Consider the following 57,671-nt stretch of genomic DNA (forward strand, 5'->3'; position numbering starts at 1 on the left):
GAAGGATTGGGTATGTCGCCAAAACGGATTACACTTTCCACTTCTGGTGTTCCTAAAATGATCAAAAAGCTGGCAGATGATGAAGTTAAATTTAAACTAGCAGTATCATTACATTCCGCAATTGATGATATTCGGTCTCGAATTATGCCTTTTTCAAAAAATTTCCCTTTGGCAGATTTACGAGAAAGTTTAGAATATTGGTATGCAAAAACAAAAAGTAAAATTACTTACGAATATGTTGTTTGGAAAGATATTAATGATAATAAAGTTTCTATTGATGCCTTGGTCAAATTCTGCAAATATGTGCCTTGCAAAGTCAATTTAATTGAATACAATCCTATTGATGACGGCGAGTTTCAGCAAGCTTCAGACGAATCTATAAATGCTTACATTAAAGCTTTGGAATCCAACGGAATTGTTGCCAAAGTTCGCAGAAGCAGAGGAAAAGATATTGATGCCGCCTGTGGTCAATTGGCAAATAAAGAGGTTTAAATTTATTGATTTTCTGCTAAATACTTCAAAACTTTATTTCGTTTTAAAATAAAATTTGTTAGATGTTTTTTTAGAAAATATTCATCAAATATTTTTCCAAATATCCCAAAAGGTGTTTCATAATTCAAGTTGTCGATCATGACCGTTTTACCTTCTTTTTCAACAAAAGTATGTTCATGTTTGAACGATTTGAATTTTCCTTCTTCCATTTCATCAACAAAATAATCGTAGAAATCCATGGCGGTTATTCTGCTTTTGTGGGTTAAGTAAAACCCGAAATGTTTGCCACGCCATGTGACTGTTTCATTCAGGTTTATGAGTCCAGATTTTATTCCAGCAATTGCTTTTTCATTGGTGTTACTTGCAGAATTCTGATGGACATCAATATTTCTCGATAAGTCGAAAACTATTCTTTTTGGTGCGTTTATTTTTGTGAAAAGGTTTATGGTTGTCATTTTAAAATTTATAGTGTCCAACTAAATTATGAATAAAAAGCATTGTATTTACCACTGCAAAAATCACAAAAAGTGTGTTCATAAAATAACCTCCAACTTTAAATAATTTTTTTTTTGGAATGTCATACATTGGATAATAAGCAATTTGTGTTGCCACTTTTCCAACCCAATAAGCCGCAATTAACCCTGTTAAAGCTACTGCAAGTGCTGATTGTTCTTTCAATTCGGTTGTAAATAAAATCGCAATTAATCCAAAAGAAAAATTTAATCCTTGAATATATCTTCCATAGGTTTTTGCAATCTCTTGATTTAGAGGTTTTAGTTTTTTAACATCATTATACCAATCAAAGACTTGATGGCGAATGTATGGATAAATTAAAGCGGTGAAAATTTGACCAATTCCACTTATGATAATTAGCCAGTTTGGGATTGTTAGGTTCATTTTACATTGAATTTTATGATTTGAATTCGTCTGAAAACATCAATTATTACTATGAAAATAATGGTGTAAAAATATGTTTTCAAACTAATTTCTGGAAGATTTGTTATTGAATTTAAAAATAATAGTGGAAGTAAAAGAAAGGTGCCAAATAAAATACTTGTTGAAAAATTTCCAAAATAATTTAGTATAATTTCTTTAGAATGGTTTAAAACTAAAGTGCATTGAACAAGTAATAAAACAGCAAAAAACGAAATTATTTTAAGAATAGAGAATGAAATTAAATACTGATTTATAATTAAACTTGAAATAAAAACTGCAAATAAAATATACAAAATTCTATATTTATAACTAAAATCTGGAATACATTGCAACTTAATTTCCTTTTTAATTTTACTCGGAATAATTACTTTTCGATTATAAGAAATAAATGAATATAATTTTTTTAGAAAGTATTTAATAGGTTTTATATTTCCAACTTTTTCTATCCATGGAAATGAAAATCCGATAACTTTTAATAAGCTTTCAATGCCATAAATCACGGTTTTGTTTTCATTATCGACCAATGCAATTTCGTTTGAAGCGCGTTCTACATCGATAAAATTTTGTTCCTCATCAGATAATTGACAATATGGTTTCTTGCCATTTTCGTCAAGCATTCCAGCTTTTATAAATCCAGAAGTGTAAATTCGACAAAGTGGACAATCTTCGTCGAATAATAAGGTTTGGTTAGTTAGCGTTTTCATTATGAGCTTTTTTATATATTATTACAGATAGGTAAATTGCTAATATTGGTGGGAAAGCAAATAAAAGATATTTTATAATTTCATTAATTTGCATACTGAAGGTTACAAATAATGTTAAGAAAAATACAATGACAAGTATAATATAAGTTTTAAGGTTTTTATTTTTAGGTTCATCAATTAGCATCTTTATTCCTAATATAAATTGAATAAGACCAGTAAGTATAGTTGACAAGAGCGCAAAAATTAATGCGCCTTCTTTGAATAATGGATAAGTAATCAGTATTAATAACGGTAATCCGACTGCAAAGTAATTTAGATAGTTTATGTTTTTCATGATTTTTGTTTTAAACTTTCAGAAAAAAATGAAAGTTATTCTTAATTTTTTTTACTTCATTATTTTTAAAACCAATTTCCCCAACCAATTGTCTTTAAATTCAGTTGCTTTTTCCAACATATTATCGGCTTTTAAAACAAAATCATATAATTTTGTGGTTTGATCAATAAAATGATTGGCTTCATCAGAATTATTTGTTTCAATAGATGAAACTTCTTTCAATACTTTCAATGCTGGTCTAATTTCTCTTTTGCTTCGTTCTCTAGCAATTTTTACGGCCAATTCGTCTAAATTTTTTTCGGCTGTAAAAAATTCTCTTCGTTCACCAGCTTTGTATTCCTTGTAAACAATCCCCCAATCCATCAAAGCACGCAAATTCATAGATGCATTTCCACGAGAAATTTGTAGTTCTTCCATAATATCTTCCATGGAAATGGCATCGTTGGAAACCATCAGTAAAGCATGAATTTGCGCCATAGTTTTGTTAATTCCCCATTGACTTCCCAATGCGCCCCAAGTTTGAACGAATTTATTTTTTGCTTCTCTGAACTCCATTTTTTGGATTTATTTATTTGACATTACAAAGATATGTAAATGTTTTTGAACTTTCAATAATAAATGAAAGTTTATTTTATATTCTATTTTTTGAAATTAAAAATAGTAATATTGGTGAACGTAATCACCAAATTAAATATAATATTGGTGAATACAATCACTAAATAATATATTATATTGGTGAATACAATCACCAAAAAGTGTATAATATTGGTGAATAGAAAATAAATTTATATATTTGTAAAAAATTATAACGATGATAATTAGAGATTTAACATCAAATTTAAAAGCAAAACTGCATAAAGGCAAAGTCATTGTGCTTATTGGTCCAAGGCAAGTTGGAAAAACTACTTTGATAAATGCTATTTTAAACAAAAATGACTACTTGTTTTTAGATGGTGATGACAATACTGTAGCAGAAACTTTATCGAATGCCAATACTGAAAACTTAAAAAACATTATTGGTGACTATAAATATGTTTTTATAGATGAAGTGCAGCGCATTCCAAATATTGGTTTGAAGTTGAAGATTATGGTGGATCAAATTAAAGATGTTCAAGTAATAGTTTCTGGTTCATCGGCTTTTGATATTAACAATGAAACTCAAGAACCATTGACAGGTCGAAAATTTCAATTTCAAATGTATCCAGTTTCCTGGAACGAATTTGAGAAAAATGTTGGTTTTATGAAAGCCCAACAGCAACTCGAATTGCGATTGCTTTATGGAATGTATCCTGATGTGATTAATAATTTTGGCAACGAATATGAAATTCTTAAAAATTTGGTTTCAAGTTATTTATATAAAGATATTTTAGCTTTGGCAGGAATTCGAAAATCAAATGTTTTAGAAAAAATACTACAAGCATTGGCATTGCAAGTTGGGAGTGAAGTGAGTTATAACGAAATTGCACAACTAGTTGGTGTAGATAAGAATACGGTTAATAATTACATTGATTTGTTAGAAAAAAGTTTTGTAGTTTTTCGTTTGAATAGTTTTTCGAAAAACATTCGCAATGAGATTAAAGCCAATAAAAAGATTTACTTTTATGACAATGGCGTTCGGAATATGGTTATCGGAAATTTCAATAATTTGGATTTGCGACAAGACAAAGGTGCCTTATGGGAAAATTTTTTAGTTTCTGAAAGAATGAAAGTATTATCGTATTCTCAAAGTTTGGCAAAACCCTATTTTTGGCGCACTACAACGCAACAAGAAATAGATTATATTGAAACCAATGCCGATAATGTAAGTGCGTTTGAATTTAAATGGGCAAATTCTAAAAAAGTAAAATTACCAAAATCTTTTCAGGATGCTTACAATCCAACTTTTTTAGTTTTGGATAAGAATAATTTCAGGGATTTTTTAAAGCTTAATTATTTAATAAATCTTTAGTAGGTTAAGTTTTAAGCTAAATTATTATCCATAATAGAAATTAATCACAAAAACTCTCAAATTTTGAGATGAGAATTATGTCATAGATTAAGATATTATTGATATTTTGTAAAATTATTATATTAATAAACAAAATAAGTTTTAGATAAATAATTTGTATATGTAATATTTTACAGATTAAAAATTCGATAATAATTCTCAACAAAGTTTGTGATATTTATAAAAAGGCAATCTAAACTAATTATGCTATTTTTTGATAAATAGTTGTTATATACAGCAGAAATATCAAATTTTCCTAAAAATTTGTTTCAGTCTAGGATTTACTAAAGGTTGTTTTAAATTTGCACTCATAATTTTATAAACAATTTTAAAAAAACAAAATGAAAAAACTATTAATTTTATCAATCGCGTCAATTTTTTTATCTAACTGCACTACAGACGAAATAATGAGCAATCCAGCAGTAAAATCTGAATCACCGATTGTTGTTGTTGAAAATAATTCGGCTGAATTAAATAATAACATAGCTGCGAAAACAATAAATGCTTCAACAGTTGTAACCATAAGTACGATTACAAGAGGTTTTTCTTCATCAATATCAATCAACAACGGATATATGACAAGAAATAGTAGTGGAGTTGTACAGCCTACGACTGTAAAAATGAATACTGCAAAATGGATAACATTCAAACAAAAGTTTTCAGCTCTAAATTTAGTAAAAGTGTCAAGTTATGAACCATCAACCTGTTTAAGATGTTCTGGTGCAGATTTAGCTCAAACTTTGGAAATTAGCTACAATGGAGTTATTTATACTTCTCAAGAATTTGACAAAACTAATCCACCAACGGCATTGAAAAATTTTGTGAGTTACATGAATTCATTAAATTAATAACATAACTTTTACTTTTAAAAAAGTAAGTTATATCAAAAAGAGCCATTAAGTAAAGTAACTTAATGGCTTTTTTGATTATAAGAAATTAAACCAACCCAGCTCTCTTCAATAAAGCATCCGCCTTTGGTTCTTGTCCGCGAAAGCGTTTGTACAATTCCATTGGCAATTCGGTTCCGCCTTTTGAAAGTACATTGTCCTTGAATTTTGTTGCTGTTTCCTTATCGAAAATTCCTTTTTCCTGAAAGAATGCAAATGCATCTGCATCAAGTACTTCTGCCCATTTGTAGCTGTAATATCCAGAAGAATAGCCGCCAGCAAAAATATGTGAAAAGGAAACCGACATACAATTTTCGGCAACATCTGGATATAAAGTTGTGCCTTCAAATGCTGTTTTTTCAAATGCTTTTACATTGGTAATTTCAGATGGATTGTTGCTATGAAAAGCCATATCCAATAACCCGAAACTCAATTGTCGCAAAGTTGCAATTCCTTCTTGAAAACTAGCACTTTCCTTGATTTTTTCGACGTATTCTTGCGGAATTATTTCGCCAGTTTCATAATGTTTGGCGAATAATGCCAAAGCTTCCGGCTCGTAACACCAGTTTTCCATAATTTGAGAAGGCAATTCTACAAAATCCCAATAGACTGATGTTCCAGACAAACTTGGGTACACTGTATTTGCCAACATTCCGTGTAAACCATGACCAAATTCGTGGAATAAAGTGGTTACTTCATTGAAAGTTAAAAGTGAAGGTTTGGTTTCGGTTGGTTTTGTAAAATTGCAAACGTTGGAAATATGTGGACGTTCATTTTTTCCTTCCTTTATATATTGCGATTTGTAACTCGTCATCCAGGCACCGTTTCGTTTTCCTTTTCTTGGAAAAAAATCAGCATAGAAAATAGCGACCAATTCATCGAATTCATCTTTTACTTCGTAAGTGGTAACTTCTTCGTGGTATTTGTCGATATCAAAAATTTCGGTAAACGTTAATCCAAATAATTTATTGGCAATTGTAAATGCGCCATTCAAAACATTTTCCAACTGAAAATAAGGTTTTAGTTTTTCGTCATCGAGATTGAATAATTTTTGTTTCAATTTTTCAGAATAATACGGTCCATCCCATTTTTCAAGATGATCAATTCCGTCCAAATCTTTTGCGAAAGTTGATAGTTGAGCAAATTCACGTTCAGCTGCAGGTTTTGCTTTGATTAATAAATCATTCAAAAATGATTTTACTTTTTCTGGATTTTGCGCCATTCGTTCTTCCAAAACAAAGTGCGAATGGGTTTTGTATCCTAACAAGTTCGCTCTTTCAAAACGTAATTTTGCAATTTTCAAAGTGATTTCTTGATTATCGAATTCGTTATTTTGAAATGCTTTTTTTCCAGCTGCGATTGAAATTTCTTTTCGAAGTTCACGATTTTCGGCATAAGTTACAAATGGTAAATAACTTGGCATATCGAGTGTAAAAATCCAACCTTCTAAATTTTTGCTTTTCGCTAATGCTTTTGCCGCTTCGATTGTTCCTTCAGGCAAACCTTTTAAATCATTTTCATTTGTGATATGCAATTGATAATTGTTGGTTTCTGCTAAAACATTTTCGCTATATATCAGTTTTAGTTTTGCCAATTCGGTATCAATTTCACGAAGCTTTGATTTTTTTTCATCGGATAATAAAGCTCCGTTTCTAGAAAAACTTTTGAATTTTTTGTCTAATAATGTCGCTTGTTCTGTTGTAAGATTTAAAGTATCTTTTTGTTCGTAAACCGATTTTATTCTTTTAAATAAGTCTTCGTTTAAGGTGATGTCGTTGCTGAATTCGGTTAGTAATGGCGTAACTTCTTGTGCGATTTTTTGCATTTCTTCGCTGGTTTCTGCCGAATTCAAGTTAAAGAAAATAGACGATAACCTATCTAATGCATTTCCTGAAAAATCCAAGGCTTCGATTGTGTTTTGGAAAGTTGGCATTTCTGGATTGTTGATTATGACATCAATTTCTGCTTTTGCAGATTTTATATTTTCGATAAAAGCTGGTTTGTAATCTTCCATTTTAATTTGTAAAAATGGTGCTGTATCGTATTTTGTGTTAAACGTTGAGGTTAGTATTTTCATTGCTAGCAAAGGCGCAAATGCGCAAAGTTTAAAGATTAGAAATTATTTTAAAGTTTATGACTGAACTTAACTGATGGCTTTAGCCCTGATGGAAGTGGAAATTTTGAAGGAAGAAATAATATTATTTTCTTGGCTAAAAGAGCGACCAATCCCGATAGCTATCGGGACCTTTTGGACATTGAAAATAAATTATTTTGACAAAAAATTGAAACGAACAGCAGGATTGGCTTCAAAAAAAATTAATACTGATTGGTCGCCAACAACACCAAAGTACAAGCAATTTCCACTTTAATTTTATTCAATTCAAGCAATTGATAAAACTCTGGATTTTCGGTTCCTGGATTAAAAACTACACGTTTTGGTTTGGCTTCCACAACATAATTGTAATAATCACGCTGACGCGCAGGATTTAGATATAAAGTAACAGTGTCAATATTTGCTAGAGGAATATTTTTGGTTCTAATGTTTATTCCAGCAACTTCGCCAGCATTTTGACCTATTGCAATAACAGAATGTCCTTTTTCGACCAACATCGTAATAGCTTTAAAAGCGTAACGATCAGGTTTTGAAGACGCGCCTAAAACCAATGTTTTTTTATTTTTCATGGCGCAAATTTACAAAAAAAAGGTTGTTTTAATTGCTATTTTTAACGTTACGTTGTTTTTAAGTTTAAATTTGCTAAACAAAGTTGACCTAATTTCGCAAAAAAACTATGGAGATTTTTATTTATCTTTTCTTCGCTCTGTTTTCAGTCTTAAATCCAATAGGAACCGTGCCTATATTTGTGGGCTTAACCCAGCACGATAGTAAATCCGAGCGTTCTAGAATTTCTTTTTGGACCGCCATTGATGTATTTATAATTCTTATTATTTCGTTTTTTGTGGGTCAATATGTACTTTCATTTTTCGGAATTACGATCAATGCACTTCGAATAACCGGCGGAATTATCATTGCAAGTTCAGGTTTTTCGCTTTTAAATGGAAAATTCAATAAGAACAAAGGAATTAATAAAAAGGTAGAACAAGAAATTCAAATTCGCAACGATATTGCGCTCACACCGCTGGCCATGCCAATGTTGGCGGGACCAGGATCCATATCGCTACTCATTGCATATTATCAAGAACACCACACAACGCCCGAAATGCTATCGTCAAGTTTTGCCATTCTTGCAGTATCAGTAGTCATTTATTTAATACTCAGAAGTGCACATTACCTATCTAAAATTTTGGGAACATCAGGCATTGTAGCCATTTCAAGAATAGTTGGTTTTTTAACCATAGCTATTGGCGTTCAATACATTATAAGTTCCGTATTAAGTATCGTTCGAGGAATTTAATTTTTTTGAAGCTATTTGCTTCGCCAGTTCACTGAAGCTAGTGTCCAGCACTACACTTCAATCTTTTGTTCAAAAAACTTTTTTTGCACCATTTTGAATTGGCTTCCTTTGGTCGCCATTCAAAATAGGCAAAAAATAGCTTTTTTCTCAAAAGGATTTCCGTTTCGATCTGGGCTAAAACTAGCATTTCGTTCTAAATTTCAATAATTTTTGTAACTTTATAGAAATTATCTACGTATGAAAATTTTGTTAACAGGTGCAAACGGTTATGTTGGCAGAAGATTGCTTCCTGAACTGCTCGAACAAGGTCACGAAGTAGTTTGTTGCGTTCGCGACCAGTTAAGGTTGGGTTTGGACAAGCAAACATTGTCCAGAGTCACCATTTGGGAAGTCGATTTTCTAGAAAATCCAAATCTTGCAAATATTCCTCAAAATATAGATGTTGCTTATTTCTTGATTCATTCCATGGCATCGTCAACAAGCAGTTTCGATATTATGGAAGCCACAGCTGCCAAAAATTTCAATATTTATATGGAAGCCATTCAAACCAAACAAGTCATCTACTTGAGCGGCATTGTCAATGATCCAAATTTGTCCAAACACATGCAATCCAGAAGCAATGTGGAGAAAATATTATCACAAAGCAAACACAAATTAACAGTTTTAAAAGCTGGAATTATAGTAGGTTCTGGAAGTTCCTCATTCGAAATTATTCGAGATCTTTGCGAGAAGTTGCCTATTATGATTACACCAAAATGGGTTTTAACAAAATCGCAACCCATTGCCATTCGAGATGTTATTAAATATTTAACTGGTGTTATTAATAGAGAAGATTGCTTTAATCAATCGTTTGATATTGGTGGGCCAAATGTGATAACCTACAAACAAATGATGCAATTGTATGCTAAAACTCGAGGTATTAGATTGCTTATTATAACCATTCCAATCATGACACCCAAATTATCTTCCTATTGGTTGTATTTTGTGACATCAACTTCTTATAAATTGGCAATGAATTTGGTAGATAGTATGAAAATGGAAGTAATTTGCAAAGACAATCGTTTGCAAAAAATACTGGGAATCAAACCTATTTCCTATGTTGATGCCATAAAACTGGCTTTTTTAAAAATTGAACAAAATTTGGTCATTTCCAGTTGGAAAGACAGTCTGTCAAGTAGCAGATTTAAACAAAATTTATCAGCCTATATTCAAGTGCCTACTTTTGGATGCTTAAAAGACAGTAAATCTCTAAAATTAGAGAATCCAGAACAAGCTTTAGAAAATATTTGGTCTATTGGAGGCGCAAGAGGATGGTATTATGGGAATTGGATGTGGAAAACCCGCGGTATGATTGATAAATTATTTGGTGGCGTGGGCATGCGCAGAGGAAGAACCAGTCCGACATTAATTGACAGTGGAGATGCGCTTGATTTTTGGCGTGTATTGCTTGCTAACAAAGAAGAAAAACGATTATTACTCTTTGCCGAAATGCGTGTTCCAGGTGAAGCATGGCTTGAATTTCGGATAGATGAAAACGATATTTTACACCAAATTGCAACCTTTAGACCTATCGGAATTTTCGGAAGATTGTACTGGTATGCTATGATTCCATTTCATTTTTTTATATTTGACGGAATGTTACGAAATATTGCCAATTCAAAAAACTAAAACCCATGAAGAAAATTATAATTTTTTTACTAATTACCAATACAATTATTAGTTGTAAAACCGATAGTACATCATCGTCTATTTCAATTCCTAGCAAAAAAACTGCACCAGTTGCAAAACAAAAACCTATTGCTAACGATCCCAAATTTTTAAACGATTTTTTTGCTAATATGCAAGGTAGTTACTCATCCAAAGCGCAATCGAAAACAGACAAGACTTATTACTACATAACACTACGAATGACTCCGATTTGGAAAAACAAAGGGAATTATATGTATGTGGAACAATCATTGTTTACCAAACAAAATAAGCCCTACAGAATTAAAATTTATAAGTATATTCAAAAAAATAATAATGAAATTATAAATGAAATTTATGGTATTAAAAATGAGCAAAAATGGATAGGGAAATATAAAAATCCTAAGCTATTTGATGCGCTTTCAGAAAAAGATTTGGAATTAAAACAAGGTTGCGAAGTGATATTTAAGCGTGAGAAGGACAGTAGTTTTACTGGGAAAAGCGGTAGAAAAACTTGTCCTAGCGAATTGAGAGGTGCTGAATATGCTACTTCAAAAATAACACTCACCAAAGGCAAAATGATAGCTTGGGATCAAGGCTTCGACAAAAGAAACAAGCAAGTTTGGGGCGCAACGAAAGGTGGTTATATTCTTGAAAAAATAATTGAAGTGTCAAAACCAAAAATTAAACCTAAAACAGAAGTTAAACCAAAAACAAAAACAGAATCAAAAATAGCTGTTACAAAACCAGTTGTAAAATCAAGTACCAAAACCACATCAAAAGTTGTGGTAAAAACTCCAGCAAAAACAATAGCCAAATAGTTTTTTTGATAGATATGCAATTAAAAAAAATCATTTTTTTAATTGCATATCCTGATTTATATTGAGATTATTCCTGAGGTAAGAAAATTTCTGCCATCATACAACGGGCACTTCCGCCGCCACAAGCTTCGATAGTATCCAAACTTGAACTTAAAATAGTAATGTGCTCTTCTAGTTGTGCAATTTGTTTTTTAGTCAAACTTTTATGTGCAGAAGCACTCATGATAAGATACCTGCGATCGTCTGCTCCTTGTAATTCTAGCATATTTCCTGCAAAATTATTCATTTGATCTTCGGTAATCAAAATAATTTCTTTGCCATCGCCTTTCAAGCTATCTAGAACTAACTTTCTTTCTTTTTTATCGTCGATACAATCAGCACAAATAACGGCAAAAGTATCACCAATACACATCATCACATTGGTATGATAAATTAATTTTCTTTCACCATTTACTTTTTGAAAAGCTTCGAAAATAACTGGTGTATATTCAAAATCTTCACAAAATTCAATAAATAATTCTTCGTCAGCTCTTGGTGATAATGCACAATAAGCTTTATCATTTTCTCTATCTAAAACAATACTTCCAGTTCCTTCTAGAAAAAAGCCATCTTCTTCAGCAGAAGAATAATCCATAATATCATTCACTACAAAACCTTTATCTTCTAGAATGTCTAAAATTTCTTCTCTACGTTCTAGTCTTCTGTTTTCTGCAAACATCGGGTACAAAGCCACATCGCCATTGTCATGAAATGAAATCCAATTGTTTGGGAATATAGAATCTGGAGTGTCGGGATCTAGGGTGTCGTCAACTACTGTAACATCGATACCTACCATTCGCAATTTGTTTACAAAAGTGTCAAATTCTTCTTGTGCTTTTGCATTAACCGTCTCAGCAGAAAGTCCGTCGAGTACTTTTTGGTAATAATTATTTACGGCTGTTTGTTCGTTCATTCGGAATGCTACCGGACGAATCATGAGTATGGAATTGGTTGTTTGTTTCATTTATATTGTTGTGGGTTATGAGTTGTGGGTTATAACCACTTCATTTCATCGCAATGATTATTAATTATATGTGTTATCAAGTAATCTTCGTTAGATTTTTCAAAGAAGATGTACCAAACTGTTCTAGATTTAGTTTTATAAAAATATAATTCGTTCCTAAATTTTGGAGCTCGGAAGGAGTTTTTTTGTTTGGAAAATCTTTTATATTATCTTTTATAAAATAATAAATATCAGAAACATATATTTCGGCACTTTCAACAAATCCAAAATATTCTTTTCTGTAAAGGATTTGAATTAAATCGTCTAAATAACTAGACGCTTCATCTGTGAAAACTATGTTTATTTCTTCCAATAACTTCTGATTTTTTTTATAGAACGTTGTCTAGCGTCTTCCAATGAAATTCCTTTTTTAAATTCTTCTTCAAAATTAAAAGTGGCATTTCGTTTAATCTTTGCAATTTCCGTCAAAAGTTTTTCATCATCTAGCGAGGAAATCCAATCGATAATATCTTTTTTAGCAGTTGTAGTTTCCATATTTATTGCTTTTTGCATTCAAATATAACAAAAATTTGCCAACTTAATCTCTAATTAGTGGCAAAGTCGAACATCGCAGTAATCCTTCTTGTTTGGCAATTTCGGCATACGGAATTTCTTCTACAATAAATCCGTTTTCACGAAGCCACGTATTTAATCTTACAAAGTTTTTTTCAGAAACTACCACATTCGGCGCAATTGAAAAAACATTCGAATTCATATCATACATTTCATCGCGCGTGATATGAAATAAATTTTCTTTGCCAAACAACTTGACTAAAAACATGTAATCTGCTTCTTCACGGAAGCCACTTTTGTAAATAATTCCTTTTCCATTTCCAATAGGTTGAAAACAACAATCTAAATGTAGGGCATTGTCTCTTGCTTCAATTTTTGATTTTACCAAATCAAACTCTTTAACTATTTTATTTGGAAATAAATTTTTTATATAGGCAACACCTTGCATATTTGTTCTGGCTGTAATATAATCTTTATAATCTGAACCTTTGTAAGTTCCAATAAAAATATAATCATCATGCAAAATTACATCGCCACCTTCGATATGCACTTCTTCTGGCGGACGAACTACTTTTGCTGGATTTATTTGGTCAATAACAAATTGAATTGCATCTAACTCACGTTCTCTATCTGGAAGAATGTTGGCTTTAATAAAAGTATCATCTATAACAAAACCTATATCGCGAGTGAAAATTTGATTGTAGTTTTCTATCATTTTAGGACGATACACTTTGACATCATACTTCTGGAAAACTTTATTAAAAGCTTCCATTTCTTTGACCATATTTTCTTCCACAGGATACGTTCCTGCCAAAATATGTTCCAATGATTTTGGATCGTAAGCCTCATCAATACTGGGTGTGGGTCCGTTATTGAGTGCGTATCCCAACACAACTGCTCTCAATCTCGAGGATTCGTTTTTAACATTTAATTCTAACATAAAATAGCTTTTGGCTTCGAGCAAATATAGAAAAAGCTTCCCGATAAAGAGAAGCTTTTTGTTTAAATTATTAAGAAATTATCTTTTATCCACGCTTTTAAATTCACGCAACGGATGCCCAGTATATATTTGTCTTGGACGACCAATAGGTTCTTTATTTTCACGCATTTCTTTCCATTGTGCAATCCAACCAGGAAGACGACCAATTGCAAAAAGAACTGTAAACATATCCGTTGGAATTCCTAATGCTCGATAAATTATTCCTGAATAAAAATCGACATTTGGATATAATTTTCTTGATACAAAATACTCATCTACCAAGGCAGATTCTTCCAATTTTTTGGCAATTTGAAGAATAGGATCATCAACACCTAATGTTCTTAAAACTTCGTCGGCTGCTTTTTTAATAATTTTGGCTCTTGGATCAAAATTTTTATATACTCTGTGACCGAATCCCATCAAACGGAATTCATCATTTTTATCTTTTGCTTTGGCCAAATATTTATCGGCATCGCCACCATCTTTTTGAATATCTTCCAACATTTCTAGTACTGCTTGGTTTGCGCCACCGTGAAGTGGTCCCCAAAGTGCAGAAACTCCTGCGGAAATAGAAGCGAACAATCCAGCATGAGAAGAACCCACCATTCTGACAGTAGATGTAGAACAGTTTTGCTCGTGATCTGCATGCAAAATGAACAATTTATCTAATGCTGCAACAACCACTGGATTTGAAGCGTAAGGTCCAGTTGGTAGTTTAAACATTAATTGCATAAAGTTTTCTACATAGCCAATTGTATTGTCATAATAATTTAATGGGAAACCCATACTTTTTCTGTAAGTCCAAGTAGCAAGCACCAAAAATTTGCCCATTGTTTTACAAATGGCTTCATACATTTCTTTGTCATTTTCTACATTAACCATTTTAGGATTAAAAGCGGTCAAAGCACTTGTCAAAGCAGATAAAACACCCATTGGATGAGCAGTTTTTGGAAAACCATCAATAATGTTTTTCATTTCCTCGTTAACCAATGTGTATTTTCGAATATTTCTTTCGAAATTTTCTAGCTCTTGCTTAGTTGGCAATTCGCCAAAAATCACTAAATATGATACTTCAAGAAAATCTGCTTTATCGGCCAAATCTTCGATAGAATATCCTCTGTAACGTAATATTCCTTCTTCTCCATCGAGGAAAGTAATATCACTTTTACAAACACCTGAATTTTTGTAGCCAGGATCGTAAGTGATTGCTCCTGATAAATCTCTTAATTTACTAATATCGATGGCTGTTTCGTTTTCGCTTCCAACCAAAACTGGAAGTTCATACTTATTTCCATCAAGTTCTAATATTGCTGTTTTTGACATAATATAATATGGGAATTAATCTGAAATATATAATTTAACAAATTTATGGAAATACTTATTAAATAAAAAAATTTTAAGGTAACGATTTCGTTAAATATTATATAAAAATTGTTTTTTATGGAATTTATTTACTTAAGATCGTTGAAATCTTTTAATAAACCCATTTTTTCATAATTTTCAAATATTAAATTTTGGCAACTGTTTATTTTTAGCCCAGATAGAAGTGAAAACCCTTTTGAAAAAAAACAATTATTTTTCTAATAAAAAAAGAGCAACCAACGGAAGCTCCTTTTTTTGTTTAGAAAAATTTTGTTTTTTGAAAAAGGTTGAAACGAATAGCTGGAGTGGCTCCTATTTAAAAATTACAAATTATTTTACAGCTGGCTTATAATTCTGTTTATCAATTATCATTTTTGATAATATTTCTCTTAAAATTTCTGAAGTTCCTCCACCTATTGGTCCCAAACGACTGTCTCTTAATAAACGAGCTAAAGGATATTCTTCCATATAACCGTAACCACCAAGCATTTGAAGGCAACTATAGATGGTTTCGTCCGCTACTTTTGTAGATTTCAATTTGGCCATTGTAGCTTCTTTTACTACATATTCGCCTTTGTTTAGTCTTGCTACTGCTGCATAATTGAATATTTTGCAATGCTCAACTTCGGTAGCATGGTCGACCATAGTGTGTCGCAATGCTTGAAATTTATCGATTGTTTTGCCGAATGCTTCGCGTTGCGACATATAATTGATAGTATAATCGATAGCATATTCGGCTCTTGCGTGTGCATTGATGGCCATTATAAGTCGCTCTAATGCAAAATGTTGCATAATATAAGGAAAACCTTTTCCTTCTTCGCCCATTAAATTTTCTAGGGGAATTTCTACATTATCGAATGCAATTTCGGCAGTATCTGAAGCTCTCCAACCTAGCTTATCTAGCTTGGTTGCAGCTATTCCTTTTAGATTTGTATCGACCAAAAACATACTAATTGCTTTGTTTCCTGATGCAATATTTGTTTTTGCAGCTACTACATAATAATCCGCGTAAACACCATTTGTGATGAATGTTTTTGAGCCATTTAAAATATATTTATCGCCTTGTTTTGTGGCTGTGGTTCGCATACCTGCTACATCGCTACCTCCAAAAGGTTCGGTAAGACACAACGCACCTATTTTATCGCCTGCAATACTTGGAGCCAAATAATCTTGCTTGATTCGCTCATCGCCTTCAGCATTTAGATGTGTCATGGCTAAATAAGCATGAGCCCAAATTGCTGCTGCAAAACCTGATGATTTTATTTTTTGAAGTTCTTCTAATAGCACAACTGTATAGAATAAATCGAGATTCATTCCACCATAGGCTTCAGGATATGCTATTCCGAAAAAACCCATTTCTCCAAATTTTTTCCAAATGAAGCGTTCTATTGTGCCTGTTTTTTCCCATTTTTCTATGTGAGGCACCACTTCTTTTTGCAAAAAATCTTGCAAACTTTTTCTAAACAATTCGTGTTCTTCGGTAAAGTAAATTGAATTCATGTAACTAAGGCTTTTTATCTGTTTTTTTTAGAATTCCAAATATAAGGCTATTATTTTTATTTTATCAACAGGAAAACCTTTAATTTTTGTTAAATCATCAATGTTTTTAATTCCTGAATTCATACTTCTGTAAGTCACTATTTCCTTAGCCAGAGCGTATTTAAAATAAGGAAACTTGGTTAATTCTTTGATTGGCAAATTATTAATGTCAATTTTTTTAACTACTGTTGAACCTGAAATTTTGAAATGAGAATTTAATTCCGCTATTACTTCCGGCGATAATCCCCAAATATCCTGCATTTGATCCATATTTACATAAGCACCCAATTTTTCTTTTTCTTTCAGAATTCTATCTGAAATAGCATCGCCAATTCCATATATTTTTACAAAATCTTCTTTAGTAGCCTGATTAATGTCTAGAAGAATAATTCTTTCTTTTTTTGAAAAATCTTTGAAATTTGAGTTATCATATTTTGGGTATTGCTTTTTATTGCTTACCCAATCTGGAAATTTAAAATAGGGTGACATTGTAGCCAACAAAGAGTCTGAAATTTTAGTTACCTCTTGAAATTCTTTAGCAGAATTGACATATTTATTTGTTTTTCTAAAAGCAAGTAGTCTATCTATTTCGGCAATTTTCATTCCGAGTTTGTAGCCTTTAAAATCTGTAATAAAGTTGGGATTGTAGGGATAAATTTTATAACTATCTTCATTTGCAATACCTTTCATAGAATCAATTTCCGTTTGCATTGACAACCACTGTTCATCTTCTTTAGAAACTACTTTATTTGTTGAAAAATCTACAAAAAAATACAGAAGCTGAAAAATTACAATCAAACCGACTAAAACTGCCAAACCTGCTCTTTGCTCTTTATTAAAAATAAAATACTGTTTGAAATTCATATTACAGATCGAAAACTGAAGTTCTTTTGGCGCGAATTAAATCTTTCAATCGCAACCAAAAAGCCAGTGTTAAATATACTCCAAACCACAATCCAGCTGTTACAAATGATATATAAATAAAAAACAAACGCACGCTATTGGCTCGCATTCCAAGCCTATCTGCCAAACGAGAGGAAACATGAAATCCTTGTTTTTCGAAAAAATATTTTAATTTTAAAACGAATCTCATTGCGTTTGTTTGAAAATTTGGTTATTTGGTTATTCGTTTTGTAAAACTACAAAAAACTAGTTACTTAACAATCGTAAAATATGCAAATCTAATTCCTTAATAATTCTAAACCAATTGCACATTGCAAACAGGCACTTTTGTTGCAATATTCATTTTTGAGTTGCAACAATGATTGTGTTTCAAAAGCATTTTTTGAAACTATTCCTATTGATTTGAACTTATCAATTATGGCATTTTTTTCGGGTGCAATTTGTTCCAAAAAATAAATATTTTCTTCTGATGTTTCTTTGCCTTGGCTTTTCTCGTAAGCAAAACGAAACGGAATTATGGTATTAATGATAAGCAAATCGATAAATCCTTTGGATAATGATTTTGATTTTTTGGGGCTTATTTTATCAAAATTATAATGTGTTTGCCAATATTCACTCACTGAAACATTAAATATTTGATATATTTCTTGAATAGTTTTAGCAGCAATTACTTTTGAAAATAAATTTTGATGTGTTTGATATAAATTCGCCAATTGCGACAATCGTATCGTTGGGAAATTATCTGGTCTGTGTTTGAAAAATTGAATTGGTTCTAAAATCACGTTTTCCAACATGTATTTGTTTTGAAGATATTCCCAGCGAGATTTTAAATTCTTAAAATAAGCGTCTTCTTTTTCGTTTTCTAATAATGATGCTTGACCAAAAAACATTGCTTCCAGATTTTCAACATCAAAAGTTTCTTTTCTTAGAATCGAAAATGGAATTGATTTGGCAATTTTAAAAAAAATTTCACCATTGGTATTCAAACCAAAATTTTTAGCCAAAAAACAAAATAGTGTTGCTTCCCAATCGTTTTGATTCCCGAATAATAAATTTTGAATTGGGTTTGATTTTCTTTCCAATCGTTCAAAAAATAATCGTTCTTGCCAATTTTTAATTACAAATTGAGGAATCGTTTTTATTTCGTTTTCACAATAAATCCAAGATTTTTTAGACTTCAATCTTTGATATTGATGAATTAAATCCTTAGAGACATAATTTTTGATTTCTAAAACTGGAATTTCTGAATTGTCTTTTCTAAAAATGGTCGCATCGTGTTCCCAAACTACATGCAAAATTACTGAATCATAATTGTCGTCTCGTTCGTGATTGTGTACGTACCAATCTGATGATTTAATATGAATTTCGATATTTCCAGCCCATTTTTGATTGTCAATTTCTATTTGTGCATTGAAAAAATCTGGACCAGCTAATTGTGTATAATCGCCAACTTTAATAATAGTTATATTTTCTCCTGAAGTAGTTTTTAAATGGGTAAAATCAAATTTTTTGAATTGCCAAATGTAGTGGAGAAAATCTTCTTTCATAAGTTAGAATATTCGATTTTTAGATTTTTTGATTAGTCGATTGTTCGATTGTTCGAAATACGATTGTTATTTAATGTAAATATAATCTGTTGAATGTAATCAATAACTCAAAATTTATTATTTCTAATTAATATGCAATCATTTAAACTAAAATGTCAGTCTGAGCTTGTCGAAGACCAATCATGAGGCACTTCGACAAGCTCAGTGTGACATAAAAGTAAATAATTAACCATAAAAAACTACATCCAATGCATTTAATGTAAAAAATAAACAATTACTTTAACAAATACAATTTTGCACAAGCTCGCGCATCTGATAAAGCTTCGTGGTGTACTAATTCAATATTATTTAAATCACTGCAATGTTTCAAGTTGGCTGGCTTATAACCTTTTTTTCGATAAATCTTACAGGTGCATTCCCACATGTCGGCGATTTCTAGTTCGTCATAATACAAACCGTAAGCCTTCATAGTTTTGGTAAGTACTCGCCTGTCGAAAGCTTCGTTGTGTGCTACGATTTTGCGACCAAACAGCCGTTTTTGAATTTCAGGAAATAATTGGTCGAATGTTTTCCCATTGATGGTTTCTATAGGTTTTATTCCATGAACCATAATATTTCTGTACCAATATTCATTGTTTGGTGGTTGGATTAAGGTGTAAAATTCTTCCGTTATTATCCCGTGATTGACAGTAACTATTCCAACAGCACAAGCACTTTCTGGGTGCCCTGTTGCAGTTTCAAAATCGATGGCGGTGAAAGTCATATAATGTAAGATTTCTGAATTTAGATATTAGAATTTATAGAAGTAATGATTGAGGCAACATTTGCAGAAAAGGTAGCGCTTTGGTGTAATTGAGTAATTCATATTCAAGACCTAAAACTCTCAAATTTTTATAATACAATTGGTGGTTTTGATAATAGTTTTTTTCTGATTGAACAAACCAAGCTTTCTCTCCTAATTTTTCTGAAAGAAACCATTTTTCTATCAATCTGGCTGAACGCCCATTTCCATCATTCCAGGGATGAATTTTTACAAAAACTAAATGAATTATACTTGCGTAATAAAATATCTCTTTGAAATTTAATTCCTTAAATAGCAATTCATCCAAATCATTATAAAAATTTTTCATTTCTGAATCTAATTGATAAGGAGAAATAGCCACATACTCTATTTTTCCATCATCTGATGCAACATACATATTATGAATTCTATTTTTACCTTGCTGATGTTGCGCAACAATATTTTTAGCTAAAATTTCATGAACTTTTGGTATTGAATGTCTATTCAAAGAATTTGTTTTTGCAAAAATATAGGCTGAGTATAGATCATCAATTTTTTTGGTATAATCAGGCAAAAATTCGATGCCAAATTTTTTATGTTTGATGTAAGAATCCAATTCAATTTCTTCACCTTCAATTTTACTGGAAAATACTGATGCCACAGAAGTATAAAAACTAAAACTATCATTTGAAATTTCTGCATCGTGAAGCGCATTAAATTTTTCCTCTAAACCTGATGGGAAATTTTCAATGTATTCTTGCAGTAAAATGTCTGAAATGAGTATCATTTAAATTTTGATTACTAACAAATATAAAATTAAAAGTATTGAAAACAAAAAATCCTGCAAAGTTATAAACGTTACAGGATTTAAATATTGATAAATTTATTTTATAGAACCTATTATATCATATTTCGTAATAATATGGTGTTTCCCATTTTCAAGTTCCACTAAAACAGCTTGGTTTTCTTTGGTAAAAAGTTTGGAAACTTCTTCGATTGATGTTCCTGCTTTGACAATTGGATAAGGTTTCCCCATTAATTCACGAATAGGTTTGTCGGCCACATTTTTATCGGATACATAACTTTGAAACAAATCGGATTCGTCCACAGAACCTACAAATCCTGTAATATCAATGACTGGAATTTGAGATATTTTATATTTTCGCATACGATCAATGGCGTGCGAAACCAATTCTTCAGTACGAACAATAATTAATGGTTTGTCTAAATGATCTTTAATTACATCTTCTGCTTTTGTAATTTCTTCGTCAAGAAAACCACGTTCGCGCATCCAATCGTCGTTAAACATTTTGCCTACATATCTGCTTCCTGAATCATGAAACAAAACAACAACAACATCGTCTTTTGTAAAATGTTCCTTAAGTTGCAAAACTCCTTTTATGGCAGAACCTGCAGAATTTCCAACAAAAATACCTTCTTCTAAAGCTATTCTTCTGGTGTAAACCGCAGCGTCTTTGTCAGTTACTTTTGTAAAACCATCAATTAAAGAGAAATCGACATTTTTTGGCAAAATATCTTCGCCAATTCCTTCGGTGATGTAAGAATAAATTTCATTTTCATCAAAAATTCCTGTTTCGTGGTATTTTTTAAATACAGAACCGTAAGTGTCGACACCCCAGATTTTGATATTTGGATTTTTTTCTTTTAAATATTTTCCAACACCAGAAATTGTTCCGCCAGTTCCTACTCCAACCACAAAATGAGTAATTTTCCCATCGGTTTGTTCCCAAATTTCTGGTCCAGTTTGTTCGTAGTGTGCTATAGAATTGCTCGGATTGTCATATTGATTGACATACCAAGAATTGGGTGTTTCTTCTCCCAATCTTTTGGAAACAGAATAGTACGAACGTGGATCTGTGGGTTCTACATCGGTTGGGCAAACGATGACCTTGGCACCTACGGCTCTTAAAATATCCGACTTTTCTTTGGATTGTTTATCGGAAATTACGCAAATTAGTTTGTATCCTTTTACAATAGCAGCCAGCGCCAATCCCATTCCGGTATTTCCAGATGTTCCTTCTACGATTGTCCCTCCTGGCTTTAATCTTCCATCAGCTTCTGCATCTTCAATCATTTTAACAGCCATTCTGTCTTTTACAGAATTGCCTGGATTAAAAGTTTCGACTTTTGCTAGAACTAATGCTTCTATTTCAGTAGTTAATTTATTGATTTTTACTAATGGAGTATTGCCAATGGTTTCGAGGATATTTTTTGCGTATTTCATTTTGGATATTAGATTTCAGACTTTATATATTAGATTTGGGAATGCATCTCTAAACAATAAGCGCACAAAGATAGTAATTAGAATTTTAATTGTGAAATGGAATGTTGATTTGCGTGAGAGATTAAGGCGGTATCCTTTTTTGAGGCACGAAAAAAAGATAAAGCCGAAAGCTCGACCGAGTCTAGCAATTTCGTGAGAAACGAACTAATTGCGACGAGGGCACGACCATATTTCCACTGCGCTCAATATGACATTTTCGACTGCGCTCAATATGACATTTTCAACTGCCTGAATATGACATTTCCGACCGCAGTCAATAGGACAATTGAATTTGCTAAATCTAAATTACTGAAAAAAGTTCCAAACGAGACCAAATCGAATTATGAAATCTCTGTAAGGTTGATTTGGCGATGCGAAATAATTCCGCCCAGTTAACCTTGAATTGAAATGTTCTGCTTTGAGGTAAATTCTGGTTCGCTGAATTCGGGCATTTATGAAAAAGTCAACTAAAGGGAAATTGCCAATTTTGATTTTATCTTGTATATAAAATTCGCCGATTAATGGATTGTATTCGTTGGCATAATATTTTGTGAAAGCCTGAAATGTGAATCCGGTTTGTAGATATAATGCTTTTTTAAATAAATAATCGGTGTAATACAAAGTGTTTCTGGTGACTAATTTTGGAACGTTCAATATATTATCGCTTTGAGTTACTTGCTGAAATAAAACAGTATTGTCGATCGCAAATTTTCCAAATTTTAATTCTTTAATGGCTTTTAGAGATAGATAATTGATGGTTTTTTGGTATTGGTTTGCAGTTGATATTACGATTGTATCGGACAAATCGACATCTTTAAAATATAAATAATCGTTCAATAATGTGACTTGTGCTTCAGCTGAAAGCCATTGCGTGTTGGCTTTTAGTTTAATTGTATTAATCTTTTCGTTTTTAAAATCATTTTTCCAGTTGTAATTTACAAAACTACTTTGATACAAAGTATAATTCAAATCTGGAATTTTGCTTTGATTGAGATATTGAAATGAAAAATCATTTTTTTTGTTAATCTCGTATTTTGCTGATAAATCCAGCGTTGAAAAAGCTTGGTTTGAAATGGATGTAGAAAATAAAGCTTCCCCTTTGATTTTATTTTTATTGTAAAAATATTTTCCGCCCACTGCATTCAATTTGTTATTGTTTGTGTTGGGAACAATTATTTGATTGTTTGAAATTATAATCCGATTGTACAAATAATTGTATTGGTAATTTTCTACAAAGAAATTTAAATCTCCCAGCAATTTGCTTGTAAAAGATGCTCCCAATTTATTGTATAAAAAATTGCTTTTTGTACCATCGCTATAATCTGAAGATTTGTATGAAGATCCAAATCTATCAGTGAAAGTTGCTTTTTTAAATTCGAAAAACTTGTCTTCGTAGATGATTTGGTGGTTTATGGTCAGGTTGTTGGAGCCATCATTGGTATTAATTCTGAAAGAATGGTCTAAAAAATATCTTGTACCATCTAGAAATGAACTGGCATCTTCTAGATAAACTTCCAATCTGGCTCTTTCTGTGAATTGAGCAGTATTGGATTCGAAATTATTTAAATTGGATACGCCTCCGTTTTCATTATTTAAAACATCTTGAGATACAAAATGAAAATTGGCTTGGTATCTTTTATTTTTGGTGAAATAACTGGTTGTAAATCTGAAATTTCCAGCGCTTGAAAGTGAATTTCTATATTTTCCAAGTGATCGAAGTCCTTTGTAAGCAAGCGAAAAATTTAATTGCTCTGATGTATTTAAGGTAATAAAAGCGTCTATAGATTGTCCTTGTTCTGAAACTGTTTTAAAATACAGCTCTGTAAAAGGTGTAGCCACAGAATAATAATTAATATCTGAAGCCTTACTGTAATTGAAATGCTTCGCTTTAAATCCAAATTCTGGGTATACATTATTTTGTTTTAATCCAAAATCTAAAGTATTATAAGTTTGCCCATCGTTCGGAAAAGGAAGTAGTCCGAAATTATCTTTTCTCAGGTGATTAAACTGGTAATCTTTTTTGATTGACAACGAAGTATCTATGTAAGTGGTGTCTCTTTCAAGAGTTAGAATCCTATATTTATCTATTGAAGCTTTTGGTGCTTCTTTTGGGGCTTCGCGGAGAGATTTTCTTACTGTATCTTTTTTTGAAACTGCATCATCTCGCTCTTCTTGAGCCAAAAGTTGCAATGATATTAAAGAAAAGAAAAAGAATAGTAAATATTTCATATTATGATAGTCAATCGCAAAAATACACAATTGATTTGTTATAATAAATATTTGGAAAAAAATTATGGAATGGTATACCATTGAATATTGAAATTTATTAAAAAAACTTTGGTAATATTGCACTCATTGTATTATTTGTAATTTATGTCTTTTGTTTTAGTTCCTATTTGAATTAACGAATTTTAATTATTAATTAAAACATCTACAAGAAGATAGGCTTATTTTTATATTTTTATCAAAACTACTTTAATGCTTAAACACCATTTTTTAAGAAAATATTTAGAAGCAGGCACTGACGAGGCTGGAAGAGGCTGTCTAGCTGGACCCGTAACTGCTGCTGCCATAATTTTGCCTGAAAATTTAGAAATTGAAAAGCTTAACGATTCAAAACTCCTTTATGAAAAAACCAGAGAAAAGTTAAGACCTACTATTCAAGAAAATTCAATTTCTTATAGCGTAACACACATTGAGCCAAAAATCATTGATGAAATAAACATTTTGAATGCCTCATTAAAAGCTATGCAAGAATGCATTTTAAAACTAAATCCGCAACCTATACATATAATAGTAGATGGAAATAGACCATTAATTTCTAAAAATAGTTTTAAAAATACTGTTGGAAAAATATTTTCTGATGCTGAAATTGAAATCCTTAATTCAATTCCTAGCACAAGTATTATTAAAGGTGATAGTAAATATAGGAGCATTGCAGCGGCATCTGTTTTGGCAAAAACCTACAGAGATGATTATATGAACCTAATTCACGAAGAATTTCCAATGTACAATTGGAAACAAAATAAAGGCTACCCAACAAAAGAACATCGAGAAGCTATTCGGAAATATGGGGTGACAAAATACCATCGAATGAGTTTTAAATTGCTGGATGAATAATCGATGGTTCGATTATTCGATTATTGGATTTTTGGATTTTTAGATGATTCGATTATTAGATTTTTCGATAAATCAAATCATCGAACTATCGAATAATCGAAACAGAACTATCAAATAATTGATTAAAATGCTTTACAATTTTGCTTTTCAGTTCTTCTTCGTCAACTTTTTCAACTCCTAGTTCCACATTTAATGAAGTAACTGCTTTGCCTTTGATTCCACATGGAATTATATTGTCAAAATAGCCCAAATCGACATTCACATTTAAAGCAAATCCATGCATGGTGACCCAACGAGATGCGCGAACGCCCATAGCACAAATTTTTCTAGCAAATGGTGTTCCAACTCCGAGCCAAACTCCCGTTTCGCCTTCGCTTCTTGCTCCTATTATATTATATTCTGCTAGCGTTAGAATTATAGCTTCTTCAAGAAATCTTAAATATTTGTGGATGTCGGTGAAAAAATTTTCTAAATCTAAAATTGGGTAACCTACAATTTGTCCTGGTCCGTGGTAAGTAATATCGCCACCTCGGTTTATTTTATAAAATGTTGCCCCTTTTTCTTCAAGTTGTTTTTCTGATAAAAGTAAGTTAGATAAATCGCCACTTTTTCCTAAGGTGTAAACATGTGGATGCTCGACAAACAAAAAGTAGTTTGGGGTTTCAAGATTGGTTTCTTCCCGCCTGTTTTTTATTTTGAGATCGATGATTTTTTTGAAAATTTCTTCCTGATAATCCCAGATTTCTTTAAAATCTTTGGTTCCTAAATCTTGTAAGTTTACTTTTTTATTCATTGTTTTAATACATAGTTGCAAAGTTACAAAGTTTTAAGGTTGGAAAGTTGCAAAGTTGCAAAGTTTCGAAGATTGAAAGATTGATTTGGAACCTACTGCCGTAGCCCAGATTGCAACGAAAATCCTTTTGTTTCAAAAAAAAGGTTTTTTAACAAAAGATTGTAGTGAAAAGCTGGAAATAGCTCCAAAAAAAATTTGTATTTTTACTCACAATTACAAAGCAGACACTATGGAAGCGCAATTTGAGAGTAACCCACTGATTGACAGATTACCCAGACACTTAAAGCAGTTTATAAAACCTCAGGATTATAACGATTATTCGCCTATTAATCAGGCGGTTTGGCGGTATGTGATGCGTAAAAATGTGGATTATTTGTCGAAAGTAGCGCACGAATCTTATCTTGATGGTTTGAAAAAAACAGGCCTAAAAGTAGATTCTATTCCAGATATGTATGGCATGAACCGAATTCTGAAAGACATTGGTTGGGCGGCTGTGGCTGTCGATGGTTTTATTCCGCCAAATGCTTTTATGGAATTTCAAGCTTATAATGTGTTGGTTATTGCTTCTGATATTCGCCAGCTGGAACACATAGAATACACGCCTGCCCCAGACATTATTCACGAAGGTGCTGGCCACGCTCCTATTATTGCCAATCCTGAATATGCTGAATATTTGCGCCGTTTTGGCGAAATTGGTTGTAAAGCCATTTCTTCGGGGCGCGATTATGAGTTGTATGAAGCCGTTCGTTTATTATCGATAGTCAAGGAAGCGGAAGGCACGCCAAAGGAAGAAATTGAGGCCGCCGAAAAGCAAGTCGATTTTTTGCAGAAAAATATGGGTGTACCTTCTGAAATGGCACAAATCCGCAACTTGCACTGGTGGACTGTGGAATATGGTTTGATTGGTGAGGTAGAAAATCCAAAAATATATGGCGCTGGATTGCTTTCGTCTATTGGGGAAAGTGCTTGGTGTATGACAGATCATGTAAAAAAAATACCGTATTCTATTGATGCTGTAAATCAGAGTTTTGACATCACCAAACCGCAACCGCAACTGTATGTAACACCCGATTTTGCCTATTTGAATCAGGTTTTGGAAGAATTTGCCAACACCATGGCTTTGCGAACGGGTGGTTTGTCAAGTTTGAAAAAATTGATACAATCGAAAGCTATTGGTACCATTGAACTGAGTACTGGATTGCAAATTTCTGGTTTGTTTACCAATGTTATTGAGGAAGAAGGTAAACCTATTTATATTCAAACGACAGGAAAGACGGCTTTGTCTTACAGAGAAAAAGAGTTGGTAGGTCACGGAACAAATACACACGCCGACGGGTTTGGATCGCCAATTGGGAAACTAAAAGGCATCAATTTGGCTATTGAAGATATGAGTCCGCGCGATTTGCGTGCTTACAATATTTATGAAACTGAAGCCGTAACCCTTGAATTTGAAGGCAACATAACCGTTTCTGGCGAAATAATTACGGGTTCTAGAAACTTGCAAGGTGAAATTATCTTGATTAGTTTCAAAAATTGCACCGTAACTCACAATGATACCGTTTTGTTTCAACCAGAATGGGGAATTTATGACATGGCGGTTGGCAAAAAAGTAATTTCGGCTTTTTCTGGTCCAGCCGATGTGCATAGTTTCAATATGATTTCTCATGTTCCATCCAGTCATACTATAAAAGCCACCAAATCTGAAGAACGATTTGAATTGGAAAATTTATACCAACAAGTGCGCCATATTCGTGAAGGAAACGATGGAAATTTGTCTCTGAAAAATGCTTTTCACGATTTAAAAACAAACCATCCTAAAGATTGGTTGCTTTCGGTTGAAATTGTTGAAATTTTGGTTTCTAAAAATGACCCAGAATTTATAGAAGAAGTGCTGATTCATTTGGAAAAACTAAAAGCCAATCGTCCTGAAATTGCGCATTTAATTTCTGGTGGATTGGAAGTTATTTTTGAGAAGGAAGAAGTTTAATTTTTTAGACTAAAATCGCTTTCTTTATCGATGACATTCCCTTGGTATTGCAATTTCCAACCCATAGAATTGGTAAGAATGAGCATTTTCGATAATTCGGAAATCAACCTGTTTTTCGCATTCGATTTTAAGGTAGATTTTTCTATTTTCTTCGCCAATGAAGCTTTTACCGATTTGTTTATTTTGTTATAATCATCGCCTGTAAATGGATTGAGTTTGCTTTGATTGACATCATAAAACTGAATATCCGGCGATATCTTTATTTCTGCTGTCGGGATGTTTAGAATGGTGATGATTTTGTTTTTCTCATTTATATCATATTTCATTTGATGCATATCGTAAGCCACCGTGACATCGGCATTTACAACAATCAAAGCTTTTTTGTCGAAAGCAATCATCCCTCCAAAATAGGTGTCTTGGTCTTTGTAGGTCAAAACCTCAGCGAAATGTCCTTCGGTAACAACCAGTTTTCCAACATTTACAATTTGTTGTTGAATCAGGTTGGTGTTATTTTCCAACGATGATGAATCGCTTTTTTTGAATTCACAAAATTTGAATAGCAATACCAAAATTGCAACCAAACCTATTCCAACTAATATTCTATTTCTCATTATTCAAATTTCATGAATGGATATTCCACTACAAGTTTAGCAATTTTATCTCGAAGTTTGGATAAAAAATGCTGGTGTTTTTCAGAGTTTGGATTAAAAGGTTTGTGCGCCAAATCTTTTTGAATGCTACATACATCTTCCATGACTGAATAAATACTTTCAGAAATTTGTGTTTTAAAAAACCGTTGCCAAATATAATCGATAGCCAGTTGGTTGGGATGCAACATGTCTTGACTATAAAAACGATAATCGCGGAGTTCATCTAGGAGGATTTCGTAGGATGGAAAATAGTTGATCGTTGATTGTTGATGATTGATAGTTTGATATAGAGCAGAAATCAAATGTGCCTTGCTTAGATTATTCTCTACAAAACCATCTTTAATATGACGAACAGGCGAAACTGTAAAAATGAATTTTGCGTTTTTGTTTATATTCGTGATTAAATCTATAGTGTTTTTAATGGCTCTTGCATTAGTTTCTACCGAAAGTAATTCCTTCGTAAATTGTTTTTGTGGTACTTTATGACAATTGGAAACTATTTCATTAGTATCAATATTTCTATAAACCCACGACGTTCCATAGGTAATAATGATATGTGTTGCCTTGCTTATTTGTAAATTTGCTGATTCAATAATCTCATTTAGGTTGTTCAGAAATTCTTCTTTATCTGGATGGCTTAATTCCGAATGTACTTCGTAGCAATGCCATAAATCATTGTGAAAAAAAATATCATTTTCGGTAAATAGTTCTTGATTTACAATTCGATTAACAATTCGCTCTATCGAAACTGTATTAAAAATAATTCCAAACGGATTTACAATATTTTGAAACTTAAAATACTCGAATTTCTCCGCAATATTTTTTGCAAAACAAGAACCCAAAGACACAATTCTTGAATTATAATCTATAGGATTACTGGTTTTCGGAATTGGTATTTGGGTTGTGAAATTCATACTTTATAATCCTTCGATACTTACATTTATTAAAAATTCTTGAATTTCTTCTTCCGATGGTGGATTGGGTATTAAATAAGTAACTTCTTCATCGTAGTTTATGCCTTTGAAATAGCCTAATTGTGCAATGAATTGTTTTTCTATAAATTCATCTTTAAAAATTTCCTTGGCTTTTTGAGCCACAATAACAAATGAATAATGATACTTTAAAATAAAATACAAATCAACATAATCTTTCCATTTAGCTCTTCTTCCTAAGGCAAAAGCTTTCATTGCTGCGAGAGTTAGTAAATCAGGCATTTTTAAAGTATTTTTCAATTCTGATTCTGTTGAAACTGTGTAAGGAAACAAAAAAAATGTGATTTTTACACCATTCGAAACCATATTCACTTGATTGTAATCAGCAAAAGAAACTTTGTAATCTATATTTTTAAGTTTTTTATAGATATCATTTTTCCGAATACTTTTCTCTTTAAATAAATCAAAATCTATAGATTCTCTATGACCAATATGCAATGCAATTGCTGTACCTCCAACTAGATAATATTCTCTTTTAAATTGAGCTAATATTGGAAGCAATTCTTTTTGGGCTTTACTTAAAATTTCAAGATGCATATTTATGTGTTATTCTTTGCATTAAATCTAACATTTCTGGAATGTAATTGCCTATTTTCCTATCAGTAATACCTTCATAAACCACTTTTAATTCTTGAAAACCAATGATTTTTATAAGATCTTTTACATCGTCCCAAGTGCCATAATTAAAAATAAATTCTACCAAAACTTCATTCCCAATATTTGGAATGGCTTCTTTTTTGATATACCAAAAAAGATGTTTGTTTTTCTCTATAAATTCAGCACGAGTCATGAATAAAATTTTTATAAATATACAAAATTAAAGACTTTTATACAACAAAACATCTGCCACAATAACATAATTTAATACGTAAACCACATCCAATAGTAACTTTTTAATTATTACAAAATCTATTATCACAATTATTTATTGGTTATTTTTGCATTTCTAAAAATATATACTTCTAATGAAAATTTTATATTCCTACCTAAAAACCCATAAAACCTTACTGTTTTTTGCTTTAATAATGGCCTCCATTAATATTTGCTTTAGTTTGAGCGATTCTGTAATTACTGGAAAATTGATGCAAGACTGTGGCGTTGGAATTGCAAAATACAAAGGCAATGAAATGGGATTCATTAAATCTGTTGGATTTTGGCTTATGCTATCATTGGGCGCTGCCATGATATCGCGTTTGGCTAAAAATTTTCAAGATTATTTTACCAATGTTGTCATTCAACGCACGGGAGCCGAAATGTATACTGATGGCATCAAAAAATCATTGGATTTACCCTATGAAGATTTTGAAGACCAAAGAAGTGGAGAAACATTAAGCAAACTTCAAAAAGTACGAACCGATTCTGAAAAATTAATTACACTTTCTATTTCATTAATTTTTCAAACTATAGTTGGATTTATTTTTGTCATTGTTTACATTTCTAGAATTGATTATCGAATATCCATCATCTTTTTAATAACTGCTCCAATTATTGCTTTTATAAGTTCGGTTTTGGGGAAAAAAATTAAAACTATTTCCCGCAGAATCGTCAAACAAACCAACTCTCTTGCAGGTTCCACCACCGAAAGTTTGAGAAATATTGAATTGGTTAAAAGTTTAGGATTAACCAAACAAGAGGAAGACCGTTTGAACTCCAATACAATCAAAATTTTATTCCTAGAATTGCAAAAAGTTCGTTTTATTCGCAGTTTGAGTTTTATACAAGGCACAACTGTTCATTTTATGCGAACATGTGTTATTTTTACTTTGTATTACTTTTTATTTGGTGAAAAAATAATTGTAGGCGACTTACTTACCATGGTGTTCTTTACTTTTTTTATTTTTAATCCATTGCAAGAATTAAGTTCATTTATCATTGTTAGAAACGAAACCAAAGTATCTTTAGAAAATTTTGAAGCTTTGATAACGGCCACACCAGAATACCGTCCAGAAAATCCAAAATCAATGGGCATTATTGAATCATTACAGTTTTTAAATGTGAGCTTCAAGCATAAAACTGCCAACCAACCTGCGGTAGAAAATATTAATTTTCATATCAAAAAAGGACAAACTGTCGCTTTTGTAGGGCCATCTGGCGCTGGAAAAACCACATTGGTAAAACTTTTGGTGGGATTGTATCCTCCAGCAACGGGAGAAGTTTTATACAATTCGATCAATTCAAACGACATTAATTTATTGGATTTGCGCCAGCAGTTGGGTTTTGTAACTCAGGATGCACAATTGTTTTCAGGAACAATTCGCGAAAATTTATTGTTTGTAAAACCCGAAGCTACAGATTCTGAATTGTACGATGCTTTGCAGAGAGCCAGTTGCGATAATTTATTAAGACGGGCCGAAAACGGACTGAGTTCTACCATTGGCGAAGGCGGTATAAAAGTATCAGGTGGAGAAAAACAGCGTTTGTCAATTGCTCGAGCCATATTAAGAAATCCGAATTTATTAATTTTTGACGAAGCCACTTCTGCGCTTGATTCTATTACCGAAGAAGAAATTAATTCGACCATTCGTAACATTTCAGATTCAAACAGAATTACGGTTTTAATTGCCCACCGCTTGTCTACAGTAATGCATTCGGATACTATTTTTGTATTGGAACAAGGAAAAATTATCGAACAAGGAAAACATGAAGATTTACTAGTCGAAAAAGGATTGTATTACGCTATGTGGAGACAACAAATAGGAGAAAGAAAGTAGTAAAACTATTGGCATTAATTATTCAACACGAATTCCACAAATTAATTTGTGATAATTTGTGGAATTCGTGTTGAAAATTAAAAAAAACTACATCTGCATAAAGTATATGATTTTGAGTTTTTTCCAAACCAATAAATATTTCTAAACTTTACTTTTCCAATTTTTATCAAACTTAATAAACATATTAATCCAAACATTTCTCGCAAACCTCATTATAAATGGCATTAAAATTGTAAGCGAAATTAAAATGGTAACAAAGCATGTTCTTAAGTTGGTTTTAAACACAAAATAGCAAATCAAAAATATCAAAACTCCAATAAAAACACCTAAACCATAACTCACATACATCGAACCATAAAAAAAAGAAGGTTCAATATCATAATACAATCCACAGTGACTACATTTGGCATTTAACTTTATAGTTTCGGATGGATTATAAAGGTTTTTGCCTTTATACATACTTTCTTCATTACATTTTGGACAAGTTCCTGTTAAAATACTATATAATGTGGATCCTTTTTTTAACATTTGCAAAAAATTTGATGAACCATTTTTTTGGTTGTGCAAATTTACGATTAACAAGACGAGTTGAGTCACAATGTAGTCTTAAAACTTTCCATTTTTTAATTATAATTTGATGCTTAACATACACAATTTGTCGGTTTCCTTTGGAGGAACATTTTTATTTGAAGAAGTAACTTTCAGAATGGGCGCTGGAGACCGAGTTGGTCTTGTAGGCAAAAATGGAGCAGGAAAATCTACCATGCTCAAAATTTTGGCTGGCGATTTCAAACCTGATTCTGGACAAATTGCCACTGAAAAAGAGGTTCGCATTGGTTTTTTGCGTCAGGATATTGATTTTGAACAAGGAAGAACGGTTTTGGAAGAAGCTTATGAAGCTTTTACAGACATTAAAATTGTAGAAAAAAAGCTGGAAGAAATAAACCATCAATTGGTCACTAGAACAGATTATGAAAGTGATGCTTATTCTGAAATCATAGAAAATCTTTCAGACTATACACACCGATTTGAATTGTTGGGCGGCTATAATTATGTGGGCGATACCGAAAAAATCCTTTTAGGCTTGGGTTTCAAACGTGACGTTTTTAACAACCAAACGGAAACTTTTTCTGGTGGATGGCGTATGAGAATTGAATTGGCAAAACTGCTATTGCAAGCCAATGATATTTTGCTTCTGGATGAGCCAACGAATCACTTGGATATAGAAAGTATCATTTGGTTGGAAAGTTTCTTGCGGAATTATCCTGGAGTCGTGGTTATTGTTTCGCACGATAAAATGTTTCTAGACAATGTCACCAATCGCACCATAGAAATTTCATTAGGAAAAGCATACGATTTTAACAAACCTTATTCTCAATATCTTGAATTGCGACATGAAATTCGCGAAAAGCAACTCGCTACTCAAAAAAATCAAGCTAAGAAAATAGAAGAAACCGAGAAATTAATCGAGAAATTCCGTGCCAAAGCTTCCAAAGCTTCGATGGCACAATCTCTCATCAAAAAATTGGATAAAGTAGAACGTATTGAAGTCGATGAAGATGACAATTCGGTTATGAACATTTCTTTTCCAGTATCCAAAGTGCCAGGAAAAGTAGTTATTGAAGCCGAAGACGTAACCAAAGCCTATGGCGACAAAGTCATTTTAAAAGATATTAATTTACTAGTCGAGCGAGGTTCAAAAATTGCCTTTGTAGGTCAGAATGGTCAAGGAAAATCAACATTTATCAAAGCTATTGTAAACGAATTTGAATACCAGGGCAATATAAAAATGGGACACAATGTTCAGGTTGGTTATTTTGCACAAAACCAAGCAGAATATTTGGATGGCGAAATTACACTTTTACGAACTATGGAAGATGCGGCGACAGACACCAACCGATCGAAAGTTCGAGACATGTTGGGTTCGTTTCTTTTTAGAGGTGATGATGTTGAGAAAAAAGTCAAAGTGCTATCGGGTGGCGAACGCAACCGATTGGCATTGTGTAAATTGCTATTGCAACCGATTAATGTATTATTGATGGATGAGCCAACAAATCACCTGGATATTAAGTCTAAAAATGTATTGAAAGCTGCTTTGCAAAAGTTCGAAGGAACCTTACTTTTGGTTTCTCACGACAGGGATTTCCTGCAAGGCATGTCGAATTTGGTTTATGAATTTAAAGATCAAAAAATTAAAGAATATTTGGGCGATATCAACTATTTCTTAGAGCAACGCAATTTGGAAAACATGCGCGAAGTAGAAAAGAAAGATGTTGAAAAGAAAGAAACTACCACTACAAACACAAAAACATCTTACGAAGATCAGAAAAAGAGTAAATCTCTCCAAAATCGACTGAGCAAAATAGAAAGTCAAATAAAAGAATTAGAACGCAATATCCAGCAAGATGACAAAGCACTAACCTCGAACTATGACAAACATATCGAAGACGCTCAGTTTTTTATGGCATACAACAAGAAAAAAGCCGAGCTTGATAAATTGCTAGAGGATTGGGAAGTGGTTCAGGGTGAAATTGATTCTTTGTAAATAATTTAAACATTCAAAAATCCATAAATTGTAATTTCATTTTGTAGGTTTTTGTTTACTTTCAAAAAAATGGTTACATCAAATATTAATACAAACAAAAAAGGATTGACTATTTCAATTCTCATCGGTTTAATATTGTCCGTATTTTTAATTTTCTTTATATATGCTGAGTTTTTCAACCATATTACAGCATTTGACATTGTTGATAAAGAAAACGATAAAATCATAACTATGTTTGACAAGCAGATCCAAATCCAGATCAATGAGCATTCAAAAAGAAATATTTCACTTGGATACATTCAAGGAAGCCGACAGCATACTATTGATTATTTAGCTACTATTTCGAGTATTGAAAGTTATGCCCGCTATGGTATTACATCTTCGCAATCTAGAAATAATTTGGAATTAAAAATTACTTTTACAGATGGGAAAATTGTAGATAAAATTTATACTGGGGTAAATTGTTCAGCATCATTTGAGCCACATTTATTACTAAAAGTATTAATGAAAAGTGGCAAAACCGCAAAAGTATATACGAATGGTTCAGAAAAAGGAGATTCGACAAACGATATTATAAATGATTTAAATACGATTATTAATAGCGCGATTTCGTACAATATTAGCAAAAATCATGATGATTATTTCATCCCCAAAAAAAAATAAAAGAATTTTGACAAATTATAGGGAAATAAATAGTAACACATATTTGGGATTAATGAAATTTAAAAACTTACACTTAATTATTTCATCAATAATTGTTTTTCCGGGTGCAATTATTTATGGTTTTCAATCTGATTTGTTGTTTGATGCGCCAATAAACACAATGGATCAAGCGACTATTTTTAAAGCTATAATGGGTTTGTATTTGGGTTTTGGATTTCTTTGGATATTAGGAATTTTAAAAGAAAATTATTGGAAAACAGCAACTATCTCAAATATAATTTTTATGTTAGGCTTGGGTTTTGGTAGAATAATTAGTTTATTAACCGATGGAATTCCATCCACTATTTTTGTGTTGGGATTATTCGGAGAATTGATTTTAGGGTTTTATGGATTTTATCAATTGAACAAAATTATTATAAAAAAGAGACCTGATGCGTTTTAAAGCTTATCAGGTCTAAGAAAATACACTATTTCATCACATTGAAAACCGCTTTATAATTGGTTTCGCCATCATTAAAGAAAATGACTTTTCTATTGGGTTGGTCTTTTAATTCATAGTCACCATTTACAGTAAATTTCATTTCTACAAATTTGTAACCCGTTTCAAAAGTAATGGTTGCTTTATACAAACTATCTTTTTTTATAACTTTCATTTCTGTATCATAATTCCAATCTAAAGGTTTTTCACCTCGAATTCCAACACTTTTTATGTTTTTAACTTCGGAAACATCAACTATAAAATTTACTGTTCTTTTATATGATTTTTGTACACAACATGTTGTGATTAAACTTAATAATCCAACAAAAATTAAAAAAATAGTCTTCATTTTAGTATTTTTTAGATATTAAATAATCTACTCCAAATCGTCCAGAACCAATACACAATGCGTAAATAGAAACCCATAAAAAACCCATTGCTGGTAACATCATCCACATTCCTTGCGACCATTGTTGCAAAAATATGGCGACTAACATCGTTCCGATAATTAAAAAAGATGCAATTCTAGTTTGAAATCCAATTAGCAAAAAGATGCCACCAATTGCTTCGCTAAAAGCACCAATCCAAGCAAAAAACACAGGAAACATTTTAAAAACTCCACCATATTGTGCAACATCTTGAGGAAACCAAAATACAACTTCAAATAATCCTAAATTTTTGTCTGTTGGCGACCAAGGCAATCCAAATTTATCTGCACCAAAGCTTGAAGTCAATAGAAACCCGCAAATAATTCTTGGTAATGCGAGTGTAAAATCTTGCCACCAAAATGGCATAATAATAGGTTTTGTAATTTTTTGTAGAAGTGTCATAGTTTTAAGATTGAAAAATTGATATTGATATTTATTTTTGAATTTATTCTATGGTATATTTTATCGTAATAACTTCATCACTATAATTTTGTAATAACAAATGAACATTCACTGCAATTGAAAATTCTAATGATTTTTATGGTAAATAAAAAACTCCGGTAATCAGCCGGAGTTTCAATCATCAATCAAAAAACGAACAGTTAATCAGACTGTTGTTACTTTTGAATTAAAAAATTTAAAGATTTAAAAATTTTAATTGTGAATTTTTTTAAAAATTATCCCAAATAAGTTTTTAGAATTTTGCTCCTTGAAGTATGTTTTAACCTACGAATTGCTTTTTCTTTTATTTGACGCACACGCTCACGAGTTAAGTCAAATGTTTCGCCAATTTCTTCTAGAGTCATTGGGTGCTGGTCTCCCAAACCAAAGTACAAACGAACTACATCGGCCTCACGAGGTGTCAATGTTTCTAGTGAACGTTCAATTTCGGTACGCAATGATTCGATAATTAATTCTCTATCTGGATTTGGAGATTCCCCTGAACGAAGTACATCGTAAAGATTTGAATCTTCTCCTTCAACCAATGGCGCATCCATAGATAGGTGACGACCAGAGTTTTTCATAGACTCTTTTACATCGTTCACAGTCATGTCCAATTCTTTGGCAATTTCTTCAGCAGAAGGTGGGCGCTCATTGGATTGCTCTAACAAGGCATACATTTTGTTGATTTTATTGATAGACCCAATTTTATTTAAAGGCAAACGAACAATACGAGATTGTTCTGCCAAGGCTTGCAAAATAGATTGACGAATCCACCAAACGGCATATGAAATAAATTTGAAACCACGCGTTTCATCGAAACGTTGCGCAGCTTTTATGAGTCCTAAGTTTCCTTCATTGATCAAATCGGGAAGTGTAAGACCTTGATTTTGGTATTGTTTTGCAACTGAAACCACGAAACGCAAGTTGGCTTTGGTTAGTTTTTCTAGTGCTTTTTGGTCACCAGCCTTGATTCGTTGTGCCAATTCTACTTCTTCATCTGCAGTAATCAGGTCAACTTTACCTATTTCTTGCAAATATTTGTCTAACGATGCAGTCTCACGATTGGTTACCTGCTTGGTAATTTTGAGTTGTCTCATAGTAGGTTTCTCCTTAAATTTATAAGTGTACAATAGGTTATACGTAATGTAGGTAGAAAAAGTTACAAAATGAGTAAAATATTTTTTAAAATAGTATGTCAACTTGATTATTCAATTGCTCCATGTAGTATTCAATTTTTCGAATGGCCTTATTGAAAAATAAATTTTGTTCTTTTATTCCTGATAAGTTTAATGGTTTTGAATTCAAGATTTGTTGATTGAACCATTGGTGTACATTTTGACAACTTTCTATATTGTCAGTAATAAAATAGCCTAGCAAAGTGTAAGGCACAAACATAGTGAGTTTTTTTTCGGATTCAAACAATAAATTGTTATTTAGTAAAACCAACTCGTTATAATAAAGTGAGAATTTTGAATTTTGTTGACTAGATTTCTCTTTAATCAATAAAACAATACGTTTCAAATCTTTGAAAAGTGCCATTGCTGATTTGAAATTCAATAGTCCAGATTCATAAAAATACAAAATTTGCTGCAAACTACTGTTGATGGTTGTATCGTTCCAAACTTCTTTCACTCCAATACTTTCATATGCTTTCTTGAGTTTTGAGGAATGTTCTAAAAACAATTCATCGATTACAAAGTCCTCAAATTTTATTTCAGAAATAGCTGGATTCAAAAGTTTTAGCCAAACGAATGCTTTAAATTTTGACAAAATTGTGCCTTCCATAAAGTAGAAGAGTGGAATGTCTTTGGCAGAATAGTATAAAACCGAATTCGGTAAACTTGTTAATTGTTCAATTTGGATCGCAGAATTCTTGAAATATTGCAACATATCGTTCAATGATTTTATTTCGATTGTTTTTTCGACAATAATTTTCTCTGTTTGGAAAAACAGATTATCCATTGAAATATTGAAATACTTTGCGAGTTGAACCGTTTCGTCAATCGAGAATTTACTTTTACCAGAAACTCGTCGGTGAGCAGCATCATAACTCACATTTAAAACCGAAGCAATTTCATCATTAATGGATTGGTTTTGTGTAAGTTGTTTTCTGATTTGTCTTAAAAGTAATTCTTGGCTCGTCATAATTTTGCGATAATCACAAATATAATTATTTTATTTATTATAAATCGCTAATTTATGCTTTAAAATCGCAATAGGTTTGTGGTGTTAATTTTAAATTGGTAAATTTATGAAAGCAAAATATTTTAGTAAATCAAAAGAAGAACAAGAGTTTTTCTATGAATTAAAGAACAGAGTAAAGTCGAAACTAGAAGGAAAAAAAGTGAATTTTGGTGATTTCAAATTTTGGACAAAAGGACTATTTTGGACATTTATATGTTATTCATCATATTCATTTTTGTTTTTAAAATCAATAAATAAAATAGAATTTTGGTTATTATTTGTGGTTTTTCAACTTTCGGGATTATTGATTGGATTTAGTTTTGGACATGATGCTTCTCACAATACTGCATTTAAAAATAAAAAGTTAAATTCTATATTACATTTTTTTAGCTTTATGACAATCGGAATAGATCCGTTACTTTGGGGTTTGCGTCATATTCGCTCTCATCATCTATATGCAAACGTAGAAGGTAGTGATGTTGATATCGATAAAAATCCATTTTTAAGATTAAGTCCAACCCACAAATGGCAACCAAAACATAAGTTTCAAGCTTATTATGCACCAATTGTTTATATGTTTACCTTATTGCATTCAATTTTTATGAGTGACTGGGTTTATTTGTTTTCTAAAGAATATGATTGGATGAAAACTGGAATTTCTAAATTAGAATTGTATTTCCGTTTTATGTTGTATAAATTATTTTATTTTTCAATTGTTTTAGTATTACCATTAATATATATAGATTTTTCTTCAGGTTTTATTTTGTTAACGTATTTTACAGCAAGTGCATTAACATCCTTAATTTTCATAATTATGCTTGTTGGAACACATTTTTTTGATGGAGCAGAATATCCTGAACCTGAAGGAGAATTTCTCGAACACACTTGGGCCGTTCACCAACTTTCAACTAGTTGCGATTGGAATGCCAATGACAAATGGGCTCAGTTTTTAAGTGGTGGATCAAATTGTCATGCTGCGCATCATTTATTTCCTAATATATGTCACACAAATTATAGCGAAATAAACGAAATAATTCACAGAACCACTACTGAATATAATTTTCCTTACCATCATAAAACATTATTTCAGATGATGGTGTCGCATTTTAAACATTTAAATAAAATGGGGAAATTTTAATACTATCAATTAAAATATTCATTTAGTCTTTCGAAATTGCTATGAATCTCTGTTTAAAAAACTCAAAAATCCCATTTCAAACTAATGAAATGGGATTCTCTATAAATAAACCTTTAGTAAACTATAAGATTGATTACTCTTTTTTCTCCTCACGTGGAGGTCTTGGCAAAAGTGCTTTTCTAGACACTTTTTCTTTTCTGGTTTTAGGATCCAATCCTAAGTACTTCACTTGAAAAACATCGCCCATTTTAACCACATCGGCAACATTTTCAGTGCGTTCCCAAGCTAGCTCAGATACGTGTAATAAAACTTCGTTTCCTGGTGCATCAGTATATTCTACAACGGCTCCAAAATCTAACATTTTAATTACTTTTACTTCGTAAGCTTCACCCATTTGTGGTTTGAAGATGATCGAATCAATTTTCGCCAATACTTTTGCAATTCCATCTGGATCTGTTCCGAGAATTTCAACTACACCTTGTTCGTCCACTTCATTAATTACAATTGTACAACCTGTAGCTTTTTGCAATTCTTGAATCACTTTTCCTCCAGGTCCAATTAATGCACCAATGAAGTTTCCAGGAATGGTACGCATAATAATTTTTGGAGCGTGAACTTTAACGTCAGCATTTGGTTTAGCCAATGTTTCGATTAATTTTCCTAAAATATGCAAACGTCCATCACGAGCTTGAGCCAAAGCTTGCTCCATGATTTCGTATTTCAATCCGTCAATTTTGATGTCCATCTGGCAAGCTGTAATTCCTTCTGAAGTTCCAGTTACCTTGAAATCCATATCTCCCAAATGATCTTCATCACCCAAAATATCAGATAAAACTGCAAAACGTTCTCCGTCGGTAATTAATCCCATTGCAATTCCAGAAACGGGACGAATCATTTGAACTCCAGCGTCCATTAATGCTAATGTTCCAGCACAAACTGTTGCCATTGAAGACGAACCGTTAGATTCCAAAACTTCAGAAACAATTCTGATAGTATAAGGATTTTCTGCAGGAATCATATTTTTCAAAGCACGTTGCGCTAAGTTTCCGTGACCAACTTCTCTTCTTGAAGTTCCTCTTAAAGGTCTTGCTTCTCCTGTTGAAAATGGTGGGAAATTATAATGTAAATAGAATTTTTCTTCTCCTTGTTCAGATGGTGAATCAATTTGGTTGGCTTCTCTAGAAGTTCCTAAAGTAGCTGTTGCCAAGGCTTGCGTTTCTCCACGTGTAAATAAAGCTGAACCGTGAACTGATGGTAAATAATCTACTTCACACCAAATATCTCTGATTTCGGTAGTTTTTCTTCCGTCCAAACGTGTTCCTAAATCTAATGTTACGTTACGAACTGCTTCTTTATTGGTTTTGTAGAAATATTTTCCAACTAAACCTGCTAAATCGGCATTTTCAACATATTCTTCCTCTGTAAACAACGATTGTGTTTCTGCTTTTATTTCTGCAAATGCAGCCGAACGTTCTTGTTTAGCGGAACCTTTGCTTGCAATGGCATAAATTTTATCGTACGCATATGCTTTTACTTTGGCGTAAACATCTTCGTCCGTTTTTTCAGTTTCGTAAGTACGAACTTCTTTTTTTCCAAATGCATTTGCCAATCGTTCTTGAGCAGCAATTTGTACTTTAATATGTTCGTGAGCAAATTTAATTGCTTCTAACATTTCTGCTTCACTAATTTCTTTCATTTCTCCTTCTACCATTGCGATAGAATCGGTTGAAGCACCAATCATCATATCAATATCTGATAATTCTAATTGTGCACGTGATGGATTGATGATAAATTTACCATCAATTCTTCCAACTCTAGCTTCAGATATTAAAGTTTCGAAAGGAATGTCAGACAAAGCTAGTGCTGCCGAAGCTGCCAATCCTGCCAATGCATCTGGCATTACATCTTCGTCATGAGACATTAACTGAATCATCACTTGCACTTCTGCATGGTAATCTGATGGGAAAAGCGGACGCAATACACGGTCAACCAATCTCATTGTTAATACTTCGTTATCGCTTGGACGTGCTTCTCTTTTAAAGAAACCTCCAGGAAAACGTCCTGCTGCTGCAAATTTTTCGCGATAATCTACCGTTAAAGGTAAGAAATCAATACCTGGACTTGCTTTTCTAGACGATACAACTGTTCCTAAAATTACAGTTTTACCAATTCTTACTACTACAGAACCGTCAGCTTGTTTGGCCAAACGTCCTGTCTCGATTGTGATGCTTCTGCCATCACCTAAATCGATTTTTTCTACAAATAACTGTGGAATCATAAATTTTCCTTTTTAATTTTACATTGGTTTTCTGCCTGTCAGCAGAGTAGTTGTGTTGTTTATTCTGAACTAATTTCAGAATCTGGGTTGTTGTGTTCCAATGAAAAACTAAACTTTTTTAAAAAATAGCCAAAAGCTATGAGGCAAAAGGCATTAGTTTGGAGTATAAATGCTCCTCCTTATTTTGGCTATTGGCTTATGCCTATTGCCTTTTTTGAATAAAAAAAAAGAGGCACTTGCGCACCTCTTTTCTATTGATTATTTTCTGATATTCAATTCTTTGATGATCTCACGATATCTGTTGATCTCAGTTTTCTTCAAGTAATCTAGTAAAGCTCTTCTTTTACCTACTAGCAATACAAGTGAACGTTCTGTGTTGTAATCGTGACGATTTTTTTTCAAGTGTTCTGTCAAGTGCGAAATTCTGAAAGTGAACAATGCGATTTGAGATTCAGATTTACCTGTGTTTTCTGCTTTTCCTCCGTGTTTAGCGAAAATTTCCGCTTTTACTTCTTTAGTTAAGTACATTTTAATATCTTTTAAATGATTAGGATGTATAAATACGTTTTTCGTATTCGAGTGCAAAATTACACTTTATTTTTGAAGTAACAAGAAAAAACCTTAAGAAGTTTATAATGGTTTTCGAGTAGAATAAAACTCATAAATTTTTTAATCATATTTATGATGCTTGTTCATATGCTTCTAATATGTTTTTTAATGAATTTATATCTTCTGAAGTATTGAACATGTGTATTGAAACTCGTATAGAATTTCCTCTAACCGACACGTATATATTGTTCTTTTCTAATGCTGCCAACAGCATATTTAAATCTAATGATGTTGGTAATGAAATTCCAAACAAATGCTTGCTTCGATAATCAGTTTCTTCAATAGAATAATTGCTTTTTTCTAAAAAATCAACCAATGGTTTGCTAATGTTTTCGCAATAATTAGTTATGTTTTGAACACCCCAATTCAATAATTGCTCAATGGCTGTATTGAGCATTGGCAAAAGTATAAAATTACTATATTCTCCAACATTATATCTATTCGAACCTTCTTTATATTCGTTTGTATACTGTGTAAGTTTGGTAAAATCTTCCGCATTGGAACGGTTTAACCAAGCTTCTTCCAAAGGAATTCCGTTGGCAAATCGATTTCCGAAATAGGCAAAGCCAATACTGTATGGTCCTAAAAGCCATTTGTAGGCAGCGCAAACCAAAACATCTATATTGTATAATTGAACGTCAATAGTTGCTACACCAACAGACTGAGTTCCATCGACTATAAATACAACATTGTTTTCAATACATTTTTGGCCAATCGATTTCAAGTCAAATTTGGTTCCATCTGTCCAATGAACAGAAGAAATGACAATTGCAGCAGTATTTTTATTTATGTTTTTAAGAATGGCACTATTCCAATCCCTTCCTTTTGTGTTTGAATTGATGGGTTCTTGAATAATTTGGAGCTCTTTTTTATGATTGTCACACCACTTTTTTATTTCATTGTAACCACTTGGAAACTCATTCCCAACTACGATTGCTTTATTGCCGTTTTGCAAAGGTAAATTTGCAATAGCAGATGCCAAACCATAACTTACAGAGGGAATTATTGCAATGTTCTGAGAAGGTGCATTAATAAGTTTTCCAATATTTTGTTTGGTTATTTCCGCAAGTTCAAAAAAATGAGTTGTTTTTATCAAAAATGGATTGCGTTTCAAAGTCATTCCATTTATTCCTGATTCTTCAACAGATTTTAGTAATGGCGACATATAAGCGCAATTTAAATAATGCACTCTGTCGTCCAATTGAAATAAATGTTTTTGGCTCACCATTATTTATGTTTTAATACCGTTTAACTTAAATTGGTTTAATAAAGTTTCGCAATTTGTTCATTTACAAACTCTAAAAACCTTTCATCAGCTTCTGTAAATGGATCTAAAACATTCGAATCAATATCAATTTGTCCAATATTTTGCCCGTTGACAAATAATGGAACTACGATTTCAGATTTTACTGTAAAACTACAGGCGATATAATTGTCTTGGGCTGCCACATCTGGAACTACAAAATTCTCGTTGGAAACTGCTACTTGTCCGCAAATTCCTTTTCCAAAAGGAATAACAGTATGGTCAGTTTCAGCACCAACATAAGGGCCCAAATGCAAAGTTTTGGTTTCGTGATTGGCAAAATAAAATCCAACCCAAGTATAATATACTATATTTTGTTCTAAAAGTTGACAAATTTTCAATAATTTTTCGTCTCTTGTTATCGTAGAATTTGTTGTAATTTCTATTACTTTTGGTTGTAATGCTTCGAAAGTCATATTTTGTATTTTTATGCAAAAGTATTTAAAGCTGGTTTTAATTTTTACATAAATTTGTTAAAAATTTCATTTTGGAAAAATATTTTATTCAATACAAACCTTTTTTGCTTTTTCTGGGAAAATTTTTCTTGACCTATTTGGTTCTCACAATAATTTACAGATTGTATATTGCTAATACTTGCGATGATTGTATCGATGGAATAACTAAAAATGTTTCCATTCTAACCGAAAAATTTTCAAGTTTAATAGGCTTCAATTTATCAGTGATTAGCGATAATAATCAATACAAAATTATTGTAGAAAATAAAGTCGTAGCCAGAATTGTTGAAGGTTGCAATGCTATGAGCGTTATTATTTTATTTATTTCATTTGTGATAGCTTTTTCTGGAAAATGGAAGCAAACCATTATTTATGTTTTTTTAGGAAGTGTACTTATTTATTTTTTAAATGTTTTAAGGATTATTTTATTGTCCATTTTAATATTTCATTATCCTAATCAAGAAAACATACTACACGGTGTGGTTTTTCCTTTACTTATTTATGGAGTAGTTTTTATTTTGTGGGTCATTTGGGTTAATAATTTTTCAAGATATGCTAAATAAACTCTTTAATAACAAAATTGAAATATTACAAATTATTATACTAATTGGTTTTTTTGTCATTGTTCGTGCTTTTGAAAATCAATTGTTTTACGACCCTTTTTTAGAATATTTTAAAAGTGAAATACCATTGGTTTACCCAAAATTTGAGCCTGTAAAATTGTATTTTAGTTTGTCTATAAGATATTTGATTAATGCAATTGTTTCAATATTAATATTATATGTTATTTTTAAGGATTTAAATTTATTTAAATTTTCGATGTTCTTGTATGTTTTATTTTTTATAATTTTAACTATAGGATTTTATATTTGCCTGAATTATTTCGACGAAAGTCAGAAAATGATTCTTTTTAATATTAGAAGATTCATCATTCAACCTATTTTTATATTGATTTTTATTCCTGGGTTTTATTTTCAAAATCAATCAGAAAAAAAATAACAAAGCATTAGTATTTAGCATTCAAGTAATTAATTAACTTTGCAAAGTGAAAATCAGAAAACATATCTGTATATTTTTGGCCCTCCTGCTATTGGTTCCCAATGTTGGATTGGCTTTGAACGTGCACTATTGCGGTGAAAATATTGCTTCTGTATCATTAGAAAATTTTTATCAAAGCAATAATTTAGAAATTGATTGTTGCGGAAAAGAGATTAAAAAATCTGCTTGTTGTAATGATAAAAAGATAAAAATCGAAAAAAAATCAGACAATTCGATTGTTAAAATTTTTTCTTTTGAAGTACAACAGCCATTTAATATTGCTGAATGGAAATCAATTGAAGTTAGTAATCTTTCCAATTTTAAAAATAATCCAATTTCTAATTTTGGATACTACGCGAATGCTCCACCGCTCTATAAACTATATTCCCAATACATTTTCTACGCCTAATTTTAATGTTTGAATCGACTTATCGAATTTTAAACATTAAATTATTATATGAAAACAATTATTTTGATTGTTGTTTTTTCATTCTCATTTTCTCTTTTTGCACAAGACACTTTGCAAGCAGTAAAAATTGAAGCGCAACGAAAAAAACTTCAAAAATCATTACTCAAAACTACCAATACAACCGTTTTGTCAAGCAAAGAATTGCTAAAAGCCGCTTGTTGTAATTTGGCCGAAAGTTTCGAAACAAACCCGTCTATCGATGTTAATTTTTCGGATGCCTTAACTGGAACCAAACAAATAAAAATGTTGGGTTTAACATCTCCATATTTATTAATTGCAGAAGAAAATATTCCATCTGTTCGAGGTGCTTCCCAAGCTTATGGATTGTCATTTACACCTGGAACTTGGGTCGAAAGTATACAAATAACCAAAGGTGCTGGAAGCGTAATTAATAGTTTTGAAAGCATTTCAGGACAAATAAATACCGAATTAATTAAGCCAATAAAAGACATTCCGTTTTTCTTGAATGTTTATGGGTCAACCGATGCGCGTTTTGAAATTAACACCCATTTAAATAAAAAAATTTCAGACAAATGGGCAACCAGTTTGTTTGTTCATGGAAACAACAGATTGTCTAAAAACGATATGAATAATGATGGTTTTCTTGACAATCCACTGGGAAATCAAATTAATATATTAAACCGTTGGCAATATACCAATGCGGAAAAAGGTTGGGTTAGTTTTTTAAATTTCAGATACATGAATGATGAAAAACAAGCTGGTCAGGTCGATTTTAATCCCAAAAACGATAAATTTACAACCAATTATTGGGGTTCAGAAATCAATACAAAACGTTTTGATTTCTCTTCAAAAATAGGGTATGTCTGGCCGGAAATTCCATATCAAAGCATTGGTTTTCAAAATGCCTACAACAGCCACAATCAAGAATCCTATTTTGGATTGAGAACCTATAATATTAAACAAAATAGTTTTTATTCGAATTTGATTTTCAATTCTATCATCAATAATACATTGAATAAATTTTCTACTGGATTAAATTTTACTTCGGATGTATATGATGAATTTGTAGATACCAATGATTACAGCAGAAAAGACAATTCGATTGGTGCCTTTTTTGAATACACTTACGACAATACCGATAATTTTAGTATTATTTTGGGTGGCAGATTAGATTATCAAAACAGAATGGGCGTTTTTGCTACGCCGCGTTTGCATGCTCGATACAATCCTTGGAAAGATGGCGTTTTAAGATTTTCTGCTGGAAGAGGCAAACGCTTGGCAAATATTTTTGCAGAAAATCAACAACTTTTTGGAAGTTCTAGAAATTTTAATATTTTAGATAATTCTGGCAAAACTTATGGCTTAAATCCAGAAATTGCTTGGAATTATGGGTTTGGATTTTTGCAAAAGTTTCCCGTTTTTAATATGAATGCCGATTTCTCTGTAGATTTCTACAGAACTGATTTTCAAAATCAAGTAGTTGTCGATTTGTTTCAAACAGCCCAACAAGTAGATTTTTATAACTTGAAAGGCAATTCGTTTGCCAATAGTTTGCAACTGGAATTCAATTTAGAAATTATAAAACATTTAAATTTGCGTACGTCTTATAAGTTTTATGACAACAAAACAGATTATAATAGTGGAACATTCCAACGACCGTTGCAAGCGCAAAACCGTTTTTTTACAAACTTAGAATTTGAAACCCATATCAAAGAAAAAGGACAACAATGGAAATTTGATTATACCTTTAATTGGATTGGAAAACAACAACTACCTATTACTACATCTAACCCAATTCAAGATCAATTGCCCAATTTTTCACCTTCTTTTTCACTGATGAATGCACAAATAACTCGAACTTTTTCTTCTAAATTTGAAATGTATTTGGGAGCAGAAAATTTTGGAAATTACACACAAAAAAAAGCTATCTTAGGATCGGACAACCCGTTTGGAACAAGTTTTGATAGTTCAATATTATATGCACCGGTTTTTGGACAAATGTATTATGCTGGATTGCGGTTTAAAGTGAAATGATTTAAATTTTAAAATCAATTTCAAAAATCAATTTCAAATTAAAAATAAATAAACATGAAAAATATAATTTTAATAATGCTAGTGTCTTTTTTAGGTTTTTCTTCAAATGCACAAGAAGCAAAGAAAAATAAAAATGCAAAATATAGTTTTGAAGTAAATGGCAATTGTGAAATGTGTCAAAAACGAATTCAAAAAGCAGCTTTAGGCATTTCTGGCGTTAAATCTGTGGCATGGAATATTGAAACACATCAGTTGGATTTGATTTTGAACGAAGAAAAAAGTCAAGTTTTAGATGTAAAAAAAGCCATAGCCAAAGTAGGTCACGACTCCGATGAAATTAAAGCAACAGAGGAAGAATATAAAAATCTTCATGGGTGTTGTGTTTATGAACGAAAATAAAATATATCTGGGATAGTTTTTTTATTTTTAATTAAATGTTAAAGAGTATTTTCTGAACATATTAATATTTAAATTTGCAATATGAAGTTATTAATCAAATTGATTGTATTGGTTTTTGTTTTATTTCAGTTTTCATCAACTATTATTTATTTGATTGAAAATGAAAAAGACAAAGATTTTACAATTGATTTGGTAGATGAGGACCAAGGCAATTCAAAAGAAATTAAAGAAGTAAAAAAAATTAAAAATGATTTTATTGCAAACAACAGTAGATTTAATAATTTTTGTTTGTTAAAATCTTCAATAAAAATTCAATCTTTTTATTTATTAAAAGATTACAAAATTTCTTCGTCAATAATTATACCACCACCAAAAGAAGTTTAAAAATATTAGTAAACTGCATTAACAATGCAGCGAATTACATTTTTTAAATTTTAAGGTATTATGACAAAAAAAATCAATCTTTTTGCAAACCTTAAATCCGATTTTGCATCGGGTTTAGTGGTTTTTTTGGTAGCACTTCCATTATGTTTGGGAATAGCTTTGGCGAGCGGCGCACCACTGTTTTCGGGTATAATTTCGGGTATTATTGGTGGCATAGTAGTTGGATATTTAAGTAAATCTCACTTAAGTGTTTCAGGACCAGCAGCTGGTTTAACAGCTATAGTATTAACGGCAATTACAGATTTAGGCGCTTTTGATATTTTTTTAACAGCCGTTTTTATTGCGGGATTAATTCAATTAGTACTCGGATTTATAAAGGCTGGAACTATTTCCAACTATTTTCCAACCAACGTAATTGAAGGCATGCTAGCTGGTATAGGAATTATAATTATTTTAAAACAATTGCCACATGCTTTTGGGTACGATAGCGATTTTGAGGGCGATGAATCATTTTTTCAAATAGATGGTAACAATACTTTTTCATCAATATTTAGTATTTTTAACCAAGTTCAACTTGGTGCTATAATCATTACAATTATATCATTAACCATTTTAATTGCTTGGGATAAAATACCATTTCTAAAAAAACTTAAATTGATTCCTGGAGCATTGGTAGCCGTAGTTACAGGAGTTGTTTTAAATCAAATTTTTATAGCTTCAGGAAGTACTTTGGCTATAGAAAGTAAGCACTTGGTTTCTTTGCCCATTCCTTCCAATTTCGAAGAATTTAAAGCCATTATTATGACACCAAATTTATCTGGATTTGCAAATAGTAAAGTTTGGATTACAGGTGTAACCATTGCCATAGTTGCTTCTATAGAAACATTACTTTGCATTGAGGCATCAGACAGAATGGATGTGCAAAAACGATATACAGATACAAATGTAGAACTAAAAGCCCAAGGTATTGGCAACATGATTAGTGCACTTCTTGGTGGTTTGCCCATGACTTCTGTAGTAGTTAGAACATCAGCCAATAATAATGCAGGCGCAAAATCTAAAATGTCAACAATTATTCATGGGGTTTTATTGCTCATAAGTGTTTTGGCAATTCCTATAATTTTGAATAAAATTCCATTGGCAACTCTAGCAGCCATATTACTTTTGGTTGGATATAAATTGGCAAAGCCAAAAACTTTAAAACACTTTTGGGATAAAGATAAAATTTTTCAATTCATCCCATTTGTTGCCACACTTGTAGCAGTCGTTTTTACAGATTTATTAAAAGGCGTAGCTTTAGGAATGATTATCAATGTTATTTTTATTTTGATTGGAAATTCAAAACGAGCCTATCATTTTAAAAAAGAAAATTATGCGGATGGCGATATTATTCATATCGATTTGGCTCAAGAAGTTTCTTTTTTGAATAAAGCAGCCATAAAAGCAACTTTGAACGATATTCCAGAAAACTCAAAAGTGATTATTACAGCTCATAACACCGTTTATATTGCCCATGATATTTTAGATTTAATTCATGAATTTAAAACTACGAGGGCTATCCACGAAAATATTAAAGTAAAACTTAAAGGTTTTAAGGCCGCTTATAATCTTGAAAATACAGATCAAGAACAAAATAAGGTAACCTTTGAACATTATTATGATGCTGCAAAACGTAAAACAATAAAAAAAGAAATTTTTACTGAAGAAATACCAGATTGATTAAATTTTTAAGGTTATAAAACTTATTTTTATACCAATATATTTTAATAATTAATTTTAAGAAAAACAAATGGACGATTTTTATAAAAAAATATTAGATAACAATAAAACTTGGGTGGAAACTTCCTTAGCCAAAGATCCTAATTATTTTGAAGATTTATCAAAAGGACAAACACCGCCTTTGCTTTGGATTGGTTGCTCCGACAGTCGAGTGCCTGCCAATGAAATTATTGGAGCAAAACCAGGAGAAGTATTTGTACACAGAAATATTGCCAATATGGTAGTGCATTCAGACATGAATATGTTGAGTGTTTTGGACTATGCAGTCAACGTTCTTAAAGTAAAACATGTATTGGTTTGTGGACATTATGGTTGTGGTGGCGTGAAAGCTGCCATGGGTAATGATTCTATTGGTATAATTGACAACTGGATTCGGCATATAAAAGATGTGTATCGTTTGCATGATAAATATTTAAATTCTATTGAAAATGAATCAGACAGATTTAATGCTTTTGTTGAATTGAATGTAAAAGAACAAGTTTTTGATTTATCGAAAACATCGATTGTACAAGCAGCTTGGAAAAGTGGTCAAGAGTTAACTTTGCACGGATGGGTTTATGGATTAAATTCTGGTTTTGTAACCGATTTGAATGTAAATATTAGCTCGAACAAAGATTTGGACGATGTGTATCAACTAAATTTTGGGTAACCATAATTTAGTATAACTTTAATATGGCTAATGTACTAATTTTGGTACATTAGCCTTTTTTTAATAAGTATTTAAAAATGTATGGAAGATTTTAATTGGATGCAATTGCTCAACCCAGAATTTTATATTTTGTTGGAGTTTGGAAGTGTAAAGGTGGGTTTAATTGTAATTTTATTTATAGTTTTTGCAGAAACTGGCTTATTGGCTGGTTTCTTTTTGCCTGGCGATAGCTTGCTTTTTTTGGCGGGAATATATAGCGAAACTTTGATGCAACAAATATCCTTAGGAAACGATTTTCTAAATGTGACAGTCCTTGCTTTGTTGGTCGCATTAATGGGAATAATTGGCAATATGGTAGGCTACTGGTTCGGATCGAAAAGTGGATCTTATTTGTTTAATAGGAGTGATAATTTTCTATATAAGAAAAAATATTTGTACGATGCCAAAGCTTTTTTTGATAAATACGGTAGTAAAGCCATTGTTTTTGCAAGGTTTATTCCTGTGGTAAGAACATTTACTCCAGTAATAGCTGGTATTGTTTCCATGGAAAAAAAGAGTTTTATGTTTTTTAATACTTTAGGTTCTTTTCTTTGGTCGTTTTCAATGATTTTTGCAGGACATTATTTGTACCAATTGTTTTTAGAAAAGTTTCATATTGATTTGAAACATTATATTGAATATATTGTCATTGGAATTGTTCTGGCTACCACATTGCCAGTTTTGTTGAAACTACTAAAAAAACAAAAAGTTTAAAGGAAGCAATAATTTTGATTGTAGCCCTGATGGAAGTGTAAATCCTGTCATTGCGAGGAACGGGCGCCATCAAATCGTAAGATTGCTTCGTTCCTCGCAATGACAGATTGGAGCGCACAGCAGGATTAATGATTAATAGAAATTGGATGTTTGTGCTCCAAAAATAAAAAATCCGTACTGTTATAAACAATACGGATTTTTTGTATTTTGAAAAGCTATAAATTTTACATCATGCCTGGCATACCACCACCGTGAGAATGTCCGGCAGCGCTTTCTTCCTTAATTTCTACCAAAGCACACTCTGTAGTTAGAATCATACCGGCAACTGAGGCAGCATTTTCAAGTGCTACGCGGGTTACTTTTTTAGGATCAATAATTCCAGCTTTTAGCATGTCGACATATTCATCTGTTTTGGCATTATAACCAAAATCGCCCGAACCTTCTGCTACTTTTGCAACCACAACAGATCCTTCCAAACCAGCATTTTCGACAATAGTTCTTAGTGGAGATTCTATGGCGCGAGATACAATTTGGATTCCAGTAGCTTCATCTGGATTGTCAGCTTTTATGGAAGCCAAAGCGCCTTTGGCACGCAACAAAGCTACGCCACCACCAGCAACTATGCCTTCTTCGACTGCGGCACGAGTGGCATGCAAAGCATCGTCGACACGGTCTTTTTTCTCTTTCATTTCAACTTCTGAAGCGGCTCCAACATAAAGGACAGCAACTCCTCCAGCTAGTTTAGCCAAACGTTCTTGCAATTTTTCTTTGTCATAATCTGAAGTTGAAGCTTCCATTTGACCTTTGATTTGATTGACACGATTTTTAATCAGATCTGCTTCGCCAGCACCACTTACTATCGTTGTATTGTCTTTATCGATCGTAACTCTTTTTGCTGTTCCAAGCATTTCGATGGTTGTATTTTCCAAAGTAAATCCTCTTTCTTCAGAAATTACAGTTCCTCCTGTTAAAATAGCAATATCTTCCAACATAGCTTTTCTGCGATCGCCAAAACCTGGTGCTTTTACGGCTGCAATTTTCAATGCACCACGCAATTTATTGACTACCAATGTTGATAGTGCTTCACCATCTACATCTTCCGCAATAATTAATAATGGTTTTCCTGATTGTGCCACTGGCTCTAAAACTGGTAACAATTCTTTTAAAGAAGAAACTTTTTTGTCATACAATAATATGTAAGGACTTTCAAGTTCGGTTTCCATTTTTTCTGGATTGGTCACAAAATATGGAGATAAATAGCCTCTGTCAAATTGCATTCCTTCTACGACATCTACGTAAGTGTCTGTTCCTTTTGCTTCTTCGACAGTAATTACACCTTCTTTACCCACTTTGGCGAAAGCATTGGCAATTAATTCGCCAATTACTTCATCATTATTGGCAGAAATAGAGGCAATTTGTTTAATTTTTTCAGAATCGCTTCCTACCACTTTGGCTTGTTTGCCTAAATCGGCAACTATGGCTTCAACAGCTTTGTCGATACCGCGTTTTAAATCCATAGGATTTGCGCCTGCAGCAACGTTTTTTAAACCTTCTTTAACAATTGCTTGCGCTAAAACTGTTGCAGTTGTAGTTCCATCTCCAGCCAAATCATTGGTTTTTGAAGCTACTTCTTTTACCATTTGAGCGCCCATATTTTCCAATGGATCTTCAAGTTCGATTTCTTTTGCAACGGTAACACCATCTTTAGTTACTGTTGGACCACCAAATGATTTTCCAATAATTACATTACGACCTTTTGGTCCAAGGGTTACTTTTACTGCATTTGCCAATGCATCAACGCCACGTTTTAATCCATCGCGTGCTTCAATATCAAATTTTATATTTTTTGCCATTTTTTTATTGCTTTATGCAGAAGACTTTAAGCTTTATGCTTGTGCTTACTGCGATTATTTATTTTGTTGTGACAGGATTGAGTTTCCAAAATGCCTTAAAACTTGGAAATTATATATTTAGATTATAGCTAGAATTTTTAGTTCACTCATTATTAGATAATCTTTGCCTTCAAGTTTCAATTCTGTTCCTGCAAATTTATCATAAAGAACTGTATCACCAATTTTTACGGTCATGGTATGGTCTTTCGTGCCATTTCCAACTGCAATGACTGTTCCTTTTTGAGACTTTTCTTTTGCGGTATCTGGAATGTAGATTCCTGAGGCAGTTTGAGTTTCAGCTGCAACTGGTTCTATTAAAACTCTATCTGAAAGTGGTTTAATGTTTAATGCCATTTTTATAAAAATTTAATTGTTTTTAATGATTTTAATAATTCAGAAATTGTGCCAAGCCTTTATAACTGACATTTTTTCTTAAAAAAAATGCCAGCATTGTCAAGCTGGCATTTAAATATTGATATTTGCTATTATTTTTTTGGTTCTTCCGAAGTAACTGGTTTGGTAGTTTCTGTAGTTGCTGGCTTTTCTGCAGCTGGAGCAGTTTGAGGTGCTTTTTGAATAGCCGGAGCTGCAATTGAACTTTCATCTATTACTTTTGAACCTGAATCACTCAAGTTTCCTGTGAAACTTAAACCTGATAATAGTATTAAAACTATCAGTGCGCCAGAAAGATACCATGTGCTTTTATCTAAAAAGTCTGTTGTTTTTTGTACGCCACCCATTTGAGTTGAACCACCTAATGAAGATGAAAGTCCGCCTCCTTTAGGGTTTTGAACCATAATGACTACGATTAATAGGAAACAAACTATTGTGATTAAAACTAAAAAAATTGTAAATGTGTTCATTGTTTAATTATTATTATTTTGTTGCAACATTTTTATGTCTGAAATTCGGATTGCAAAGAAACTACTTTTTTCTGGATATTTCAAAATTAATATTTCATAAGCTTGTATTGCTTTGCTATATTTTTTTTGTTCCAAATAAACTTTGGCTAGTGTTTCAGTCATTAAATAAGAGGTTTCTTCTTCTTTAATAGCAATTGTAGGTATAAAAGATTCTTTATTAACGGGTGAAATTTTTGGATTTGCCTCTATAAATTTGTCGATAATTTCCAATTTATTGTTCAAATTATTTTCGGGCAATTTAATTTGGTCTGTATTTTCTACTCTAACAATTGGTCTCGCTTTTGATAATTGTAGCCATTCTTCAAATGAATGTGTTTCAGAATGATCAAAAGTCAATGGTTTTCCGATTTCAAGTTTTTCGGATATTACCAAATTTTCTTCTTCAATATTTGAAGATTCTGTTTGAAAATTTTCTGCAATTGCAACTATTTCTTCTTCTACTTTTTCTTTGTTTTCATTTACTTCTACAATTAAATTAGATTCGGTTATAGAGGAAATAATAGATTTTTCTAAACTGCTTTCCGCTTTTTTATCATCCAGAGTTAAGCTGTCAACTACATTTATATCTAATAAATTTGCTTCTTTTTCTTCATAAAAACCTTTTTGAATGCCGATGAAATTTTCTGAGGTGATTAAGTCAAAAAGTACAGTTCTATCTGTAGTAAATGCCGCCGTGTTTTTTAAATTTTGATTGTATTTAAAACTATCTTGTTTGTATAAACCTTTTAAATGTAAACTTCTAGCACTTTGAAAATATGGAAAATCCACTAATATTTTTTCCAAAGAAATGACCTGCTGAAAATTTATAGTGTCAGGTTTATTGAGTAAATGTGTATATTCTGCTACGTTCATTTATGTTGGTTTTAAACTTTTGTTATCCTTGTAGATTATTAAATAGACTTACCATTTAGCTAGCGAGTCGTTAAACATATCTTGCGTAATTCGCTCAAAAATTTCGCTTAAGGCTGTTTTCAATGCGGATCCTACAAGTTGTTGGTTTCCAGCATAATCTACAAAAAATGAAAAACGTTTTTCGAAATCATCTTCTGGCTTATTTTTGTTTGAAAATTTTAAATTTACAGTTACAGAAAGTCTTGTTTGTGCAGCAGTTATGTCTGCGGTAGCGGCCATAGGGCTGAATCTATAATCGACAATTTCGCCTTCATAAACCAAATCTCCATCAGTTGGCGTTAAGTTCAAATTGGTTTGATTTTGAATCAAATCTTGTAATCGAAGTGTAAAATCTCTATCGATTCCTGGCTCGATTAATTCAGATACATTTTGAAAATAGTTTACCTGAAAGGTTTTTGCATCTATTTTCCCGGTTCCAGTAAAATTATAAACGGAGCAACTACAGAAAAATATTAGTACAATCAGTAAGAATATATGCCTTGTTTTATTCATTATATTTTTTAAGATTTATTTTTTTTCAGTCCAAAATGGTTGACTCAAAGATATCCAAAATACTAATTTATCATCAATTAAAGATTAAACTGTTTTATTTTTCTATACAATGTTCGTTCGGAAATTCCTAATTCGTCAGCGGCAGCTTTGCGTTTGCCTTTGTTTTTTTCTAAAGATTTTTTGATCATTTCGATTTCTTTTTTATCGAGTTTCAAAATTTCTTCTTCTTCAACAGTTTCTGCAAACAAGTAGTTTTCTTCATTTTCATCAAAATCATTATCCTCTTTATTTTCATAAGTTGAACTTACGGGATTTTCTTGAAAAGAAATTTCACTTTCATTTTCTTTGGAACCATAAATTTTCTGAATCAAATTTGGATTTATTTCTTGCACTTTAGCCGAACCATTTTTCATTAATTCCAAAGTGAGTTTTTTTAAATCATGCAAATCGCTTTTCATATCAAAAAGTACTTTGTACAAAATATCTCTTTCGGTACTAAAATCACTTTCAGATTTTTTTGCCACAACTGATGGCAAATTGGTACCTTCTTGTGGCAAATAGGACAATAATGCATTTCCAGTAACATCGCGATTGGTTTCCAAAACAGATATTTGTTCCGCCATGTTTCTCAACTGACGAATATTTCCACTCCAACGAAATTTCTGTAAAACAGAAACTGCATTGTCATCCAGTTTTAACGGAGGCATTTTGTATTTGTGGGCAAAATCGGCAGCAAATTTCCTGAACAACAAATGAATATCTTCTTTTCTATCACGCAAAGGAGGCAACATAATATCGACAGTACTTAATCTGTAATACAAATCTTCACGGAATTTACCTTTTTCTATAGCATCAAATAGGTTGACATTGGTGGCAGCCACAATTCGAACATTTGTTTTTTGAACTTGACTTGAACCTACTTTTATAAACTCGCCATTTTCCAATACACGAAGCAATCGTACTTGAGTTGTTAATGGCAATTCGCCCACTTCGTCCAA

Annotated in this window: 61 protein-coding genes and 1 pseudogene (1 of these 62 running past the window's edge); 22 read left to right on the top strand and 40 right to left on the bottom strand. The window is 31.9% G+C overall.

The features are described from left to right. Positions 1 to 492: pseudogene (locus RMN92_RS04935) on the top strand (23S rRNA (adenine(2503)-C(2))-methyltransferase RlmN); the annotation flags it as partial. A gap of 2 nt (positions 493 to 494) precedes the next feature. On the opposite strand, the gene RMN92_RS04940 reads toward RMN92_RS04935, so the two are convergent. Genes RMN92_RS04940 through RMN92_RS04960 form a run of 5 tightly spaced genes read right to left on the bottom strand, consistent with a single transcriptional unit; the run spans position 495 to position 3,021 of the window. Beyond that, entirely contained in the window at positions 495 to 947 is a 453-nt protein-coding gene (locus RMN92_RS04940) for an SRPBCC family protein (protein ID WP_309608354.1), read from the bottom strand. A 1-nt stretch (position 948) separates the two neighbouring features. Then, positions 949 to 1,389 carry a hypothetical protein gene (locus RMN92_RS04945; protein ID WP_309608355.1) on the bottom strand — a complete coding sequence of 147 codons (441 nt, stop codon included), beginning with the start codon at positions 1,387 to 1,389 and terminating at the stop codon, positions 949 to 951. Then, positions 1,386 to 2,132 carry a hypothetical protein gene (locus RMN92_RS04950; RefSeq protein ID WP_309608356.1) on the bottom strand — a complete coding sequence of 249 codons (747 nt, stop codon included), beginning with the start codon at positions 2,130 to 2,132 and terminating at the stop codon, positions 1,386 to 1,388. The genes RMN92_RS04945 and RMN92_RS04950 overlap by 4 nt, the downstream gene beginning before the upstream one ends. Further along, positions 2,116 to 2,466 carry a hypothetical protein gene (locus tag RMN92_RS04955; protein ID WP_309608357.1) on the bottom strand — a complete coding sequence of 117 codons (351 nt, stop codon included), beginning with the start codon at positions 2,464 to 2,466 and terminating at the stop codon, positions 2,116 to 2,118. Before RMN92_RS04955 ends, RMN92_RS04950 begins: the two co-directional genes overlap by 17 nt. Before the next feature lie 51 nt (positions 2,467 to 2,517). Continuing rightward, a complete protein-coding gene (locus RMN92_RS04960) occupies positions 2,518 to 3,021 on the bottom strand; it encodes a MarR family transcriptional regulator (RefSeq protein ID WP_309608358.1) in 504 nt (167 codons plus the stop codon). A 256-nt stretch (positions 3,022 to 3,277) separates the two neighbouring features. Between RMN92_RS04960 and RMN92_RS04965 the strand changes: the two genes are divergently transcribed. Further along, on the top strand, positions 3,278 to 4,414 hold the full coding sequence (locus RMN92_RS04965) for an ATP-binding protein (RefSeq protein ID WP_309608359.1): 1,137 nt from the start codon (positions 3,278 to 3,280) through the stop codon (positions 4,412 to 4,414). A gap of 380 nt (positions 4,415 to 4,794) precedes the next feature. After that, positions 4,795 to 5,301 (top strand): hypothetical protein, encoded by a 507-nt coding sequence (locus RMN92_RS04970; RefSeq protein ID WP_309608360.1) that lies wholly within the window; start codon positions 4,795 to 4,797, stop codon positions 5,299 to 5,301. An 88-nt stretch (positions 5,302 to 5,389) separates the two neighbouring features. Here the strand turns inward: RMN92_RS04970 and RMN92_RS04975 are convergent, their stop codons facing one another. Both RMN92_RS04975 and RMN92_RS04980 read right to left on the bottom strand, forming a co-directional pair. Beyond that, positions 5,390 to 7,417 carry a M3 family metallopeptidase gene (locus RMN92_RS04975; RefSeq protein ID WP_309608361.1) on the bottom strand — a complete coding sequence of 676 codons (2,028 nt, stop codon included), beginning with the start codon at positions 7,415 to 7,417 and terminating at the stop codon, positions 5,390 to 5,392. Between the two features lie 239 nt (positions 7,418 to 7,656). Next, on the bottom strand, positions 7,657 to 8,022 hold the full coding sequence (locus RMN92_RS04980) for a CoA-binding protein (RefSeq protein ID WP_309608362.1): 366 nt from the start codon (positions 8,020 to 8,022) through the stop codon (positions 7,657 to 7,659). 107 nt (positions 8,023 to 8,129) lie between these two features. Between RMN92_RS04980 and RMN92_RS04985 the strand changes: the two genes are divergently transcribed. From RMN92_RS04985 to RMN92_RS04995, 3 genes are all read left to right on the top strand, one after another. Then, positions 8,130 to 8,753, top strand: coding sequence for a MarC family NAAT transporter (locus RMN92_RS04985; protein WP_309608363.1), 624 nt, complete (start codon positions 8,130 to 8,132; stop codon positions 8,751 to 8,753). A 237-nt stretch (positions 8,754 to 8,990) separates the two neighbouring features. Then, on the top strand, positions 8,991 to 10,421 hold the full coding sequence (locus RMN92_RS04990) for an SDR family oxidoreductase (protein WP_309608364.1): 1,431 nt from the start codon (positions 8,991 to 8,993) through the stop codon (positions 10,419 to 10,421). 5 nt (positions 10,422 to 10,426) lie between these two features. Further along, positions 10,427 to 11,260: a chromophore lyase CpcT/CpeT gene (locus tag RMN92_RS04995; RefSeq protein ID WP_309608365.1), complete on the top strand. Its 834-nt coding sequence runs from the start codon at positions 10,427 to 10,429 to the stop codon at positions 11,258 to 11,260. A 67-nt stretch (positions 11,261 to 11,327) separates the two neighbouring features. Here the strand turns inward: RMN92_RS04995 and ctlX are convergent, their stop codons facing one another. From ctlX to RMN92_RS05060, 13 genes are all read right to left on the bottom strand, one after another. Next, on the bottom strand, positions 11,328 to 12,263 hold the full coding sequence (gene ctlX / locus RMN92_RS05000) for a citrulline utilization hydrolase CtlX (RefSeq protein WP_309608366.1): 936 nt from the start codon (positions 12,261 to 12,263) through the stop codon (positions 11,328 to 11,330). A 76-nt stretch (positions 12,264 to 12,339) separates the two neighbouring features. Further along, on the bottom strand, positions 12,340 to 12,615 hold the full coding sequence (locus tag RMN92_RS05005) for a hypothetical protein (RefSeq protein ID WP_309608367.1): 276 nt from the start codon (positions 12,613 to 12,615) through the stop codon (positions 12,340 to 12,342). Next, positions 12,603 to 12,797: a hypothetical protein gene (locus RMN92_RS05010; protein ID WP_309608368.1), complete on the bottom strand. Its 195-nt coding sequence runs from the start codon at positions 12,795 to 12,797 to the stop codon at positions 12,603 to 12,605. The genes RMN92_RS05005 and RMN92_RS05010 overlap by 13 nt, the downstream gene beginning before the upstream one ends. 43 nt (positions 12,798 to 12,840) lie before the next feature. Continuing rightward, entirely contained in the window at positions 12,841 to 13,755 is a 915-nt protein-coding gene (locus RMN92_RS05015; protein WP_309608369.1) for an arginine deiminase family protein, read from the bottom strand. 78 nt (positions 13,756 to 13,833) lie between these two features. After that, complete coding sequence (locus tag RMN92_RS05020) at positions 13,834 to 15,117, bottom strand: citrate synthase (RefSeq protein WP_309608370.1); 1,284 nt, start codon at positions 15,115 to 15,117, stop codon at positions 13,834 to 13,836. A gap of 369 nt (positions 15,118 to 15,486) precedes the next feature. Further along, entirely contained in the window at positions 15,487 to 16,656 is a 1,170-nt protein-coding gene (locus tag RMN92_RS05025; protein WP_309608371.1) for an acyl-CoA dehydrogenase family protein, read from the bottom strand. A 27-nt stretch (positions 16,657 to 16,683) separates the two neighbouring features. After that, positions 16,684 to 17,559 carry a helix-hairpin-helix domain-containing protein gene (locus RMN92_RS05030; RefSeq protein ID WP_309608372.1) on the bottom strand — a complete coding sequence of 292 codons (876 nt, stop codon included), beginning with the start codon at positions 17,557 to 17,559 and terminating at the stop codon, positions 16,684 to 16,686. Between the two features lies 1 nt (position 17,560). Beyond that, positions 17,561 to 17,788 (bottom strand): PspC domain-containing protein, encoded by a 228-nt coding sequence (locus tag RMN92_RS05035; protein ID WP_309608373.1) that lies wholly within the window; start codon positions 17,786 to 17,788, stop codon positions 17,561 to 17,563. An 88-nt stretch (positions 17,789 to 17,876) separates the two neighbouring features. Next, a complete protein-coding gene (locus RMN92_RS05040) occupies positions 17,877 to 19,145 on the bottom strand; it encodes a DUF2851 family protein (RefSeq protein WP_309608374.1) in 1,269 nt (422 codons plus the stop codon). A 274-nt stretch (positions 19,146 to 19,419) separates the two neighbouring features. Then, on the bottom strand, positions 19,420 to 19,908 hold the full coding sequence (locus RMN92_RS05045; RefSeq protein WP_309608375.1) for a 3'-5' exonuclease: 489 nt from the start codon (positions 19,906 to 19,908) through the stop codon (positions 19,420 to 19,422). A 34-nt stretch (positions 19,909 to 19,942) separates the two neighbouring features. Next, complete coding sequence (locus tag RMN92_RS05050) at positions 19,943 to 20,713, bottom strand: Fic family protein (protein ID WP_309608376.1); 771 nt, start codon at positions 20,711 to 20,713, stop codon at positions 19,943 to 19,945. Between the two features lie 96 nt (positions 20,714 to 20,809). After that, on the bottom strand, positions 20,810 to 22,171 hold the full coding sequence (locus RMN92_RS05055) for a pyridoxal-phosphate dependent enzyme (protein WP_309608377.1): 1,362 nt from the start codon (positions 22,169 to 22,171) through the stop codon (positions 20,810 to 20,812). A 345-nt stretch (positions 22,172 to 22,516) separates the two neighbouring features. After that, positions 22,517 to 24,439 (bottom strand): putative porin, encoded by a 1,923-nt coding sequence (locus RMN92_RS05060; protein ID WP_309608378.1) that lies wholly within the window; start codon positions 24,437 to 24,439, stop codon positions 22,517 to 22,519. Between the two features lie 249 nt (positions 24,440 to 24,688). Here RMN92_RS05060 and RMN92_RS05065 point away from each other — a divergent pair, with 249 nt between their 5' ends. Further along, positions 24,689 to 25,330 carry a ribonuclease HII gene (locus RMN92_RS05065; protein ID WP_309608379.1) on the top strand — a complete coding sequence of 214 codons (642 nt, stop codon included), beginning with the start codon at positions 24,689 to 24,691 and terminating at the stop codon, positions 25,328 to 25,330. A gap of 85 nt (positions 25,331 to 25,415) precedes the next feature. Here RMN92_RS05065 and lipB read toward each other — a convergent pair whose 3' ends face one another. Continuing rightward, complete coding sequence (gene lipB / locus RMN92_RS05070) at positions 25,416 to 26,123, bottom strand: lipoyl(octanoyl) transferase LipB (RefSeq protein ID WP_309608380.1); 708 nt, start codon at positions 26,121 to 26,123, stop codon at positions 25,416 to 25,418. Positions 26,124 to 26,352: 229 nt separating this feature from the next. Here lipB and RMN92_RS05075 point away from each other — a divergent pair, with 229 nt between their 5' ends. Next, positions 26,353 to 28,110 (top strand): aromatic amino acid hydroxylase, encoded by a 1,758-nt coding sequence (locus RMN92_RS05075; RefSeq protein ID WP_309608419.1) that lies wholly within the window; start codon positions 26,353 to 26,355, stop codon positions 28,108 to 28,110. On the opposite strand, the gene RMN92_RS05080 is transcribed toward RMN92_RS05075, so the two are convergent. Genes RMN92_RS05080 through RMN92_RS05095 form a run of 4 tightly spaced genes read right to left on the bottom strand, consistent with a single transcriptional unit; the run spans position 28,107 to position 30,542 of the window. Beyond that, entirely contained in the window at positions 28,107 to 28,721 is a 615-nt protein-coding gene (locus tag RMN92_RS05080; protein WP_309608381.1) for a DUF4230 domain-containing protein, read from the bottom strand. The two genes, RMN92_RS05075 and RMN92_RS05080, sit on opposite strands and share 4 nt — an antisense overlap. Beyond that, positions 28,721 to 29,674, bottom strand: a complete 954-nt coding sequence (locus RMN92_RS05085; protein ID WP_309608382.1) for a GSCFA domain-containing protein — start codon at positions 29,672 to 29,674, stop codon at positions 28,721 to 28,723. The genes RMN92_RS05080 and RMN92_RS05085 overlap by 1 nt, the downstream gene beginning before the upstream one ends. 3 nt (positions 29,675 to 29,677) lie before the next feature. Beyond that, a complete protein-coding gene (locus tag RMN92_RS05090) occupies positions 29,678 to 30,253 on the bottom strand; it encodes a nucleotidyl transferase AbiEii/AbiGii toxin family protein (RefSeq protein WP_309608383.1) in 576 nt (191 codons plus the stop codon). Between the two features lie 25 nt (positions 30,254 to 30,278). Beyond that, on the bottom strand, positions 30,279 to 30,542 hold the full coding sequence (locus RMN92_RS05095) for a hypothetical protein (protein ID WP_309608384.1): 264 nt from the start codon (positions 30,540 to 30,542) through the stop codon (positions 30,279 to 30,281). A gap of 175 nt (positions 30,543 to 30,717) precedes the next feature. Here RMN92_RS05095 and RMN92_RS05100 point away from each other — a divergent pair, with 175 nt between their 5' ends. Continuing rightward, on the top strand, positions 30,718 to 32,463 hold the full coding sequence (locus tag RMN92_RS05100) for an ABC transporter ATP-binding protein (RefSeq protein WP_309608385.1): 1,746 nt from the start codon (positions 30,718 to 30,720) through the stop codon (positions 32,461 to 32,463). A 141-nt stretch (positions 32,464 to 32,604) separates the two neighbouring features. Here the strand turns inward: RMN92_RS05100 and RMN92_RS05105 are convergent, their stop codons facing one another. After that, complete coding sequence (locus RMN92_RS05105; RefSeq protein WP_309608386.1) at positions 32,605 to 32,991, bottom strand: DUF983 domain-containing protein; 387 nt, start codon at positions 32,989 to 32,991, stop codon at positions 32,605 to 32,607. 109 nt (positions 32,992 to 33,100) lie between these two features. On the opposite strand from RMN92_RS05105, the gene RMN92_RS05110 reads away from it, so the two are divergent. The 3 genes from RMN92_RS05110 (at position 33,101) to RMN92_RS05120 (ending at position 36,113) form a co-directional block, all read left to right on the top strand. Further along, positions 33,101 to 35,008, top strand: coding sequence for an ABC-F family ATP-binding cassette domain-containing protein (locus RMN92_RS05110; protein WP_309608387.1), 1,908 nt, complete (start codon positions 33,101 to 33,103; stop codon positions 35,006 to 35,008). A gap of 69 nt (positions 35,009 to 35,077) precedes the next feature. Continuing rightward, positions 35,078 to 35,671 carry a hypothetical protein gene (locus RMN92_RS05115; RefSeq protein WP_309608388.1) on the top strand — a complete coding sequence of 198 codons (594 nt, stop codon included), beginning with the start codon at positions 35,078 to 35,080 and terminating at the stop codon, positions 35,669 to 35,671. A gap of 52 nt (positions 35,672 to 35,723) precedes the next feature. Next, on the top strand, positions 35,724 to 36,113 hold the full coding sequence (locus RMN92_RS05120; RefSeq protein ID WP_309608389.1) for a DUF4345 domain-containing protein: 390 nt from the start codon (positions 35,724 to 35,726) through the stop codon (positions 36,111 to 36,113). Between the two features lie 25 nt (positions 36,114 to 36,138). Here the strand turns inward: RMN92_RS05120 and RMN92_RS05125 are convergent, their stop codons facing one another. From RMN92_RS05125 to RMN92_RS05140, 4 genes are all read right to left on the bottom strand, one after another. Then, positions 36,139 to 36,498: a hypothetical protein gene (locus RMN92_RS05125; RefSeq protein ID WP_309608390.1), complete on the bottom strand. Its 360-nt coding sequence runs from the start codon at positions 36,496 to 36,498 to the stop codon at positions 36,139 to 36,141. Position 36,499: 1 nt separating this feature from the next. Further along, positions 36,500 to 36,979, bottom strand: a complete 480-nt coding sequence (locus tag RMN92_RS05130) for a DoxX family protein (RefSeq protein WP_309608391.1) — start codon at positions 36,977 to 36,979, stop codon at positions 36,500 to 36,502. A gap of 275 nt (positions 36,980 to 37,254) precedes the next feature. Beyond that, the gene (locus RMN92_RS05135) at positions 37,255 to 38,118 is read right to left on the bottom strand and encodes a sigma-70 family RNA polymerase sigma factor (protein WP_309608392.1); all 864 of its coding nucleotides are present in this window, start codon (positions 38,116 to 38,118) and stop codon (positions 37,255 to 37,257) included. Between the two features lie 85 nt (positions 38,119 to 38,203). Beyond that, positions 38,204 to 39,166 (bottom strand): helix-turn-helix domain-containing protein, encoded by a 963-nt coding sequence (locus tag RMN92_RS05140; RefSeq protein ID WP_309608393.1) that lies wholly within the window; start codon positions 39,164 to 39,166, stop codon positions 38,204 to 38,206. A gap of 106 nt (positions 39,167 to 39,272) precedes the next feature. Here RMN92_RS05140 and RMN92_RS05145 point away from each other — a divergent pair, with 106 nt between their 5' ends. Next, complete coding sequence (locus RMN92_RS05145) at positions 39,273 to 40,343, top strand: fatty acid desaturase (RefSeq protein WP_309608394.1); 1,071 nt, start codon at positions 39,273 to 39,275, stop codon at positions 40,341 to 40,343. Positions 40,344 to 40,476: 133 nt separating this feature from the next. Here RMN92_RS05145 and RMN92_RS05150 read toward each other — a convergent pair whose 3' ends face one another. The 4 genes from RMN92_RS05150 to RMN92_RS05165 all read right to left on the bottom strand — a co-directional run bounded on the left by RMN92_RS05150 (position 40,477) and on the right by RMN92_RS05165 (position 44,949). Further along, positions 40,477 to 42,621, bottom strand: a complete 2,145-nt coding sequence (locus RMN92_RS05150) for a polyribonucleotide nucleotidyltransferase (RefSeq protein WP_309608395.1) — start codon at positions 42,619 to 42,621, stop codon at positions 40,477 to 40,479. A 258-nt stretch (positions 42,622 to 42,879) separates the two neighbouring features. Continuing rightward, a complete protein-coding gene (gene rpsO, locus RMN92_RS05155; RefSeq protein ID WP_151106673.1) occupies positions 42,880 to 43,149 on the bottom strand; it encodes a 30S ribosomal protein S15 in 270 nt (89 codons plus the stop codon). Between the two features lie 151 nt (positions 43,150 to 43,300). Then, positions 43,301 to 44,458 carry an aminotransferase class V-fold PLP-dependent enzyme gene (locus RMN92_RS05160; protein WP_309608396.1) on the bottom strand — a complete coding sequence of 386 codons (1,158 nt, stop codon included), beginning with the start codon at positions 44,456 to 44,458 and terminating at the stop codon, positions 43,301 to 43,303. A 35-nt stretch (positions 44,459 to 44,493) separates the two neighbouring features. Next, complete coding sequence (locus RMN92_RS05165) at positions 44,494 to 44,949, bottom strand: GAF domain-containing protein (RefSeq protein WP_309608397.1); 456 nt, start codon at positions 44,947 to 44,949, stop codon at positions 44,494 to 44,496. Positions 44,950 to 45,020: 71 nt separating this feature from the next. Here RMN92_RS05165 and xrtF point away from each other — a divergent pair, with 71 nt between their 5' ends. From xrtF to RMN92_RS05210, 9 genes are all read left to right on the top strand, one after another. Beyond that, entirely contained in the window at positions 45,021 to 45,551 is a 531-nt protein-coding gene (gene xrtF, locus RMN92_RS05170) for an exosortase family protein XrtF (RefSeq protein WP_309608398.1), read from the top strand. Beyond that, positions 45,541 to 45,987 (top strand): exosortase F system-associated membrane protein, encoded by a 447-nt coding sequence (locus RMN92_RS05175; RefSeq protein WP_309608399.1) that lies wholly within the window; start codon positions 45,541 to 45,543, stop codon positions 45,985 to 45,987. Before xrtF ends, RMN92_RS05175 begins: the two co-directional genes overlap by 11 nt. Before the next feature lie 46 nt (positions 45,988 to 46,033). Continuing rightward, positions 46,034 to 46,435 (top strand): HYC_CC_PP family protein, encoded by a 402-nt coding sequence (locus tag RMN92_RS05180; RefSeq protein ID WP_309608400.1) that lies wholly within the window; start codon positions 46,034 to 46,036, stop codon positions 46,433 to 46,435. A 48-nt stretch (positions 46,436 to 46,483) separates the two neighbouring features. Continuing rightward, a complete protein-coding gene (locus RMN92_RS05185) occupies positions 46,484 to 48,490 on the top strand; it encodes a TonB-dependent receptor plug domain-containing protein (protein WP_309608401.1) in 2,007 nt (668 codons plus the stop codon). A 54-nt stretch (positions 48,491 to 48,544) separates the two neighbouring features. Then, on the top strand, positions 48,545 to 48,889 hold the full coding sequence (locus RMN92_RS05190) for a cation transporter (RefSeq protein ID WP_309608402.1): 345 nt from the start codon (positions 48,545 to 48,547) through the stop codon (positions 48,887 to 48,889). 81 nt (positions 48,890 to 48,970) lie between these two features. Further along, positions 48,971 to 49,273, top strand: coding sequence for a hypothetical protein (locus tag RMN92_RS05195; protein WP_309608403.1), 303 nt, complete (start codon positions 48,971 to 48,973; stop codon positions 49,271 to 49,273). A 60-nt stretch (positions 49,274 to 49,333) separates the two neighbouring features. After that, the gene (locus RMN92_RS05200) at positions 49,334 to 50,992 is read left to right on the top strand and encodes a SulP family inorganic anion transporter (RefSeq protein ID WP_309608404.1); all 1,659 of its coding nucleotides are present in this window, start codon (positions 49,334 to 49,336) and stop codon (positions 50,990 to 50,992) included. Between the two features lie 70 nt (positions 50,993 to 51,062). Beyond that, entirely contained in the window at positions 51,063 to 51,701 is a 639-nt protein-coding gene (gene can, locus RMN92_RS05205; RefSeq protein ID WP_309608405.1) for a carbonate dehydratase, read from the top strand. An 81-nt stretch (positions 51,702 to 51,782) separates the two neighbouring features. Beyond that, on the top strand, positions 51,783 to 52,454 hold the full coding sequence (locus RMN92_RS05210; protein ID WP_309608406.1) for a VTT domain-containing protein: 672 nt from the start codon (positions 51,783 to 51,785) through the stop codon (positions 52,452 to 52,454). Positions 52,455 to 52,678: 224 nt separating this feature from the next. On the opposite strand, the gene groL is transcribed toward RMN92_RS05210, so the two are convergent. The 6 genes from groL to RMN92_RS05240 all read right to left on the bottom strand — a co-directional run. After that, positions 52,679 to 54,307: a chaperonin GroEL gene (groL, locus tag RMN92_RS05215; RefSeq protein ID WP_309608407.1), complete on the bottom strand. Its 1,629-nt coding sequence runs from the start codon at positions 54,305 to 54,307 to the stop codon at positions 52,679 to 52,681. Positions 54,308 to 54,424: 117 nt separating this feature from the next. Continuing rightward, on the bottom strand, positions 54,425 to 54,700 hold the full coding sequence (groES, locus tag RMN92_RS05220; RefSeq protein ID WP_309608408.1) for a co-chaperone GroES: 276 nt from the start codon (positions 54,698 to 54,700) through the stop codon (positions 54,425 to 54,427). 131 nt (positions 54,701 to 54,831) lie between these two features. Beyond that, entirely contained in the window at positions 54,832 to 55,209 is a 378-nt protein-coding gene (gene secG / locus RMN92_RS05225; RefSeq protein ID WP_309608409.1) for a preprotein translocase subunit SecG, read from the bottom strand. 3 nt (positions 55,210 to 55,212) lie between these two features. After that, complete coding sequence (locus RMN92_RS05230) at positions 55,213 to 56,121, bottom strand: tetratricopeptide repeat protein (RefSeq protein ID WP_309608410.1); 909 nt, start codon at positions 56,119 to 56,121, stop codon at positions 55,213 to 55,215. A gap of 48 nt (positions 56,122 to 56,169) precedes the next feature. Next, the gene (locus RMN92_RS05235) at positions 56,170 to 56,673 is read right to left on the bottom strand and encodes an LptE family protein (protein WP_309608411.1); all 504 of its coding nucleotides are present in this window, start codon (positions 56,671 to 56,673) and stop codon (positions 56,170 to 56,172) included. A gap of 77 nt (positions 56,674 to 56,750) precedes the next feature. Further along, positions 56,751 to 57,671: the 3' portion of a sigma-54 dependent transcriptional regulator gene (locus RMN92_RS05240; RefSeq protein WP_309608412.1), read on the bottom strand. It continues 330 nt past the right edge of the window; 921 of the gene's 1,251 nt are visible here — the last part of the coding sequence; the start codon falls outside the window, past its right edge; it ends in the stop codon at positions 56,751 to 56,753.

Source organism: Flavobacterium sp., assembly GCF_031363805.1.
GTDB lineage: Bacteria > Bacteroidota > Bacteroidia > Flavobacteriales > Flavobacteriaceae > Flavobacterium.

Excerpts from the sequence above, each read along its gene's own strand:
- RMN92_RS04940 (WP_309608354.1), bottom strand. The coding sequence starts at position 947 with ATGACAACCATAAACCTTTTCACAAAAATAAACGCACCAAAAAGAATA.
- RMN92_RS04945 (WP_309608355.1), bottom strand. The coding sequence starts at position 1,389 with ATGAACCTAACAATCCCAAACTGGCTAATTATCATAAGTGGAATTGGT.
- RMN92_RS04950 (WP_309608356.1), bottom strand. The coding sequence starts at position 2,132 with ATGAAAACGCTAACTAACCAAACCTTATTATTCGACGAAGATTGTCCA.
- RMN92_RS04955 (WP_309608357.1), bottom strand. The coding sequence starts at position 2,466 with ATGAAAAACATAAACTATCTAAATTACTTTGCAGTCGGATTACCGTTA.
- RMN92_RS04960 (WP_309608358.1), bottom strand. The coding sequence starts at position 3,021 with ATGGAGTTCAGAGAAGCAAAAAATAAATTCGTTCAAACTTGGGGCGCA.
- RMN92_RS04965 (WP_309608359.1), top strand. The coding sequence starts at position 3,278 with ATGATAATTAGAGATTTAACATCAAATTTAAAAGCAAAACTGCATAAA.
- RMN92_RS04970 (WP_309608360.1), top strand. The coding sequence starts at position 4,795 with ATGAAAAAACTATTAATTTTATCAATCGCGTCAATTTTTTTATCTAAC.
- RMN92_RS04975 (WP_309608361.1), bottom strand. The coding sequence starts at position 7,417 with ATGAAAATACTAACCTCAACGTTTAACACAAAATACGATACAGCACCA.
- RMN92_RS04980 (WP_309608362.1), bottom strand. The coding sequence starts at position 8,022 with ATGAAAAATAAAAAAACATTGGTTTTAGGCGCGTCTTCAAAACCTGAT.
- RMN92_RS04985 (WP_309608363.1), top strand. The coding sequence starts at position 8,130 with ATGGAGATTTTTATTTATCTTTTCTTCGCTCTGTTTTCAGTCTTAAAT.
- RMN92_RS04990 (WP_309608364.1), top strand. The coding sequence starts at position 8,991 with ATGAAAATTTTGTTAACAGGTGCAAACGGTTATGTTGGCAGAAGATTG.
- RMN92_RS04995 (WP_309608365.1), top strand. The coding sequence starts at position 10,427 with ATGAAGAAAATTATAATTTTTTTACTAATTACCAATACAATTATTAGT.
- ctlX (WP_309608366.1), bottom strand. The coding sequence starts at position 12,263 with ATGAAACAAACAACCAATTCCATACTCATGATTCGTCCGGTAGCATTC.
- RMN92_RS05010 (WP_309608368.1), bottom strand. The coding sequence starts at position 12,797 with ATGGAAACTACAACTGCTAAAAAAGATATTATCGATTGGATTTCCTCG.
- RMN92_RS05015 (WP_309608369.1), bottom strand. The coding sequence starts at position 13,755 with ATGTTAGAATTAAATGTTAAAAACGAATCCTCGAGATTGAGAGCAGTT.
- RMN92_RS05020 (WP_309608370.1), bottom strand. The coding sequence starts at position 15,117 with ATGTCAAAAACAGCAATATTAGAACTTGATGGAAATAAGTATGAACTT.
- RMN92_RS05025 (WP_309608371.1), bottom strand. The coding sequence starts at position 16,656 with ATGAATTCAATTTACTTTACCGAAGAACACGAATTGTTTAGAAAAAGT.
- RMN92_RS05030 (WP_309608372.1), bottom strand. The coding sequence starts at position 17,559 with ATGAATTTCAAACAGTATTTTATTTTTAATAAAGAGCAAAGAGCAGGT.
- RMN92_RS05035 (WP_309608373.1), bottom strand. The coding sequence starts at position 17,788 with ATGAGATTCGTTTTAAAATTAAAATATTTTTTCGAAAAACAAGGATTT.
- RMN92_RS05040 (WP_309608374.1), bottom strand. The coding sequence starts at position 19,145 with ATGAAAGAAGATTTTCTCCACTACATTTGGCAATTCAAAAAATTTGAT.
- RMN92_RS05045 (WP_309608375.1), bottom strand. The coding sequence starts at position 19,908 with ATGACTTTCACCGCCATCGATTTTGAAACTGCAACAGGGCACCCAGAA.
- RMN92_RS05050 (WP_309608376.1), bottom strand. The coding sequence starts at position 20,713 with ATGATACTCATTTCAGACATTTTACTGCAAGAATACATTGAAAATTTC.
- RMN92_RS05055 (WP_309608377.1), bottom strand. The coding sequence starts at position 22,171 with ATGAAATACGCAAAAAATATCCTCGAAACCATTGGCAATACTCCATTA.
- RMN92_RS05060 (WP_309608378.1), bottom strand. The coding sequence starts at position 24,439 with ATGAAATATTTACTATTCTTTTTCTTTTCTTTAATATCATTGCAACTT.
- RMN92_RS05065 (WP_309608379.1), top strand. The coding sequence starts at position 24,689 with ATGCTTAAACACCATTTTTTAAGAAAATATTTAGAAGCAGGCACTGAC.
- lipB (WP_309608380.1), bottom strand. The coding sequence starts at position 26,123 with ATGAATAAAAAAGTAAACTTACAAGATTTAGGAACCAAAGATTTTAAA.
- RMN92_RS05075 (WP_309608419.1), top strand. The coding sequence starts at position 26,353 with ATGGAAGCGCAATTTGAGAGTAACCCACTGATTGACAGATTACCCAGA.
- RMN92_RS05080 (WP_309608381.1), bottom strand. The coding sequence starts at position 28,721 with ATGAGAAATAGAATATTAGTTGGAATAGGTTTGGTTGCAATTTTGGTA.
- RMN92_RS05085 (WP_309608382.1), bottom strand. The coding sequence starts at position 29,674 with ATGAATTTCACAACCCAAATACCAATTCCGAAAACCAGTAATCCTATA.
- RMN92_RS05095 (WP_309608384.1), bottom strand. The coding sequence starts at position 30,542 with ATGACTCGTGCTGAATTTATAGAGAAAAACAAACATCTTTTTTGGTAT.
- RMN92_RS05100 (WP_309608385.1), top strand. The coding sequence starts at position 30,718 with ATGAAAATTTTATATTCCTACCTAAAAACCCATAAAACCTTACTGTTT.
- RMN92_RS05105 (WP_309608386.1), bottom strand. The coding sequence starts at position 32,991 with ATGTTAAAAAAAGGATCCACATTATATAGTATTTTAACAGGAACTTGT.
- RMN92_RS05110 (WP_309608387.1), top strand. The coding sequence starts at position 33,101 with ATGCTTAACATACACAATTTGTCGGTTTCCTTTGGAGGAACATTTTTA.
- RMN92_RS05115 (WP_309608388.1), top strand. The coding sequence starts at position 35,078 with ATGGTTACATCAAATATTAATACAAACAAAAAAGGATTGACTATTTCA.
- RMN92_RS05120 (WP_309608389.1), top strand. The coding sequence starts at position 35,724 with ATGAAATTTAAAAACTTACACTTAATTATTTCATCAATAATTGTTTTT.
- RMN92_RS05125 (WP_309608390.1), bottom strand. The coding sequence starts at position 36,498 with ATGAAGACTATTTTTTTAATTTTTGTTGGATTATTAAGTTTAATCACA.
- RMN92_RS05130 (WP_309608391.1), bottom strand. The coding sequence starts at position 36,979 with ATGACACTTCTACAAAAAATTACAAAACCTATTATTATGCCATTTTGG.
- RMN92_RS05135 (WP_309608392.1), bottom strand. The coding sequence starts at position 38,118 with ATGAGACAACTCAAAATTACCAAGCAGGTAACCAATCGTGAGACTGCA.
- RMN92_RS05140 (WP_309608393.1), bottom strand. The coding sequence starts at position 39,166 with ATGACGAGCCAAGAATTACTTTTAAGACAAATCAGAAAACAACTTACA.
- RMN92_RS05145 (WP_309608394.1), top strand. The coding sequence starts at position 39,273 with ATGAAAGCAAAATATTTTAGTAAATCAAAAGAAGAACAAGAGTTTTTC.
- RMN92_RS05150 (WP_309608395.1), bottom strand. The coding sequence starts at position 42,621 with ATGATTCCACAGTTATTTGTAGAAAAAATCGATTTAGGTGATGGCAGA.
- rpsO (WP_151106673.1), bottom strand. The coding sequence starts at position 43,149 with ATGTACTTAACTAAAGAAGTAAAAGCGGAAATTTTCGCTAAACACGGA.
- RMN92_RS05160 (WP_309608396.1), bottom strand. The coding sequence starts at position 44,458 with ATGGTGAGCCAAAAACATTTATTTCAATTGGACGACAGAGTGCATTAT.
- RMN92_RS05165 (WP_309608397.1), bottom strand. The coding sequence starts at position 44,949 with ATGACTTTCGAAGCATTACAACCAAAAGTAATAGAAATTACAACAAAT.
- RMN92_RS05175 (WP_309608399.1), top strand. The coding sequence starts at position 45,541 with ATGCTAAATAAACTCTTTAATAACAAAATTGAAATATTACAAATTATT.
- RMN92_RS05185 (WP_309608401.1), top strand. The coding sequence starts at position 46,484 with ATGAAAACAATTATTTTGATTGTTGTTTTTTCATTCTCATTTTCTCTT.
- RMN92_RS05190 (WP_309608402.1), top strand. The coding sequence starts at position 48,545 with ATGAAAAATATAATTTTAATAATGCTAGTGTCTTTTTTAGGTTTTTCT.
- RMN92_RS05195 (WP_309608403.1), top strand. The coding sequence starts at position 48,971 with ATGAAGTTATTAATCAAATTGATTGTATTGGTTTTTGTTTTATTTCAG.
- RMN92_RS05200 (WP_309608404.1), top strand. The coding sequence starts at position 49,334 with ATGACAAAAAAAATCAATCTTTTTGCAAACCTTAAATCCGATTTTGCA.
- can (WP_309608405.1), top strand. The coding sequence starts at position 51,063 with ATGGACGATTTTTATAAAAAAATATTAGATAACAATAAAACTTGGGTG.
- RMN92_RS05210 (WP_309608406.1), top strand. The coding sequence starts at position 51,783 with ATGGAAGATTTTAATTGGATGCAATTGCTCAACCCAGAATTTTATATT.
- groL (WP_309608407.1), bottom strand. The coding sequence starts at position 54,307 with ATGGCAAAAAATATAAAATTTGATATTGAAGCACGCGATGGATTAAAA.
- groES (WP_309608408.1), bottom strand. The coding sequence starts at position 54,700 with ATGGCATTAAACATTAAACCACTTTCAGATAGAGTTTTAATAGAACCA.
- secG (WP_309608409.1), bottom strand. The coding sequence starts at position 55,209 with ATGAACACATTTACAATTTTTTTAGTTTTAATCACAATAGTTTGTTTC.
- RMN92_RS05230 (WP_309608410.1), bottom strand. The coding sequence starts at position 56,121 with ATGAACGTAGCAGAATATACACATTTACTCAATAAACCTGACACTATA.
- RMN92_RS05235 (WP_309608411.1), bottom strand. The coding sequence starts at position 56,673 with ATGAATAAAACAAGGCATATATTCTTACTGATTGTACTAATATTTTTC.